Below are 57,671 nucleotides of genomic sequence, written 5' to 3' on the forward strand. Positions count from 1 at the left end.
GTCCTGCGTTACACCCTAAACCAAAAAAGACGCCCCGAAGGACGCCTCTTTATTAATCAAGCTTCAGTTTCAATCAAACCGTACTTCCCGTCTTTACGCTTGTAGACGATATGTGTACCGTTAGAATCAGCGTCAGTGAAGACGTAGAAGTTATGGCCGAGCATATTCATCTGAAGAACAGCTTCTTCGCTGTCCATTGGTTTCAGGTTAAATGTTTTTGTACGCACGATGTCGAATTCGCTTTCGTCGCCGTCGTCAGGAACCTTTACCGGCTCAAGTTCTTCAATACCATTTTCCGCGTCAACCGTTGTAGCGAAAAATTCCGGCTCATTTGTTTTTTCACGGAATTTACGATTTACTTTTGTTTTGTGCTTACGAATCTGACGCTCAAGCTTGTCTAGGATCAAGTCAACAGCAGCGTACAGATCTTCATGACGCTCTTCTGCACGAAGAGTCAGTCTTGGCATCGGGATTGTAACCTCTGCCTTTGTCTGCTTATCGTTATACACCTTTAGATTAACATGCACGTTCGCATCAGGTGTATCGTTGAAATAGCGCTCTAGCTTATCGATTTTTTTCTCCACATATTCGCGGATTGCTGGAGTTACCTCAATATTCTCGCCTCTGATATTATAATTCAACATGTGAACTCCTCCTTTGAATCTTAAAAGCTATACTACCTATTTCTTCTCTACCCTTGCTTTCTCCTTCTTAATCGTAAAAGATTTTTTAATTTTTTGTCGAAAATGTTGCGGTAAAAACTGGATTGTGCCACAATCGGATGCTTCCTTAATATGCACCGCGGATGTGCGGATGAACCTCTTTTACGTAAAAATCATGAAGCACATTTAATTCATGTTTTGTAAACGAAGGGGTATTGAGCGACTGAAGGTTTTCCTGAATCTGAGACTGGTTTTTAAAGCCAGGAATCGCACACGTCACTTCATCCTGATCTAAAATAAACCGTAGTGCTGCACGTGCCATATTTTCTCTTCCTTCAATGATCCATTCAAGCTCTTTCGTCAGTTCAACACCCTTTTTAAAACCAAGTCCTGCAAAGGTTTCTCCAACATTAAACTGTTCACCGTTTTCATTGAATCTGCGGTGATCATCCTCTTCGAATTCATGATCCAGACTGAATTTATTCGTCAGCAGTCCACTTGCAAGCGGAAGGCGTGTAATAATGCCGATCCCTTTTTTCTTCGCTTCAATAAACAGCTCTTCTAAAGGCTTCTGACGGAAAATGTTAAAAATCACCTGAAGACTTTTGACGTTCGGATTCTGCAGACAGATCAGCCCTTCTTCAACTGTTTCAACACTGACACCGTAATGACGGATTTTCCCCTTTTCCTGAAGCTGATCAAGCACGCCAAACACGCTGCCATCCTCTAAAATTTCCTTTGGCGGACAGTGAATCTGATACAAATCAACCCGCTCCCGCTCAAGACGCTTCAGACTGCCATCCAGATAAGCTTCAACCTGTGGCATTTCATATGTTTTTGGATGATGAATATCACCTGCACGGCAAAATTTTGTAGCGATATGAATACTCGACTCCTGACCCTTCGTCGCCTTGGCTAAAAGCTCTTCACTATGGCCATCACCATACACATCTGCCGTATCAAAGAAATTCACTCCCCGGTCAATTGCATAATGCAGCGAACGCAGCGCTTCCTGATCATCTGACTTACCCCATGCACCACCGATTGCCCACGTTCCGAAGCTGAGTTCACTTACACTGAGTTCTGTATTGCCTAACTGACGGTATTTCATCTCACAACACGCTCCTTAACATCATTCAGCATTCGACTTAATTCTTTAGTTTGATTGTACACCTGTTGATAGATAGAAAACAAACTTTTGTAAAATTCTTTATTTTCCACATTTGGTTCCACAACTGTCCCTGCAGCCAGAAAACGGTTTGCACACTCACTGAAATCAGTGAACCAGTCTGACCCTACTGCAGCAATCATTGCAGCACCCATTCCCGGTCCCTGCTCGGAATTCAGTTTCACAATTTCTGCATCAAAGATATCTGCCTGAAGCTGAAGCCAGAAATTACTTTTCGCTCCTCCTCCAATCGAAACGATCTGATCAATGACTTTACCTCCATCTCTGAAAATACTAAGTGATTCATTCAACGAAAACGTAATGCCTTCTAGGACTGCACGTGTAAAGTGACCTCGCGTATGACGTCTATCCATACCGATAAAACTGCCCCGTACAGCAGCATCTGCATGTGGCGTACGTTCTCCTGAAATATAAGGAGTGAACAGCAGCCCTTCAGCTCCTGGTGGTGTCAGTGAGGCTTCCTGCACCAGCTCGTCAAACGACAGATCTGGCGCAAAGTTTTTTCTGTACCATGAAAGACTGTCTCCCGCAGCAAGCGTCACACCCATTGTATAATAAGCACCAGGCACACCATGGTTGAAGTAATGGACTTTCCCGTCAAAATCCAGGTCTCCTCTTTTCTCAAATGACAGGACAACACCTGACGTGCCAATGCTGCACATGCTGAGACCTTCTTTTAAAACGCCTGCTCCAATCGCACCGCACGCATTATCAGCTCCGCCTGCAAATACTTTTACAGAAGCGTCCAGTCCTGTTTCAGTTATCACCTCAGGCAGCAGTTCACCTGCCTGATCAGTTGAAAACAGCAGTTTCGGACACCGCCTTTCTTCTATATGAAATGCCTCAAGCACTTCATTACTCCATTCACCTTTTTCCACATTTAATAAAAGCGTACCGGCAGCATCTGACAGGTCCATTGCCATTTCACCGGTCATACGGTACCTGACGTAATCTTTTGGCAGCATAAACTGATGAAGTCTTTGCCAGTTTTCAGGCTCATGCTTTTTCACCCATAGCATTTTGGGCAAGGTAAAGCCCTCAAGTGCAGGGTTTTTAGTCAGTTCAAACAGTCTTTTCTCCCCAAGCGTATCCACGATTTCCTGACACTCTGTCGTTGTGCGTGTATCATTCCATAAAATTGCCGGACGGATCACTTGACCCTGCACATCCACCATCACTAACCCGTGCATCTGCCCTGCAAAGCTGATCCCATCAATCTGCTCTCCTGCCTCAAGTGATGAAGTGATTTCCCTTAAAGCCTGAAAAGTTCCACTCACCCAGTCTTCCGGATGCTGCTCACTATAGCCTGATTGCGTGTTGATCACAGGGTATTCTCTTGAAGCTTCCTTTAAAACGCTTCCTTGACGGTTTACCAACAGTACTTTCACTGCACTTGTACCCAAGTCCACTCCAACAACATAGCTCATTCTGTTTCCTCCTCTGAATGTGGTTAATATGTAAATCCCCCGGACCAATCTGCCCGGGGGATCATCTTACACGCGTACTTCTGACAATGTTTCAAGCAGGTACTGGTTCAGCAGCCCCTTCAGACGCTCCTGTCTGCCAGATTCATTTTTGATTTCACCGAGTGACAGTGCATACTGCTCAAGTGATGTCAGATCGGCCTTTCCATTTACAATATCCAGCCCGACGCCTTCTGTAAATGATTTATAGCGGTTTTCAAGAACATTTTCAAACACGCGATCTTCAATCATTTTGGCTGCTACCTTTGCCCCGATTGCAAAGCTGTCCATCCCTGCGATATGTGCTTCAAGCAGATCCTCCTGTGCAAATGAAGCACGTCTCACTTTTGCATCAAAGTTCAGTCCACCTGAACCAAGTCCGCCGTTTTGAAAGATCTCAACCATTGCAAGTGTTGCAGCGTAAAGGTCAGTCGGGAATTCATCTGTATCCCAGCCAAGCAGCGTATCACCCTGGTTCGCATCAACCGACCCGAGCATCCCGTTAATTCTGGCTAAGCGCAGCTCATGCTCAAATGTGTGACCTGCAAGTGTTGCGTGATTGGCTTCAATATTAAACTTGAAGTGATCAGTCAGGTCATATTTCTGCATGAATGACAGGCTTGTTGCCACATCAAAATCATACTGATGCTTTGTAGGCTCTTTTGGCTTTGGCTCGATCAGGAACTGCCCTGTGTAGCCAATCTCTTTCGCGTAATCGACTGCTAAATGGAAGAAGCGCGCCATGTTATCCATTTCAAGCTTCATATCTGTATTCAATAGCGTTTCATATCCTTCACGTCCGCCCCAGAACACATAGTTCTCAGCCCCGAGCTTCTTCGCTGTATCAAGCCCTTTTTTCACCTGGGCAGCCGCATAGGCAAAGACGTCAGCATTGTTCGTTGTTGCCCCGCCGTGAACGTAGCGTGGATGAGTGAACAGGTTCGCTGTATTCCATAAAAGCTTTGTTTGGGAAGTGGTCATATATGACTCAATCATATCAGCAATTTCATCAAAGTTTTTAAATGATTCCTTCAGTGAATCGCCTTCAGGTGCAACGTCAACATCATGGAAGCAGAAGTATGGCACACCAAGCTTTTCAAAAAACTCAAAAGCAGCCTCCACGCGCGCTTTTGCAAGGTCCATTCCGCTGTAACGGTCCCATGAGCGGATCATCGTCGGTGCACCGAACGGATCTGTACCGTCAGCTGTGAACGTATGCCAGTAAGCGACTGAAAAGCGCATCCACTCAGCCATTGACTTCCCGTTTACCGTTTCATCAGCTTGATAATATTTAAACGCCATCGGATTTTTAGAACCCGCTCCCTCAAATTGAATCTTTCCTTCATTAAAATGTGTCATTTGATTTCCTCCTCTAATGATCTGATGTCTATCGTGGCTTCAATACTTAACACTTCTCCGGGTTTAATAGCCCTGAAGCCTGCTGCAGGATCGTTTGGTAAATGTGGTGCGTTGGTGATCCAGGTGTATGGCTCCGGGCAGATAAATCCTTTAACTTCATGGAAGATCACCCAGTTGGTTACATTGTCAGATACTTGATAATCAATCCTTAGCTGATCCTTTGGTCTAACGATAGAAGCCGTTCGCTCACCGTTATCCGTAAACGCATCATCCAGCATGACACCCTCAAGTGACGCTGGCAGATGTGCAATGCTTCTCTGACCAGTCGGAAGATTTCTGTCATTCAGCTCCCACTGTTCATCCACTGATGCCCGAAAAATATCAGTAGCCGCATCAAATATAAAACTTGTATGCCACCCAAATCCCGCAGGCATCTCTCTTTCACTCAGATTACTGATCCGGCAGCGCTTGATCAATGATTCACCCTTCAGTTCAAAATAGAGTTCCACCTGAAAATGGTGTGGAAAGCCTTTTGAAATGTCAGGATAGTCTTCACTGTCAAAGACGACTGACAGTGATGACTCAGACTGACTTTTTACATGAAAAGGACGCTCAATAACGAAACCGTGAATATGATTATTTAATTCAGGTTCATTTAACGGCAGCTGATAGCTGGTACCGTTAAAGCTGAATGTTCCATCTTCTATTCGGTTGGGTGGAAACAATACGGGTGTGCCGAATAACACTTTTCTTTTTAAGTAAGCTGTCTGATCAGTTGGTGCCCTTAAAATCTCAGTTGCTCCTCTTTTTAAAGACATCAGGTTGGCACCTTCAGATGGGATAATGACAGCTGTTAAATGCTGATTCTTAATTTGAACTGCATCAGGAAACCATTCCAGTTTGAAGCGCCTCCTTTTTCCTGCTGATCTGAATAAAGCGGTGATAGGCTGGCACCATAAAGGCCACTGCGAAAGTGACGAGTCCGAAAAATGGAAATAGTGCCGGCATGGCAGCAAATAAAAGAATGAGTGCTGCTGCACTGAATACCATCAATAAGGTGTGAAGCGGACTGATCATTGCAATAAGCGCAGCCTGTTTAACCATTTGTAAAAAGCTGAGCTCATAGTGGACCCATATCGGAAAGAGATATAGCGTGACGCCAGCGGTCAGTGTGATGAAAAGAACAGTTGCAACAAACTGTATTGGGTGGGCACCTCCATTGAACATAAAAAATGCAATTTGTGTTACCAGTAAAATCAGAATTCCCGTAAACAGAAGCATTGGCTTCCATGACTTAATACAGGATGTGATAAACGCTGTGTGGAACGCTCTCCAGATTTTCAAGTCTGCTTCTCCGCGCAGCCATTTTCTGATGATAGTGAATGCAGCAATCGCTGTCGGCACAGCTGTTAATCCAAACCCTGCGATCAGATAGCCGAGCCAGATCAGGTTCAGCCATGCGCCTTTTGAAATCCATTCACATAGTGTGTACAGCCCGTTCATGGTCTTTTCCATGAACCTCATCTCCTTTAGATTCTTCAAGCCATAAAATACTTGTCACGCCGCGCGGATAATATTTACTGCCGGCAATTTCCCCGTTAATAATCTGGTCACTCCAGCTCCAGAATGACAGCTCAGGATGCGTCAGCCATTTTACATGCGCAGCATCTGCTGAGGAATCGACATTTTTCCCCATAATTTCCCGGGCAATAAACTGACACAGATAAATTTTACTGAGCCATGAGTTGCCGCTTGTCGATGAAAGCTTCCAGCCGTTGTCATCAAACAGGCAGATGCCTTTTTTCAGAACTGCATCATAATGAGTGTGAAGTGCTTTTAAATAGTGTTTAAATGGACCTTCCTCATCAAGCGCTTTTTCGATTCCAAGTACGTATGGGAAAATAAGACCTTCAATCGCCGGGATGATTTTCGAATCGTTGTTTTCACCCATGACTGCCGGAATATAGCCATCTTCCGTTGCAAAATACACCATTGTATCGGCTGCCTTTCCGGCCTGGCTGTATGCCTGTTTAGCATAGTCACTATCACCGAGATCAGTCAGCATTTGCTCAAGTGCCAGATAAGACGCCCACGTTTTTCCTGCAAGGTACAGATTATTTCTTGCCTGACCGAGTGATACGTCCAGGCTGTCGTAAGTCGTGATCTCAGCGCCACCCATTGTTCTTGAAGAATCAAGCGCCATAATGCCGTTGCGTTTTGACGGCTCCGGATGATCACGGTTCATGAGACTTTCAAGACAGTCTTTTACGACCTCTTCATTTTGCTTAAGCCACTCATTGTCACCTGACTGCTTTACATAAACAGCCGCTGTCAGAATCCAGTTCACAAGCTGCTCATGTGTCATATGCGAGAAGCAGCCGTCAATGCCATACAGCTCATATGATGAATAACCCGGTCTTGAAAATGTATTGGCAACACCCATGTCATGTGTAAAACTAATACCGCCAGGATACGTTTTCTCTTCTCCCGGGAACCTCACTTCATCTCGATAGCTGTAAAGCTCAATGAATAAATCCAGCTCATTTTTAACCGTCCATGGATTCATCTTCATTTCGAAAAACAGCTGATCCACTGTCAGGTCAAATGTATTCATCATGCGGTATTCACCTTCATTCACTACCCATAAAGGTTTGCCGTCCTGCTCTAAAAATTGTGTACTGCCGTAATAACTTCTGATCGCATGATTCATCATAAAGCGCTGATCGTCTGACAGGTTTTCCGAATCAGTCAGTTGATTGGCTGCGACTGAGCGCTCCTTCAGCTCTTCAAAATGATCGTGTGAATAAGCGGCTACTTCTTCAATTGAGTCAAATAGCTTTGTATAGTAGTAGCTGCTCTTCATTCCGGCTGTAATATTGCCGTCCCTGTAAAAACTGATCACAACATCAAGCGTCTCCTTCTCACCTGCAGGCACATCAATAATGAGTGTCCCTACAGTCCCTAAGCCAAACGCCCAGTTTTCCTTATGCGGATCAGTCAGTATATTTTCAAGACTGAAATGCATTGCGGAAAAAGCGTCAGGATTTTGCGTCGTGACTGCAGTAAATGTCCCCTGGCCAAAGCCCTTTGCATCCATCGTGTCATCAAGCTTCCTGACAGACGTGTAAGCGTCAGTTCCCTGGTAGCCAAAAAAAGCTCTTCGTGTGCGGCTGCCTTTTGTATTATCGATCGTCAGGGTCGCAATTACACTTGGTACAACGACCAGTTTCATTTCATCAGCGCTTGCCTGATCAGGATCCGGTACGCCTTCAGCTTTTGAATAAATCGTGAGCGTCATATCACCTGCTTTAAAAGTGTCAGTACCTAGTTTAAAATCACGTGTCACATCATCTTCGGCATACTGATGCAGGATTTTTGGTTTATCAGGATCAGGGTCCATATTTTCAATGTCATATCGCTTGCTTTCCTCTTCAGTCAGCTGGTGGAAAAATGGAAAAGCATCGTAATGACCTTTCTGATCTGCAGATTCAAGGCCAATATAAACGTTTTGGGCAGGCGAACGTCCGAGTTCTACATCGAGGCCTCCGCCAGCGCCGGGAAATCCAAGTGTAAAGCTTGAAAATGCGCCAATTGGTGAATGATGTGCGTTGAAAAATTGATTCATGTGGGTCATCCTTTCTTGTTATGTATGTGTGGTTTGAGTTGATGGGAATATAGAGCCGGGACAGACCCGGGTCTACATCGCAGAGGCGGGTCTGTCCCGGCTCTACACTACCCCTTAACAGAACCCGCCGAAATCCCTTCAACAATCCGGTCACTCAGGAAAATAAATGCGATTAAAATCGGAAGTATACTAATTACGAGCGTGGCACCGATCGCACCCCAGTCTGTTGAGTACTGGCCGATAAAGTTCTGAATACCGACTGTCAGTGTTTTGAACTGATCTGCGCTGATAAAGGTGTTGATAAAAACGAATTCGTTCCAGTTATAAATCATGTTGATAATCGCCGCTGTTGCAATCACGGGTGCTGTCATCGGAAGTGTGATCTGGAAAAAGATTCTGTGTACAGAAGCCCCGTCCATAACTGCTGCTTCTTCAACTTCACGCGGCAGCACCTGATAGAATCCGTAGAGAATCATGATCGTGATCGGGAGGTTAAATGCCGTGTACGTCAGGATAATTGAAAGCGGATGGTTGATCAGGTCCAGATTAGAAAATGTGTTAAAGAGCGGAATCAATGTCGAGTGAACCGGAATCATCAGCCCGACCATGAAGAGTCCAAGAAACAGGCTGCTCTTTTTCCACTTCATTCTTGTCAGTGCAAATGTCGCCATACTCGCGAATAAAATCGTCAGTATAACCGCTGAACCTGTATACAGAACGCTGTTGAAAAAATACTGACTGATGTTTCCTTCCGTCCAGACTCTGATATAGTTCTCCCACCTTGGTGTTGCAGGCAGTGCAAATGGTGAAAGTTCAAATACTTCCTGATTATTTTTCAGTGAAAACAAAACGAGCCATACGAGCGGGAAGATCTGAAACACGCCGACAATCGTAAGCACGATATAAAGCAGCGTCATGCTGATTGTATGTCTGACCTTCCCTTTACTTTGTTCCGCAGCTTTTTGGCGTGCTAATGCGGATTGTTTTTCAGTTAATGCTTCATTTCGCATAAAGCAGCCTCCTTAATATTGAATATCTTCATCTGATACAGTTACTTTTCTGATCAGCCACGTAATCAACAGGCAGATCACAAGCAGAAAAAATCCGATGGCACTTGCATAACCGAAGTCAAAACGGCTGAACGCCTGACTGTACATATACGATGCCATGACTTCACTTGCACCGTTTGGCCCGCCGTTTGTCATCACATAAATGAGATCAAAGTATTTTAGTGAACCAACTACCGCAAGCACGATCGTTACTTTAATCACGTTCATGATCAGCGGCACTTTGATTTTCCATGCAATATCCCAGGCACTTGCGCCGTCAATTTTTGCGGACTCAACAAGTGATTCCGGAATATTTTTCAGCGCTGCATAATAGATCAGAATATAAAAGCCAGCGTACTGCCAGATGATCGGGATAAAGATCGCAAACAAAGCGAGTGATGGTTCAGCAAGCCACGCCGGCGGATTTTCAATACCAATTGAAATTAACAATGTGTTTAGAATTCCATTTGTCGGGTGATAAATTTTCATCCAGAGCTGGGCAATCGCAACTGAAGCGAGAAGCATCGGGACGAGATAAATTTTTCTCAGGAAATTCGCACCTTTAATTTTGCCTGCGAGCACGAGTGAAATCAGCAGGTAGCCGATCAGGCTCAGTGCTGAAAAGACAGCCAGCAGCAGTGAGTGCCAGGCACTGTCCCAAAACGCTGCATCCCTGATCAGTAATGTGTAATTTTCCAGACCAATAAAGGTCATCTCCCCAATCCCGTTCCAGTTCATTAAGCCGAAATAGCCGGTCTGAAAAATCGGGATGTAGACGAGCGCAAGGAGTAAAAGCAGGCCAGGCGCCAGATAAAGGGCAATGATTTTTTTACTTGATAAAGCCTGATCCATCTGAATCATTCCTTTCATGGTGTCGAGCGGTGTATAACTTTTTACTCAAAATAAGGCCGGATTGTCGTCAAAAACCCAAATTTTGCGTAAAAGAAAAGACATACCCAAAATGGTGATATGTCTCTTCTTATGGTCAGCAGGAAGCTTACTCGGCGGCGAGCGCTTCTTCGTGCTGTTTGACAAAGTCTTCAGGTGTTACTTCTTTACCATACAGTGACTGGATCAGATTCAGGTGCGTTTCTGCAACACCTGCACTCATCTGCACATCAGCAAATAGTGTCAGGTTGCTTGCATTTCCCAGTTCATCAAGTACGTCAATGTACATATCAGGCAGGTCAACTGCTTCTGTATCAACGACTGTTGCAGGGATCACGCCCGCATCCGTTACAGAACGCTCACCCCATTTTTCAACGAAGAACTTAACGAATTCTTTTGCCTCATCCTGCACTTCAGAGTTTTCAGAGACAAATAATCCTACACCAGGTCCGCCAACCCAGCTGTCGATATCGCCTGCTCCGCCGTCAACTTCAGGAAACTTGAAGAACCCGATGCTGTCCCGGAATTCCTGTGGTACGTCTTCATTTGTAGTATAGTTTGGCAGCTCCCATGTACCCATCAGATACATGCCGGCGTTGCCATTCATAAATTCTGATTTACCTTCATCATTTGAAAGTCCATTAAAGCCTTTGTTAAATGCATTTGCATCTACAAGCCACTGAATTTCTTCTGCAGCCTGCTCAAGTGCAGGGTCTTCAAAGGTGCCTTCACGGTTGATCGCCTGTGTCAGCACTTCAGGGCCTCCGAAGCGGTCAGCTAAATACATATACCACAGTGATCCTGTCCAGCGGTCCTTATTGCCAAGTGCGATTGGTGCAACACCTGCTGCTTCAAGCTTTTCAACAACTTCTTTAAATTCGTCATATGTTTCAGGTACTTCGATGCCGTGCTCTTCAAAAATCGCTTTGTTGTAATAAACAGGTGCAATATTCAGTTCGAGCGGCAGTCCGTATGTCTGATTATCAATTGCATACGCTTCAGTTGTACCTGTGACGAATTGGTCCTGAAGTCCGTCACCAAGTACATCATCAAGCGGTGCAAACAATTCACCTTCCACAAACGGCTGCAGATACCCTGCTGCCCATGTTACCCCTACGTCCGGCAGATCATTTGATGATGAAAGAACTTTGATTTTATTTTTATATTGCTCATTTTCGAGCACTTCAGTTTCAATTGTGACACCTGGATTTGCTTCCTCATATTCAGCGATGATGTCCGAAGCAATCATATTGTGCTGCTTAGAGCTGCCTGATGGCCAGAGGTGCATGAACTTCACAACCTTCTCGCTATCCCCTGCTGTACCGCTTGCTTCTTCCCCCGATGAACAACCAGCCATGATCAGCGCTGCTGTCATTGCAGCCGCAGAAAATGATAACGCTTTCTTTTTCATGTAATGTGTTCCCCCTTTTGTTTGTTTGAAGCTGACTTAAGTGTAGCACCGGAAAAATCATGCCGGTAGGTCACACTGATTGGGGAAAATTCCACTTTGATTAGATCAAATTTTCAGTTAGTTATGATTTCGTCTAAACTGTCCCGGCGTCAGCCCCTCATACTCTTTGAAAATCTTATTAAAATATTTTGCCGTCTGATAGCCTGCCGTTTCAGCTATATCAGCAACTGGGATGGTCGTTGTCAAAAGCAGTTGCTTCGCCTTTTGAATTCTCTTTCTCGTGACATATTCACTGAATGTGAGACCTGTCTGCTCTTTAAAAATGACGCTGAAATAACTGGGATTTAAGTGTACATGCTCCGCTACTTCTTTGAGCGTCATCTGTCTGTCCATATGCATATCTATATAATCTTTACCGGCCTGAACGGGTGAGGACATCTGTTTTTGATCCTGCTCAATATCGGCCAGTGAATGATCAGCTGCTTTTTGCATAATGCCAGCCCTCTCCTGGGTAAACTCCTTTTCGATTGCTTCTTCAACAGACTGGATCAGTTTTTTCTTCTGAACCGGTTTTACAAGATAATTCAAAACACCGAGCCTGATCGCAGCCTGTGCAAATTCAAATTCTGAATGTCCTGATAGAATGAGTGACACAGGCTGCTGTCCAAGCTGCTGAATTTCTTCAATGAGTTCAAGTCCTGTCATTTCAGGCATACAAATATCAGTCACCAGCACATGAATTTTTTCATTCTGTGCCGTCCGGAGTGCTTCCCCAGCTGATGCAGCTGAGCGGATTTTAAATCTGCCATCTGCCCAGACTTCAAGTGATTTTGTCAGTCCTCTCAGCGTTGTTTCCTCATCATCCACGATTAAAATTGTCCGTTCTTTATCCAAAACGCTCACCCTTTGATTCGTAATAAGGCAGTTCAAAGAACACCATCGTTCCCTTACCTTCCACACTTTCGATCTGCAGTCCGCCCGTTTCATGTCCTGCAAAGTGGAGCAGCAGTCTGTGGTGCACATTGGCGAGTGCAACACCATTCCCTTTTTTAGACGAGATGCCTTCAGCATTCATCGCTTCTGTTACCTGATTCAGTAATTCATCAGACATCCCGGGACCATCATCACTCACCATGACGATGACACGATCATGCTCTACTTCCGCCACCTCAATTTTAATTTCACCAGGATTCACCTTGCCTTCAATGCCATGCATAATTGCATTTTCAACGAGCGGCTGGATCATCAGCTTTGGAATCTGAATCGATTTCGTCTGGTCCGGTAAAATAATCTTCCACTTCAGACGTTCACCAAACCTCATTTTCATGACAGACATATACCGCTCCGCATGCTCAAGCTCATCCTGAAGCGTCACCCACTCATTTTTCCGCTTCCCGTTTGCAATCGTATACCTGAACAGCTCAGACATCGTCACGACATGTTCAGCCAGCTCACTCTCATCTTTTTCCTCTAACAGCCAGTACAGTGCATTCAGTGTATTGAAAAGGAAATGTGGATTGATCTGCGCCTGAAGCGCTTTCAATTCTGCCCGGTTCTGAATCAATTCTTTTTCATAAACGACCTGTATCAAATGATTCGTCTGTTCAACCATCTGATTATACGTCTGATTCAATTCATTAATTTCAATGCTTGAAGAGTTAATTTTATTTTTCTGAAGCTGACCTTCACGCGCTTTCTTCATTGTTTCAGTCAGTTTGAAAATTGGCTTAGTGATCACTGTAGAAAAACCGTATGATGCTGAAATAAAAATAATCATCCCAAGTATTGCCGACAATAAAATAATCAGTCCCAGCACACTTGCACCTGAAGCAAGTGCATTCATCGGTGTTGCAATATACGTCGTCCATCCAGTCACAGGTGACGTTTCCTGAACGAGAATATGCTCCTCCCCATTCAGCGTAACCCGCTGCTTCCCCTCCTGATCAAGGACTGCTGCAGCGAAATCTGTATTTGTCGTAATGACATTATCATTTGAATCAGCCAGCACTTTCATATCATGATCTTCAGTGCTTCCGCCATCAGAGAACCTGAAATAATTCGGATCAATTCTGATTACTAGATAGCCACCACTTGCAAAGCTGCGTTCAATCAGACTGATCCTTCTAATCGCAAGCAGCGAGTTCGAATACTGAGGATCCTGCCCCACCCAAATCTGGCGTCCCTGTTCATAATCAGCACGAACAACCCAGTATGGCGCAACCCGGTCATACAAATATGTATCATCAAGCGGAAACAGCCGCTCATTCTCAGCACTGTACATCTCAAAAGACTGAATTCCATCTGAATATGCCTGAAACGTATTCCCGATCGTCAAAAGCGACTGCCGCTGCTGGAAAGTTGCTTCCTCCCCATCATACAAACGGGTTAGCAGCTGCTGGATCGACTGATTCGTCGCCACCTGTGTTGTAAGAAGATCTACCTGATCATACAACGTATCAGTTTTCCCCGATGCCTGAACAGCTGTCTGCTTCAACTGACGCTCTGCATTATCACGTAAAATCTGTCCACCAAAATAATATGTTGAGACCGCCACAAACGCTAACACAATCACCATGACAATCAGAAAAACAACGAGAATCTGATTGCGCAGCGTATTATATTTCTTCAAGCGCTGGATCAAAACACCCACCCCTAAGTATTTTTCATTTACTTTACCAGACTATTTCGAAATTCGGAATAGGAGGGAACTGGAAAAAAGGCGCAGGTGATACCCCATCCAAACAGGTGTTCAAACATTTCGATTTGGGGTTCACCAGCTACTCACCTGGTATGTATCACTGCCTCAACCGGTCACACGTGTTACTCAAACGGTAAACCCCTTCTCCACCAAAAACACAAAAACCCGGAGCTCCCCAGGCCCCGGGTTCTAGATCAAGCATTCAATTTAAATTTCCGAACCTCACCAGCCAGTTCTTCAGCAAGCCCCGCAAGCTCATCTGCACTTGCAGATATCGTCTCCATTGTGCTGAGTGACTGCTCGCTTGATGCGGCTGTCTCTTCGACTCCGGCTGCTGATTGCTGTGAAATCGAGGCAATCTCCTGAATGGATGCATTCATGGACTGGCTGCCTTCAGAGATATCCTGCAGATTTTCAGCAATCTGATCCACCATCTGAATCATGTCTCTGATAGATCCGTTAATTTCGTTGAATCGCTCACCAGTTACAGCGATCTGTTTTGTACCTTCATTTACTTCTTCATATCCCTGCTCAAGTGAACTTACCACGCTACGGGACTCAGTTTGTATTCCCTTTACAAAGCCGGTGATATCATTCACAGAATTGGCCACCTGCTCTGCAAGCTTGCGAACTTCATCAGCAACGACTGCAAAGCCTTTCCCCTGTTCGCCAGCACGTGCTGCTTCAATCGCTGCATTTAACGCTAAAAGGTTGGTCTGCTCAGCAATTTCACGGATCACACCGACGAGCTTTGAAATTTCATTTGTCTGATGATCCAGCCCGCGCACTTTACCCACTGCTTCAGTCATCACCTGATCAATCACCATCATCTGCTGGATTGAGGATTCCATCATTTGTGAGCCTTCTTCAGCACTGGTAACGACGTCATGTGAACGGCTTGAAATGTCTTCACTGCGCTGTGTTGTATCCTGGATCTTTCCTGAGAATTCTTCCATCGTTTCAGAAAGTGCGCCTGCATTTGTTGCCTGCGCTTCAGATCCGGAAGCAAGCTCCTGCATCGTTACTGCAATCTGCTCGCTGCCTTCACGCACTTCATTTGCAGACTGCGTGAGCTCCTCACTTTGGGCAGATACATTTTCAGTCGCTACCGCAATTTTGCTTACAACTGTTTTCAGATCTTCCTGCATTTGATTAGTCGCAGCTACGAGCGTTCCGATTTCATCTTTTCGTTTAGTGACGAGTGGTTCACGGGTGAGATCACCTTCAGAAACCCGTTCCATCCGGGAAGCTACACGTTTGAGCGGGCCGCCAATTGATTGTCCCATAAATATACCGATTGCAATCGCAGCAATTAAAGCAATGCTTGCAATGCTGTAAATAAAAATACGATTTTCCTGATATATAGACTGATTATCCTGATTCAGACTGTCAGCCACCTCTATTGAACGTGCCTTTAAATCATTTAAATCTGACTGCGCCATAGCAAACAGTGTACCTGACGATCCAATGCCACCTGCTGCTTCTTCATAATCACCTGTTTCAACATCTGCGATGACTGTCTCTGCAGACTCCCAAAACACACGCCAATTCTCTTCGAACCGTGTTAAATACCCTGCAGTCTGCTCTCCGGGATTTGTCGCCCAGAGTTCCTCCACAAGACGATCAACTTCTTCTGCATTATTGATTGCAGCATCAGTTAAGCGGGGACTCTCCTGTACAACAGCAGCAGTCATTTGTACACGTGTATTTTCCGTCAGCTTCATCAAATCCGCAGTAATCGATAACGGCTTCAGACGATTTTCATACATCATCTCTCCATTGAGACTAACTTCTTTTAAAGATAAAAGACTGACTGCAGCCAGTGACAACAGCATAGCTACGATCAGCAGGTAAGACACCACTAATTTCCCACGGATTCTCATAATACTTAACCCCCATGATATGTTTATACAACATTATTATCGGGTAAAAAGTATGATTTTTAATAGTGCTAATAAAAAATACTGAACAGGAGCATACCTTCACTTCAAAAATAAAAAGACACCTCCCAAAGAGATGCCCATCACTCAACCACTCACATCAATATGCCCGCCTAAATGAGGCTGTGCAGCATGCTGAACGGCCTTCACCTGAGAACTGTTCAGCATCTGAATCATCGACGCTGCATTCTGCTCTGCATGGTTCATTGTTTTTTTCATCATTGAAAACGATGCATCCTGCTTCATCTTGCCATGACTCAATCCTATTGATAAAGCTGCTATATCCACAGAAACTCCCCCTTACTGTGTTAAATAATCCTTGTACGTGTCCACAATCGCATGATCCAGCTTCTTAAACGCCGGAATCATCGACATCTGCAGCATCTCTTTCACCTGCTCAAACGCCTGCTCTGAATAAGCAGCAACGATCTGGTTCGCCACCTTCACTACCTGGTCAAAATGAACAACCAGCTCTGCCGGCGCAGCAGGCTTAATCGCAGCTTCAATCTGCGCGTATCCCTTCATTGCTTCTTCAAACATATACACCGATTGTTCAAATTGACCCTCATTAATTAATCGCTGCGTATGCTCAAGCGCCTCAACTACTGTCTCACCTAATTCTTTTGTTCTAACCACAACTTCTCTGAATCTCTCATCCATACAAACCTCTCCTAACAGAAAAACCCTGAGGGATCAGCCTCAGGACTCATTTAATTTCTCTTATCGTAAAACACACCATCTGTAGTTTCTGACTCTGCGTACGGATGATTGTACTTCGCAGCAGACTTTTTCTTATGACCTGTGTCTTTAATATCCTTCTGGATCTCTAAACGCAATTCCTGCATCGTAGCGTCGATTTTCTGATTCCAGGTCATTATATCAGTGGCAAGCTTCTTTTCATCAGCTGTCTCAGGAACCTTCACATCTTTCAGGATGCTTTCTCTTTTAGCTAACAGCTTTTCTATCTGATCGATTTTCACGTCACGTTCCTGATCAGACTGCACAACTGTATAAAGCGCCTTAGTTAGTTCATAACACATTTCAAGACTCATTAAACCGTTCCGCCTGCTCCAACCTGCTGCAGTTTGCGGTTTTCCTGGATGACCTGTTTCCAGACATCACGAAATTCAACGACAAATCCTGCGACTTCATCCAGAATTTCAGTGCTGCCCTTCACGTTTGCTTCCATCAAACGGCTGATCAAAAAATCATATAGCGCCAGCATGTTTTTCGCGACTGCCTGCTCTGTTTTAAGCGTCACAGAAAGCTCGCGTAAAATCGCCTGTGCTTTTTGGATATTGATATTCTTCTGTTCAATATTATTCTGCTCAATCGCCAGCTGTCCCTGTTTAATAAACTTGAGACAACCATTATAAAGCATTAATGTCAGTTCGCCTGGTGAAGCTGTGTTCACCTGATTATTTGCATATGCCTGCTGTGGATTTCTTACCATGCTGCCACTCCTCTATGTTTAAAATCCTGAATTAAATTGCTGCATCAGATAGGCTGATTGATTGTTCGCCTGCTGAATTGCTTTTTCCATGGCTGTGAACTGTCTCCAATAACGGTCTTCCACCTGGATCATCCGGTCTTCAAAACGCTTGATTCTGTCATCAACATCATTAAGATTCCGACCGATTGAGAACTGCTGGTTCGTTGAAAACTGGTTACCTGCTTTCTGACGGAATTGATCCATCGTGACATTTACCGAATCAGTTAAACGATGAAGAATTCCTTTAGCACTTTTGTCAGTCGCATCCGATCCACTTCTAAACAGGTTCTCTACTGCTTCCGGATCATTACTCAACGCTTCCTTCAGCTTAGCTTCATTAATCTCAAGCTTACCACCTTCACGGAAATTAGCAGTTGTTGTGATCCCGATCGCTGCAAGTTGGTTGAAAGCAGGATTTGTCTGGTCATTGGATACCGGAGAGTAGAAGTCCATTCTCATAGTAGAAAGCGCCCCTGTTAAAATAGGGTCACGTCTTAATAGACCGCTTCTTGCTTTTTCCTCGAATTGCTCCTGCTGTTTATCCGTCAGTGCTTCTCGTTCTTCATCTGAAAGTGGATTAAAATCACGGAAGCGTTCTTCAGTTGCTTTTTTATTTACAGCTTCAATCAGCGTATTGTACTTTTCAACGAATTCTTTGATGTTGTCAAATACTTTATTACTATCATTATTTACGTTCATTGATACAGGCGGACCTGTAGTGAACTCATCTTTTAATGTAAAAGTTACACCATTCATAGAAAACGTATTTGTCGGTCTTTCCGTTTCAAGTCCATTTACAGTGAACTTCGCATTCTCCGCGGCAACTTTTCTCTCTCCATTTACACCAAGCTGGAGAATATTTGTTGCAAAACCAGCTTCAAATGAAATATTTGCTGCACCACCGTTAAAATCACCAGTTTCAGTTCTCATAACGGAGATCTTGTTTGTAAATGAATCCATGAACATAGATACACCAAGGCTGCTTGTATTTACCTGATTAAACACCTGATTCAGCGTCTGAGAAGAATCAAAAAGAAAGCTCTCTCTTACTTCGCCTTTACTTGTATGTGAAGTCATTGCCATACTTGAGTAATTTTGCTGAAAAGTTGCTTTCACATCTGTTTCAGCAGTCACGGCAGAATTCAGTTTCACTTCACCTGTATCCAGATTAATGCTGCCGACAGCTGTCCCACCGTCCATCAATGATACATTCGTTCGATCTGAAACATCTGCATTCAGCTGATAATTGCTTGTTCCTACCTGCAGATTAAAGCCGTTCTCATTGATCATTTTTCTGCCAATGTTGAACGTATCTGCACCTGAAGCAAGTTTTATATCACGATTATGATTATTTGCAATATAATCTACTTTCACGTTCGCATTGGTATCCAGTGTTTTACTGAAAGTCAGTTCGCCTGAAGATAAGATAGCTACCTGATTTTCACCTGCAGTTAAGTTGGCAGGATCACTGATCACTTCAAATACTTCACCATTCACTTTAACCTTCATATTATTCAGTTCAGCAGTCTTAATCTCACTACCGTTTAGAGCAAGCTGGAGCTTATCAGTATTGTTACCTTTTAACGTCTGGCTGCCAATTGCACCTGAAGACCATGTAATACCTGTTGAAGCCTGATCGCCCATAGTCTTTGTCGGATCAAGATTATTAACCGTTCCAGATACCCATGTTTCAGCCTTCGCCAGCTTGTCCACTCTGCTGATTGAATAAGAACCCTGCTGAGCAGCAGATGACGCTGTCGCAGTAATTAAAGCGTCGTTTGAAGAACTGACTGAATTTGCTCTGAATGAAGATGACAGCTTCATCTGTGTCAGTGTACTTCTAAAATCCATCATCATCGTATTAATCGTTCTATAATCATCACGCTGCCACTCAAGACGCTGCTTGTCCTGCTGCAGCTTCTGCAATGGCATACGCTCTGCCTGCATTAAATTTTTTACAATCGAATCAATATCCATTCCACTTGCTAATCCACCAATACGCATTTATCTCACTCCTTACACTTTTCGATCCACCATCAGCCCAATAAATTCAGTCATCGCTGCATAAGAGTCTAGCAGTTTCTTAGAAGGAATCTCTTTAATAATTTCCTTCGTCACCTCATCTACAACTGTTACGTAATACTCCCCAAGGTCCTCATGGAACTCAAACTTTAAATGAGAGTTTGTCGGCTTCAAAAAATCATTCAACCCCTGAACAGCCTTTAAAATCTCTGCCTGACTTAAAGGCTCTTCACGATGAACCTTCTGCTGAATCGAACTCGCCTCCGGCTCATGTGACCCCCGCTGTACGTTTAAAGAACTAAACTTACTCTCCTGAATAGATGAACTGCCCGCTGCCTCTCCAACCCTGTTCATTGATTTTCAGCTCCTTATGGTTTTAGTTTTTATATCGGTTTATTTATTGAGAAGTTTACGGTCAGAATTACAAATAGAATAGTTTACAGAAATTAAAGCTGAACACATATATAATATTTTTATTATTTTAAATATTATATATGTTAAGCAATATTGCAAAATTAAATAAAAATAGGCGTTCTTCTACTATGAATATAGATCGTATTAATCGAGATCACCCTATATCCAGCAATAGTCAAAGTGATTTATTTATTAAAAATCGATATAGTTATTTTATATTTTTGATATAGGAGGTGATAAGTTGTGAAAACGTTAAGAGAAATTATATTTGAATTATTTAGAAAGGGTTCTATTGAAAATAAAGAATATAAATATCCTCAAGCCAAGAAAGTTATTAAACCGATATTTGTAAGAACAAAAGTACCAAGAGAATATCAGAGATCTAAATTTTAAAGTATTAAATTAAAGACTTCGTTAATAGTCGTAATTGTTGTTTTAAAGTTCTAATTATATATATCTTGAATACAGAAAAGAGACTCTAAAATTAGAGTCTCTAAGTTCATAAATATTAACGAAGTAACTGAAGTACTCCCTGTGGCTGCTGGTTAGCTTGTGCAAGCATCGCCTGAGCTGCCTGAGAAAGAATAGAGTTCTTAGTCTGCTCCATCATTTCCTTAGCCATATCTACGTCACGGATACGAGATTCCGCAGCAGTTAGGTTTTCAGAAGATGTGTTTAAATTGTTAATTGTATGATCAAGACGATTTTGATAAGCTCCTAGCTTAGAACGTTCAGTTGAAACTTCAGTAATTGCGCTTTCAATATTTGTTATTGTAGCTTTAGCTGCATCGTGTGATGAAACATCTACTCTTCCTGCAGTTGCCAAATTAAGCACACCATCAGTTTTCATATTTCTAACATTCAAGCTTAAATTCTGGTCTTCATTTGCACCAATTTGGAAAGTAACTGATCCAGAGCTAACTACAACATCCTGAGCATCTAGACCGTCTTCAGTATAGCCTGCATTTGTTCTGATCGTTATTCCAAATTCAGAAAAATTCAATTCTTGAGCACCATCTACATTTGAAATCGTTTGAGATTTAGTTCCAGCTGAGTTTTCCATTGTTAGTTCCCCAGCATTATTAACAGCGATAGAATACGTATCAGCTGCAGCACCATTTGTTTGTACACTTGCTACACCAGTTACAGATAAGGCAGTAGTAGTTGCAGCATCTTGGTCTACAGTTCCACCAAGACCACCATTTAATAGTGTTTGCTTGTTAAATTCAGTTGTATCGCCAATTCTATCAATTTCTTTTTTTAGTTCATTAAGCTCTTCTTGAATAGCATCTCTATCCTGAGTAACATTCGTATCATTTGAACCTTGTACAGCAAGTTCACGCATACGCTGAAGAATATCATGTGTTTCATTTAAAGCACCTTCAGCAGTTTGGATCATTGAAATTCCATCTTGAGCATTTCTTGAAGCTTGATCAAGGCCACGAACCTGAGAACGCATTTTCTCAGAGATAGCAAGTCCAGCCGCATCGTCTCCAGCACGATTAATACGAAGACCTGAAGCTAGTTTCTCCATTGACTTAGACTGAGCACCAGAAGCGTCAGATAACATACGGTGTGTGTTAAGAGCTGTAATATTGTGATTAATAATCATTGTGTGTTTCCTCCCTGAGTTTAACCTGTTCACTTCCTTGTGAACGGTAAGTTTTATAGCAGTTCCTAAAGGTCGGCCGCCCTGTATTTCCTGCTTACAATAGTAATATCGGCACCGGGTCGAATTGTTTAACTGTTTTTGAGTTTTTTTACAAAAAAAAATCCGCCTCGATGTGCGGATTAGTCGTTTGAGAATAGTTTTGTGAGGTCTACTGTGTTGTTTGCTGCTTCGTTTTCTTCCTGGATTGCGAGGAAGATTTCTTTTCTATGTATGTCGATATGCTTTGGTGCCTCGATTCCCAGTTTGATCTGATCGCCTTGCACAGATAGCACTGTGATTTCGATGTCGTCACCGATTCTGATCGCTTCGCCTGTTTTTCTTGTGAGTACTAACATACGATCACTCCTTTACTGCAGCCGCTGCGACGGGCTGTTTTCTGGAGTAGTGGTTAAGGATGGCCTGTTTTGCTTTTTTGTTGGATAGGTTAAAGATCAGTGGTGCCTGAAGGTTGGCCGTTGAGTCGTTGAATGGTTCTCTGACTGTTAGGATGACATACACCATTGAATCCTCTGGTTTTTCAAGTGACAGTGCATGTGTCACTCCATCATCAAGCTTGATCTCATACTCTTTGAAAAATGAGAATGGGTTGCTGATGATCAGCCCGAGTGATGGGGTCTGGACGGATTGAAGGACGTAGAAGGTATCGTTTCCTTCAAATGAAAGAACGGTAAACTGCTTTTCATCTTCAAAACCGGGGATTCCCTTTTCAAAATGCCAGATGTCCTTTCCTTCGATCTCAATATGACCATGGTACTTCGTTTCGATCTTCATGGAACAAACAGCTCCTTACTTAGATTTCCTTGTCAATTGCGCTGAAGCGGATTAAGTTGTGCTCACGCATATGGATATTTACTTTCTGAGGTGTGTAGTTGATTTCAGGCTTTCTGGTCTGAGCATTCATCTCAACGCCGCCTCTGTTAAATTGAATATCCGTTCTGCCTGGATTGTAATTAATTCTTACACTAAATGGTGGTGGGACAAAGCCGATATTGAAAGATGGCTCAGGTCCTTCAGCATTTCTTTTCGCAATATCAGCGATTGGATTGCCGCCGTTTTCGATTTTCATCAGGGCATCGCCTTCAGAGGATACGCGCTGAACACCGCTTGAGGCTCCTTGCATTCCTGCACTAGCGTTTTCACGGATCAGCCGTGTGATTGGCTTCAGATTCATTGCAGCAAAAGCTTGTGACTGATCGATCGTCAGCTGACCTTTTGTCGTTCTGATATTCAACGTTGAAGGGTTTTGCTTCATACTGACCGAAGCTTCAGGCTGTTCAATCCGCTGAGTACCTTTTGGAGATGACATCCCAATTTTCGCATGTGACTGATCGATCTGAATCTGAGTAATCTTCATCGGCTAATCCCTCCTTGTGCTACTTTGGTAAAGCGGCTGTTGATTTCCGCTTCAGGGGGACGCTTTCCGCAGCCGGGCGTTGAGCCAGCAGGCTTCGCCGTGCTTTGTCTCACCTGTCCCGTCCGGCCGTGAAGTCCAGCTGAAGCAGCTCACGCAGGCCAATCGGCAAAATCTAATTACCTAAGAAAGTCCATCAACGAAGGCTGAATAATCCGCGATCCCACACTCAAAGCCGCACGATGCACACTCTCCTGCACCTTCATATCCGTAATGACCTTTTCAAAATCAATGTCCTCATTTTCTGACATTACCTTTGTCGCAATAACTTCCTGCTCACTTACACGCGAATCCATCAGTTCAATACGGTTATAGCGTGCCCCAAGCGATGAACGCTCATTTGACAGATTGGTCATATGCGCATCCATATTCGTCAGATAGTTATTAATATCATCACCCGTCGTATCTTCATCTTCCATCGTTGCGATAATTCGGTCAATATCGTCAAACATTTCTTTTGAAAAGACTGAAGTGCCATCAACGTTTACTTTAATATGAACGCCTTTAGATAACTCAATTTCAACGGCACCGTTGTTTTCAGGATAAACACCGTTAGCGGAATCAATTGGTTTAGAAGTCGTATCTGTTCCATTAAATAAATACTTGTCGCCAAACTTCGTATTCCCGATCTCTTCAAGATGACCTTTCAGCTGCTCGATTTCAGCTTTTGTTGCACGGCGTTGGTCGGCATCATACGTATCGTTTGATGTCTGTACTAAAAGTTCGCGCAGTCGCTGCATCGCCTGGTTTGCTTTATCAAGAGATGAATCAGTGTTCTCTGCCCAGTTATAGGCCTCTGAGAAGTTGCGCTTGAACTGCTCAACTTCATTAAGGTTACGGCGGTACAGGACACCTTTCATCGCAACGACCGGGTCGTCAGATGGACGTGAAATCTTTTTCTGCGTTGCGATCTGGTCCTGCTGTTTACCCATTTTTTCATAGCTCTGCGTCAGGTTACGCAGCATGTTACTTGAAAGCATTGATTGTGTTACGCGCATTTATTTCACTCCTTATCTGCCGACTAAGCCCATGCCGTTAATGATTTTATCAAGCATTTCATCGACCATTGTGATATTTCTTGCAGCTGCGTTATATGCATGTTGGAACTGAATCATATTTGTCATTTCTTCATCTAAAGATACGGAGCTGACTGACATCCTTTTTTCATTCACTGACTGCTGCAGGATTTCACTGTTTCCTGCGAGACGGTTTGCCTGAAGTCCTTCAACTCCAAGTCTTCCGATCACACCTTCATAAAATGAATTGACAGAGGCATTACCAAGCAGACTGAAATCTCCATCTGAACTTGCTGGATCAAATGTTTCTGTGCCATCGAATCCTTCAAGTACAACCGGTTCACCGTTCATGAGCCAGCTTTGAATGTTTGAGAGGTTCACAGCATTTTTACCGTCACCCGCATTTACTTTTCCATCTGCATTTGCAGTGGTGGAAGCAGCAATTTCTTTAGAAGTAAGGTCGCCCATAGAGATGTTTTTTGAAGCGCCCTGATAGCTGTCCAACTCCCCGAAAAATGCTCCGCCATTATTTCCTTCAAGGTCAATTCCTTTTTCATGCACTGCATTAAAGGTTTGTGAAAATGTATAAGCTAATCGGTCAAGGTTATCAAGCATATCAGGGAATGTCCCTTTTACCTGAGTAGTACCACCTGCATCCTGATAGCTGTACCCATAAGATTCAATCAGGCCTCTGATCTCACCTTGTGAAAACATCATATTGCCTGATGAATCAGCAATTGCAATACGTTTAGAAGGAATCTCTTTACCCGCGCTTGAGAAAATGCTCAGGTCACTAATGACATCAGGAATAGTCGTTGAAAGGTTACCGCTGCCATTAGGGAACCCGAGCTGGTAGTAGCTGTCTTTTGAAACGAGCAACTCTTCTTTACCGTTAGCGCCAACAATGCTGATATTATAAAGCCCTTCGGCTTCTGCAGCCGGCCTGCCTTCAGACTTTGTTGCAGTTACCTTAATGTTGATCATACCTGACAGTTCATCAACAAGATTGTCGCGGCGGTCATAAAGATCGTTTGGAATATTGCCGTGCGGCTCTACATCACTGATCTGACTGTTCACGCTGGAAATCTGCTGTAGGAGTGAATTCACACTATCCAGTGAGACACTGATTTCATTTCCGATATTGTCGTTAATCTGATTCAGTGAGTCATTTAGATAATGGAATGTATCCACTACCGACTGCCCGCGCTCGAGTACAACATTCCGCGCACCATCATTCTCCGGATAAACGGATAGATCCTGAAGCGACTGCCAGAATTCACCCATGACTGCACCAAGACCGTTAGTCGTCGGCTCGTTCACAATGTTTTCCATCTCACTGATCGCATTTGATTTCGCATCCCAGTAGCCAAGCTTATTTGTCTCCTGGCGATACTGAATATCAAGGAATGAGTCACGTACACGCTGGATTGACTTCGCTTCAACGCCGGTACCCATTTGACCAGGCACCTGAGGACGGTTCATCGCGGCCGGCGCAAAAGGAGTTGTCGTCCCAAAGTTTACGCGCTGCCTTGAATAGCCTGGCGTATTGGCATTGGCAATATTATGCCCTGTCGTATGTAATGCACTTTGCTGGGTAAAAAGCGCGCGTTTTGCAGTTTCTAACCCCATAAATGTAGAAGTCATCTTTGTTCCCCCTAACGGTTAAGCCTGTGAGTCAAACATGGACCTGACAGGCTGGTCGTCTTCGCTGTCTTTCTTTGAATAATTAATTGAGTCAGGCTGTGGCATCATCAGATCCAGATTCAGTGACACAAACTGCATGGACTGAGTCAGTAAATCCTGATTCAGTTCATTCACTGCTTTCAGATCAATAATCACCTGAAGCAGCTCATCCTTTTCTGACTGAACATCTTCCTGTGTCTGGATCTGCTGACGCTTCATTTCAAGCGCGCCAATCGCCTGTATATGTTTTTGTTCATCTTTAATTAATTGATTTAGCTGATCAAGCTCATTTTCTTTAATCACAGCAGTCTTGCGCTTCGCCAGTTCAAGCAGACTTTTATGCAATTTGATCTGCTGCTGGAGAATCGTTTTGATAGATTGTTGAGTCATTTTAATCCCCCTTGTGTGGGTAGAACGAAGGCGGGGTCAGACCCTCGCCTTCAATAACCATCAAATTATATATCGGATGCTTTCTACATTTATCAAGTGTTATGAGTATACATTTATGATCAGACCCTGAATCTCCCCAATTGTACCCAGGATATCGAGACCTTTTTTCTGTTTATCGAGTACCTGATTAGTCAGGTCGATTAGTTTAGAGTCAATTTCTTTTACAATCTTGTAGACTTTAGTTCTTCCTCTGCGGTTAAATCCACGCTGATCTTCAAGCTGGAGACCGTTGTTGACAGCTTCCTCCATGAACTTTTTTACTAGCCCTTTATATTTACGCAAGTCATCTACAGTACGGGAGTCTGCAAGTTTTTTACCCTGGTCTTCAATTTCAACGCTCATGGCTGTGAGCTTCTCTAGTAATGTGGTTGTTCGCTTTTTTGACATCACGTCCTGGAATGAGACTGATTCTTTAGCTATTTGTTCTTTCTTTTGTGTTTTGCTCGTTTCGGTTGTTTTGCCGATGCGTTGTACATCCATGTATGATCCCTCCACTGGGGTAATAGCGAAAGGCGGGGTCAGACCCCTTCCTTTGCAGATTTAAAAATGGAGAAGCAGGTAATCTGCTCCTCCACTGATTGTAACATTATTGAAGCAGCTGCAGGATACCCTGTGGAAGCTGGTTCGCCTGCGCAAGCATTGCCTGTCCTGCCTGGTTAAGGATATTGTTTCTTGTGAACTGAGACATTTCTTTTGCCATGTCAAGGTCACGGATGCGTGATTCTGCTGCAGTCAGGTTTTCGTTAGCTGACTGAAGGTTTGTCACCGTATGCTCAAGGCGGTTTTGGAATGCACCGAGTTTGCTTCGTTCAGCAGAAACGAGTTTGATCGCGTTATCAAATGTAGAAATCGCTTTACGTGCATCTTCTGCAGTCATTACGTTGACACCCTGTTCAGCGTTTGTACCTGCAGAGCTTATTGGTGTGCCATCAGCCGCTCTTGCAATGCCAAGCTTTGCTGTGTCCATTGGCTCAATGTCTACGACCATTGTTTCTTCTTCATTACCGCCAATCTGGAACATCAAGCTTAGTTTTTCATTTTGAGCAGGATTAATATCTGTGTCCTTAATGCCAATTTCCATACCATTTGAACTGCCATCAGCTGTTTTAATTGTTCCGATTGTTAAAGTGTTTCCTGAAACTGATTTTGTCTGATCAACAGCTGAAACGTTCGTGTTCCCTTCGCCAATTGCTGTTTCAAGAACACTGTCTATCTGGTTCAGGATGTCTTCAACTGATTTACCTGCAGGATCGATTCTTACTGATGAGCCACCCGCATTATATGCGATTTCAGGCGTCCCAAAGTTGAATGTGAAGCCATCGATTGTGATTGCATCTCCAGGTTTAGGTACTTCACGCATCGTAAGTGTTACTCTACTTGCGTTAGCTGCTTCAGTGTCAGCAACAAATGTGGCGCTCGTCAATTCTGCATCAGTTGTGGCATTTCTATATTTTAACTCATCTGCTGAAAAATCTGATGTGATTGATTGATTAAAATGAATATCATTGTCTACATCCGCTGGAGAAACATTTTCAATCGAACGGATGATCAACTGTCCATTTTGTGTAACAGCAGTTCCGTCTGATCCTGCTGAAATTTGCTGAGTTGAAAATTTATCATCATTTGCATTAATAGCTGCACTTAATGCTGATGTGATTTTATCCATATTTGCCGCAACTGCATCTGAATCAGTGCCGTCTGCTGGTGTCCATGGTGAAAGGCTGACAACAATATTTGTTGCGTTAGATACGCCGCCTTGTGTATCGAATTCATAGGTCTTACCATTAATTTCGATCGTTTTTTCATCCATGCCTGTATTATCTGCTGCAAGTGCAGCCATATCCGGTGTAATATCAAGCTTAATTTCAGCGGGCTTGGTCGGCGCTGCTTCAATGATACCTTCAAATGTATCTACGCCATTAAACTGAATTGAATCTGAATTAATGCTGGTAAATGCTTTTCCAAACTCTGATCCATTTAACAGCTTCTTCTGGTTAAACTGTGTCGTATCAGATATACGGTCAATTTCAAACGTCAGCTGATTTACTTCATCCTGGATGGCCTGACGATCACTGTCTTCAAGTGTATCGTTCGCAGCCTGTACTGAAAGCTCTCTCATACGCTGAAGAATATCGTGAGTTGAAGAAAGCGCACCTTCAGCTGTCTGAATCAGGGAAACTGCATCAAGAGAGTTGCGCTCTGCCATGCCTAAACCACGGATCTGAGAACGCATCTTTTCAGAAATAGCAAGGCCTGCAGCATCATCAGCAGCACGATTGATACGAAGACCTGAAGATAGTTTCTCCAAGCTTTTTGACGTTGCGTTCATTGTCTGATTGAGGTTTCTATATGCATTTAAAGCCTGGATATTATGGTTAATTCTCATTGATTATTTCCCCGCTTCCTTTTTATGAGTCGTGTGCTCTTCTACCATTACATGCTGTTCATAGGCATTTGCTTTTGAAGGACGTCTGACAGGCTGATGATTGATTGTTGCCTGCCTCCACGACTGATTGATATCTTTTAAAATAACCAATACCTCTTCAGCGCGCATTGCATCCTTGTTCAGGTTCGCCATGACAATCTCATCTGTCAAAAAGTTGTACAGAGCATCTAACTGATCAGCAATGATCCCACTATCATAATTCAGTCCTGCACCCAACCTGTGAAGAATATCATTTACACGCTGAAATGATCGGTTTGCTTCTATGTAATTGTGTTCCTTTGTATCCAGAATCGCTTGTTCCAACTTTGTAATGGCTGCTTCATATAAAAGAGAAGTCAGCTCCTGAGGTGATTTCTGATATAAAAGTTCTTTAGATAAAAAGTTCATTTATTTCCCTCCCGATGCTCTCATTCTCTTTATCGGGAGAACTGGAAGATTATTAATAGAAAAACTAAAAAAAGTGCCTGAGCGAAGGATGGGGTCTGACCCCAAATCCTGCAAAATACAAAGAGCGAAGGCCGGGGTCTGACCCCATTTCCTCCGCTCTTTCCTTCAATATGTCTTTTCCATCTCTTCAATTAACAATAAAATCTCTGCAATCACTGCATAAAGCTGCGGTGGAATCGTATCACCCAGATCAATATCCAGCAGATCTGCAAGCAGGCTATTGTCTTCTTCAAGATGAATGTTATGTTCTTTTGCAAGTTCAAGTATTTTCTCTGCTAGCGCACCACTGCCCTGCGCAATGACATGAGGGGAATCATCTTTTTCATCGTACCGGATCACTGCAGCAGTCGGACCATTGATTTTTCTTTTAGCACCGGGATTAAAATAATGTGGTCTCATATCGAAAAATCATATCCTTTCTCAGTCATAATCGGAACTGATTGCTTAGGCTCATCCGGTAATACCGCAGCGTCTTCTACGGTCAGTCTGTCAAACTGAAGCTGCTGAACACTGTATCCAATTTTTTCAAGACGATCCTTCGCAAGGCTTGTAATCGGCTCCATCTTCATTTCAAAATCCGGCTGATCATTTTTCATTTTTATCGTTAGATTGCGCTCAGAAACATTCAGTGAGACACCAATTTCTCCAAGTTTTTTCGTATCAAACAGAAAATACAGATTGCAGTTCTCCCAGTCTACTTTCTGACTGCCGTTTTTAGACTGCATATATACTTTAAAGTTCTCCACTTTTTCCTGCAGAATAAATGGCAGTGTCATGACCATACTTTGCAGACCGTTCGAATCCGTTTTGCTGAGCAGCTGCTGACCAGTGAGCTGTGAAAGTGTCTGATCTGCCTTTCCCTCACCTGCCATTTTCATGAGCATGGCTTTGAGTGATGCTGCCTGTTCCTGATTTTTATTTAACAGCGAGTGCGCCTGTTCATTTTCAAATGTCATGCCCATTGCGCGTACATGTTCAAATGCATGACGCGCGGATGGTTCATTTCTTAAGTTTTGCATCGACTCCTGAAGGTTATAGGCAGTCATCTTCTGAATAGGAGGCTGCTCTATCTGCATGACTTCCTTTGATACAAAGTGCTGCACTTTTACATCTGATGGCTTGAACTCGATCTTTTCCATCATTGCCTTTACTTCTGAAGTGATTCTTGCAGCCTGCGTAACCTCACCTTTTGCTAAAAGCTTTGATGCTTCTGCCAGCTGTCCGCTTGCCTTTAAAAGATCCCTCTCTGTCTTCATATCTGTGTAGAGCATAAAATCGCCTTTTAAAATGGCTTTATCCAGCATTCTGATTGTTGCTTCAAGCAGCGGTTTTGATTGCTGCACCTGCTGACGGTTTGCTGCAAATTCGATCTGACTTAAATTTCTCGTCATGTCTTTTTGGATATTTTTAAAATCAATAGCGGCCTGCGACATTTTTTCACTGATCCTTGTAACGATCACGTCTCTTGAGTGCATAGGAATCTGGGAAGTCAGTTCATCTGACAGCATATATTGTTCAGATGCAGCCTTCAATGGATAGGCTGCCGTGGCCTGTTCGATGCCCTGCATCATAATTTGTCTCGCCTGAAGCTCCTGGCCGTTTTGGACAAGCTGTGCTGCTTTTGCAGCGGCTTGCTGAAGTGATTGTCTAATATCAGTGTTTATCTCTGGATTGTTTGCTAAAGCTGAAAATTGCTCGGTTACCTTACTAACATCGGGCATTTTCTGTATAGCAGTTTTAACGTCCTGGACGAGCAGTGCTTTTGATTGATCAATCGGTTGTGACTGAACGATAGGTTGGACAAGAGAATCCAGCTTTAGTGCATTCTGAATCAACTTAGCAGCATCAGCATTCTTTTCAAGTAAAGAACTGAATACCTTTTGTGCTTCTGCCGCAATTGACTTCACGTCTCCTGTCGCTTCAAGCTGCTTTAACATCCTATTTGCTTCAGGATCATCTTTTGTAAGCATCTGTAAAGCCTGAATCAATTGCTGTCTTGCAGCCTGATGAATCTGGCTTGCAGAATGCTTTTGGCCGGATGTTATGTCCACGCCAGCAGATTTAAGCAGCTCCGTCACTGCTTTACTGATTGGAGGTCCGTGCAGTGCCGAGTGGATAGCAGTCAGTTTATTTGCAGTCAGGTCAAGGTTTTTAGAAACTGCTGCCTGTATGGTTTCAAGCTTTTGATTGAGGCTTCCGTCTGTTTTAGTCAGGAATTGATTTAACTCCTTTACTAATGCCGGATCCACTTGTACCCCTTTAGATGATAAATGTTGAAGGGTGCTTTTAAGTTCTGCTGACAGCGGCTTACCGTCATTCATCTTCACGAAATCCGGTGCTTGAACAGATGCCTGCTGCTGCGCCTGTCGGACAACCGGCAGACCATCCTTTGTACCGGTTACTTCGAGCTGAACGCGCCCGGAATCAGGCAGTTTTCCATCTGTCTTTACTTTGACTTCCTGACCTCTGACCTGCAAAATTGCCTCATTTCCGCTTTTGCTTTTCACATTAGCTGAGAATAAATCCCCCTGCTTCAATGAAACTTCCTTCTGTCCCTGTGACTGACTGCTGGCTGATGGATCCATTTTAATCTGCACGTTCACTGCACCTCCGTTTATACACAAAAAATTGCCCATCAAATGAGCAATTTTTTATCAGGATTGACGATAGAATTTTAAAAGGTTTTCAGCTGTTTTGTTCGCATCCGGTTTGTATGTTCCGTTCTCAACCGCAGCCTTCAGCTGATCGATCCGTTCCTGACGGCCTTCCTGTAACTTATTCAAGCTTTGCATTTCCTTTGCTTCTGCTGAGATCTCTACCTTATCCGCCTGTTTCTGCTTCTGAAGCTCCGCCTGCTCCACTTTTGCTTCCTGACGTTTATAAGGATTCACTGGATTATGATTGAAAGGATTAATTTTCAAAGCTTTCACCTGCTTTCTATATTCGATATTGTTGTGTTACCCATTATATCGGCAGGCGGAACAAAAATTAAAGGCACACGGGAAAATTAGAATAAAAGTCCCATGCGCCTAACTGTTATTTATTGCGGTTTGATAAATAAGTCTGCTTACTATTATTCGTTACCGCTTCACGAAATTCCACATTTGATTCATGCTGCTGTAAGTCTGTCTTAATTTTATCCGTACAGCTCCTGCAAATCTTACCCTGAATAATCAGTGTCCCGCAACTGTCACACGGATAACCAAGTCCCGGAAACTGTGCCGGGTGCAGCCTGCGCTTCCGTACCCACTTATGTAACAGGCTTTCTGAAGCACCAGTCACTTCTGTAATCCGCTCGATTGAGGCCGCTCGATTTTCACGCTGCCTTAAGAAACGGTACACCTGCTCAAATAATTCCTCTTCTTCTTTAAAGCACTTCGGACACACATCACGCAGCCCATTATAATTAAAAATGGCATTGCACTTTGGACAGTTTTTAATTTCAGCCATCCGGGAATCCCCCTTCACGTCTTTTTTATCAGTATAAAACGACCGAGGGATAAATGGAAGTTAATATGTAGGTCTTTTTATTTACCAACCATAACTTTATCACTATCTTCCGATTGTAATTGACCTTACTTCCCCTGCGCCTGCTTTTCTCAAAGCATAAGCAGCTCGCCTGACCGTTGTTCCGGTTGTATATAAATCATCTATTAAAACGATCTTTTCGCCATTTAGATTTCTGATTGCTGTAAAAGGATTCACCCCGGCATGCCGCTCAGACTTCACCTTTTTCGCCTGAGAGATTTCAGTATTCTTTCTTGTTAACAAGCATTCATATTGGATTTTCGCACAATTCAATAAAGCTTCTGTCTGGTTAAAACCTCTTTCTTTTAAGCGCTCTGCACTTACTGGTAAAGGCGTAATGATCGCCGACTTAACAAGCGGCATAACCATTTCAGTAAGATCCTTCTGAAAACATCCCGCCAATGCGTAGTCACCACTGTACTTAAAACGTTTTAACAGTTCTTTCAGCGCTGGGTTATACTGATATATGGATTCGTTTGAAGACAGCACCTCTTTAAATTCCGGGTGCTTTGACCAGCTCTGACAGTCTCCGCAAATACCGGATTCCTTCATCCCTTTCGAGCAAACTGCGCACCTGCTCCCTTCAATTTTTATCAGTTCAGCTCTGCACTTCTCACAAAATGAACCCTCCACCCTTTTTAAAAACAAATCACTCCAGCCAATTTCTTCGAATAAAAGACTATGACAATTCAGGCACCTCATATAAGAAACCCCTTCACATACCCGAGCTTCACCGCTTCCTTATTCATCAGCACGATATGCCGCTGCGCTCTCACCATCGCATCTGTCAGTCCATTATGAAAAAACGTAATGTTCCCGGCCGGTTTCAGCGGATCACGACCGACTCGCCCGGCAATTTGTACAAGTGCCGCTTCTGTAAAAACAGGATCCCCCGCACAAAAAACAGCTACTTCCACACCAGAAAACGTCACGCCTCTCTCTAAAATCGTCGTCGTGAGCAGCGCCTGCGACTTCCCTTCTCTAAAAGCCATCACCTTCTTACCGCGGTCAGGATCTGCTGAATGAACAGACGGCACATCTAAAATGCTGGAATAAACATGCATGGATTCAATATCAGGCATGAATACCAGGGCTTTTTGATGATCGGACAGCCATTTTATCAGGGCTGGATCCACTTTATTCTTGAGCAAACTTTTCCGCCAGTTCCCAAGCCATTTCGTTTCAGGCACTGGCAATGGAAATCCATGAAACCTCGCAGGAATTTTAACAATTTCATCTGTTTTTATTTTTTTTGAAGGCGTGGCACTGAGGTAAATTAACGTTGAGGATTTTTTGCGGGCTGAATGGGAAGTTTTCTGAAGCGCATCATCCACTGAATAAGGGAATGCATCCACCTCATCAATCACCAACACATCGAACGCTTCCCTGAACCGGATCAGCTGATGTGTCGTTGCGATTGTAAGATGTGCATGCGGAAGTCTGTCTTCACTACCACCATATAGTGACTCAATTTCAGTCGTTGGGAATGCGCGTTTCAAACGGGGAGCCAGCTCCTGGACCACATCACGTCTCGGGGTTGCAATACAAACGCGAAGTCCTTGCCGCAGCGCTTTTTCAATCGCATGAAATAGAATTTCAGTTTTACCTGCTCCGCAGACTGCATGAATCAGGATTGAATTTTTCTTATCAATTGAGGAAATCAGCGCATCGGAGGCTTTTTGCTGCGGACGCGACAGCTCACCTTGCCACTGTAAAATCGGCTCAGCAGGCGGCAGCATTTCAAATGGCTCGCCTCTCCAAAGCACAATCCGCTTACACTCAGATGCTTTCCCCATCTGAATACAGTTACGGCAATACATACATTGTTTTTCACACTTATTGCAGAAATGCGAAGCAAATAAATAGCGCTTCCTATTGCCACAACGATTACAGTTAAATTTTTCAACGGCTGGAACTAAATCAACATTGTTTTCAAATTGCAATAAAGGAAATACCTTGAGGACTTCAGAAAGTAAAAACTGTCTTCCGGAAAGGAATTGTTGGGGAGTAATCATGTGGGGACTCCTTTTAGGGGTATTCTTTTTGAGATGATACTTTTATTTGCATACTAAGTTGAGCGAAGTGGAAGGCGGGGACTCCGGGGCGATAAAGCGGGATAGCTGAGACCCCACAGGCGCTTGCGCCGAGGAGGCTCAGCGACCGCCGCCTGTAACGTAGCTCAACGGTTCTATTTCCAATTATTTTTTCATCCACCCAAGACCCATCGATCCCTCACCAAGATGAGTCCCGATCACAGGTCCAAAATGACTGATCCTAAATGACACATTGGGCAGCTTACTGCTGATCTCATTTTTCCAATGAATCGCTTCTTCCTCACGATTTGCATGGATAATAACAGCCTGCACCTCATCATACTTTTCAGCGTCTTCTTTTAACAGATCAACAATCCGCTTCATCGCTTTTTTACGCGTACGAATTTTTTCAAAAGGCTCGATCTTCGTATCGACAAAATGCAATAAAGGCTTAACCTGAAGCATGCTGCCAATAATCGCCTGGGCATTTGAAAGACGACCGCCACGCTGAAGGTGACCTAAATTATCCACCATAAAGTAAGCGCGTGTGGTTTCCTTCAGGTCATTTAGACGTGCTAAAATTTCATCAGCACTTGCGCCGTCCTTGGCCATCACTGCCGCTTCAAGCACAAACATCCCCTGTACCATACAGGAGATTTCCGAATCAAAAGCATGTACTTTTATATCATCAACCATTTCACCAGCCTGCACTGCACCAGCGTATGTACCGCTGATCCCGCTCGACAAATGGATTGTAACCACTTCATCATAATCCTCACTCAGCTCTTCAAAAAGTGAAGCAAATCTGCCAACTGCCGGCTGAGACGTTTTCGGAAGCGCACCGCCTTTACGGACCTCGTCATAAAACTCCTCCATCGTCAGGTCGACCTCTTCTTCATAAGTCTGTCCATTCATGATGACACAAAGTGGCACCATGCGAATATCGTACATCTCGCGCAGTTCCTCCGGCAAATACGCCGTACTATCCGTTACCACAGCCGTTCTCATTGAATCATCCTATCTATCTTCATTTCCATTAATATGGATACGTATATATGACACTTGTCATACACTATTTTAGCTTAATCGGTTAAGGAGTGCATCTTATTTAGGAATCTTTTTTGAAAGCGGAGCGTAGAGACGGCGTGACGGTCAAACTTACAGGTATGACACTCAACTTCGCCGCTGCTGCACTAAATGTCCGGAGCACTGCACTCAACCCGGGCGTATCGCTACGCCGATGCGATCTGCACCTACCTCGATGGCAAACTGATGACATTCAAGCACCACACACGCTTCATGAACTTAGGTCACAGGCTTTTGGTGTCTTAAAGGCATGAAGCGGGTGTGGTACTGCTCCCATGTTGGCGGACACCGCACTCGATTCTTCTTAGTGCGTGCTCAACACCCTGTAAGAGGCACTCAACCCGGGCGTATCGCTACGTGGATGCGATCTGCACCTACCTCGATGGCAAACTGATGACATTTGCGCGCCGCATTATAAGCTCTATTTCATCACTTTTTCCATGTCAGCTTTTGAAACTTGATGGATCGGACTAAGAAATATTTTTCGATTGTTACTTATTGTGAATTCAAATCCCAACTTATCCATGTAAGTCAAAGCACTTCTGCAGGTTTTAAGGTTTAGAAATGTTCTTATCTCTTCTGTCGTTGCAGTCGGACCGTGTAATAAAAAGAAATCAATAATATTCTGGTGCAGCATTTGACTGGCACGATGACCACATCCTATGCACTTCCATCCGCCTCTTATTTCCTCAGCTAATTTACAGCAGTCGCAACATACTACACCAGTGAGCAATTCATGATGATAAACACCTATTTTTGTTACGTGATCTTTCCAAAACGGGCGCTTGTTTTTTCTTATCAACTCTTTATAGATGCGGTTGATTTCAGAAGTTGTAAGGTACGACCTCGCCCCCTTTTGCATGTTCCTGAACTGATACGTAAATTGCTCAACACGATGGATTTTTTCATAAATGTCAGCTTCGGATTCCTTTACTGTAAACTCAACTTGCTGATTCGTATAAATGACAAGATCATAAACCGGAACGCTCATTTTGAGAGTGTGCAAAATATGAGTTAGACATTCCTTATGCCGGGACACCTGAAATAGTGGACAGGTGTAATACTCACGCTGCCCATTCATTATTCTTGTAAGCACTCCTCCTTTTTTATCAAAATGAAGGTTTCCAATCATATTTTTAATTTCAGTAATCAAAATAAATTGAGGAGTTAAAATAATCGAGTCGATCTGGAAAGTTTCTTTAAAAAGAGAAATTGTGAGGTTTTTTAATTGAGCGGATTGAGGAGTCAGTATTTTTGAGGCTAGTGAATCGAAGTAAAGTTCACCATGAAGCCCGGCTTTCTCAATTGATAAAAGTTCAAAAGCTCTCTTGTAACCAGGATGATGCTCTGGTATTCGGCGAATCAACGCCTCAAGTGTTTGCTGCTTAATAGAAGGTGGACGTATATTTGTATTCAAGTGTTCACTCCTTTCTTAAATTAAATTTATTATAATGGATTGGTGTAGCAATTGCTATATTTTCTCAAATGCATGAATCGGGTGTGATGGTGCAACCACTTTTGGAGGAGCCGCACTCAATTGAGCTTTCACATCACTCAACACCCCCAAACACTGCACTCAACCCGGGTGTATCGCTACTTCAAAATACCACTCACCTACCTCAATCGCACTCATACAACGTTCAAGCCACACACCCGCTTCATGCCTTTAAGTCACAGGCTTTTAGTTTCTCAAAGGCATCAGGAGGTGGTGGTGGTACAACCATTTTTAGAGAGACCGTACTCAATTTAACTTTCACAGCACTCAACACCCCCAAACACTGCACTCAACCCTGGTGTGTCGCTACTTCAAGATGCCGGAGACCTACCTCAACCGCACTTGTACAACGTTCAGGCTCCCGCCCTCCCAACCCAAAAAAGAGCACCTATTCAGGTACTCTCTCCTTCAACACTTTCTTATAATAAAATCGCTCGCATTCTTCAAGCGTCATGGGCTTAAAAAAGTGATAACCTTGCATATCGTTACAGCCATTCATTAATAGGAAGTCGCGCTGATCTGCTGTTTCCACGCCTTCTGCCAGGACGTCCAGTTGGAGGCTGTTTGCGAGTTTTACAATGGAGACTAGAATGGCTTCTCCTCTTTCATCCACCATAATCTGATCGGTAAAATGCTTATCAATTTTTATTTTATCGACTGGGAACTGATTTAGATACGACAGGGTCGAATATCCGGTTCCGAAATCATCAATGGCAACACGCATGCCCATTTCACGCAGGCGCTCAAGGGTTAGTACGCTTTCTCTATGTGAGAAAAGCTGAATATTTTCAGTAATTTCAAGTTCAATCTGGTTAAATGGAATTTGATATTCACATACTATTTCTTCCAAGAAAGCGATAAAGCTTTTGTTACGGAACAGTCCGGATGAAATATTAAATGCAATCGTGCCATCAAAGTTGAACTGCTGTCTCCATTCTCCAAGCTTTTCAAGGCAGCATTTCAGCTGATGACGCGTCAGCTTTTCCATCATCCCTGATGTTTCAGCAATTGGAATGAATTCTGCCGGTGATACAGGACCAAGTACTGGATGCGTCCAGCGAGTTAAGACTTCAACACCTGTAATCCAGTTCCGGGTTGCATCGACCTGAGGCTGATAGACAAATTCCAACTCGTCCCGCTCAATTACTTTTTTAAGCTCCTGCTGAATAATCAGATCACGCGAGACGCTTTCATGCATGACCGGATCGTACAGGACAGCTTTTGCAGACTGCTTCTTTTTTGCTTCATACATCGCAATGTCTGCCTTGTCTATCAGCGTATCAACGAGGTTGCCGTCTTTAGGGAACTGACTTACTCCGATGCTTGGTTCAATATTAATCTCAGGACGGTCCTTCAGATTAAATGACCTGCTGAACATTCCAATTACACGATTACCAAATTCCAGGACTTCATTTTTACCAAGCGCTTCCGGTACTAAAATCAAATACTCATCCCCGCCTAGCCTTGAAATGGTCAGCTCCTCAGGAAGGTTTTTCTGAAGACGCATCCCGATCTTTCTGATCAGCCTGTCGCCTACATCATGACCATATAAGTCATTGATGATTTTAAACTGATTCAGGTCCAGGAAGTAGATTGTAAACGCCTGATTTTGATCTATATAGTCTTTCATACATTCATAAGCATAACGTCTGTTTGGCAGCCCTGTCAGGTGGTCTGAATTTGCTGACTGCCATAAGGATTTTTCGAGTTCTTTTTGTTTGTTAATATTTCTGAAATAGACGGATAGCCCTCCCTGTCTGTTTGGATAAGCCTGCACCTCAAACCAGCTTTTATTTGGTGCATAATATTCTTCAAACTGCGTCGGGATCTGATCATGCATCGTTTTAAAGTAATGCTCTTCAAAATTAGTACCCCATGCTTCAGGAAACAACAGCCACATATTCTGACCGATCATTTCTTCTCTCTTTTTAAACAGTACCTTTTCAGCTTCATGGTTAACGTATGTAAAACACCACTTTTCATCGAGTGAAAAGAAGGCTTCATTCATGCTTTCAAGTACGTCCACTGCATTTTCAGCAACAACGCCTGAATCGACTGCGGGCAGAATTTGAAAGAGCATGTGGTTTTCACCGCATTTTGAAATCGTGAGCTGACAATGATCGCGTGATACCGTGCGGAAATAATATTCAAATGAGGCCTGTCTGCCACGCCAGATTTTCTGACATTCTTTTTTCACAAGAGGCGCTCGAATAAATCGGTCAAGTTCACTATATTCTTTACCCGCATGATCGACCATGGGCTCGAATTGCTCCCATGCAGGGTTGGCCAGCTGAATTTCGCCACTCTCATTAATGATCGCAGCAGGCAGCCTTAGCAGTTTAATTAAGTTTTGTTCATCCATGGTCATCACCCCCATACGTTTTAATCAAAACTGACACTTACAATTGCTATATCGTCCTTTATGTTTAAATTTGAAACAATATTTTGAAAATGATCGTGAATTTGCTCGTTTTTACGCATTTCCTGAAGGACGAACTGCTCACCCTCTGAAATTCTCAGTCCCATTGTATCGATGAAACCGTCTGTATATAGAATCACCTGCGTGTTTTCGCTGATCTGAATTCGATTTGAAATAACTTTTGGTTCTTTTGCAAGGCCGATTGGTGGATTATTACTTTTTAAAATAAAGCTCTCCTTCCCCGACACACCTACTCCGCCCGGATGTCCTGCATTAATATATGAAACGACCCGTTGATCAATATCAAGCAGCATGTAAATTCCTGTACAGAAAAAGTTTTTATACCCTCTGCCTGATTTAAACAGCTTTTGAAACTGGTCATTCAACTTAAGGTAAACTTTTTCAGGGTCAATTTCATCCGTGATAATTCCCTCAAGCATCGACCGGATCGCCATACTCATCATACCGGCCGTTACACCATGACCCATGATATCAAGCAAAATAACGCCGTACTGATAGCTGTTGATTTTGTACCAGGCGTATAAATCACCTGAAAGCTGATCAGATGCCTGGTAAAAACCTTTAATTTTTATATGAGCTTCCTCAATAGGATCAATGACAACGCGCTGCTGAATGGATTTTGCCATATCCAGGTCTTTTTGCTGGCGCAGCTCAAGTAATTTTCTGTCTGTTATATCCATATGCGTAATCACAGCGCCGATGATCTCTTGCTGTCCTGTATTTTTAAGCGGTGTTACATTCATTGCAAACCACCGCTTCTCACGCAGTGTATGACATGGATATTCAATCACAACCTTTTCGGCCGAACCATTAAGCACAACCTTCAGCTGCCTGACCGTCTCCCTGTCACATACGCTGAAATAATTACTCCCTATACCCGTCTCCTCAGGATTGCCACCATTCATTGTCGTATAATTTGACCAGGAGCTGTTCACAAGTAATATCTCACCAGTCTGATCAATGACAGCAATATGCTGCGCCATCGATTGAATAATAGGATCTGCTATAGAATTCTCGACGTATCCTGCTTTGTTTCTGGGGTCTAACATATAAATCGCCCCTTTCTCTATTGTTTCCTGAAGTATGGGGTCAGACCCTGTACTTCGTTAATCTCTACTTCACAAAAGTTTGCTGCCCCAGAATCTCAGGGATTTGCAACAGATCAAATACTTCCATCACTTCTTCTCGTACTTCCCTGATGCTGACATGAATGCCTTCATCACGTAGTGTCTGGATGAGATTCAGCATCAGGCCTATCCCGGATGAGTCGACAAATGCCACTTTTTCAAAGTCGATTGTGACACTTTTATAATGTTGCAATGCAGGAATCAGCTCGTCTTCAACTGTTTCTGTACAGTCAATATCCAGGTCCTCTTCAAATGTGACCAGTGCACGGCTGTCTTCCAGCCCGATTTCGTATGAAAACATGATCTTCACCCTCTCTTTAAAGCGTCAGCGTAAAATAATCTGTCCTTTTGCATTGATTGAGGCAGTCACGGCATGGTGATCTTCTGTGAGCACACGTTTTCTGTTACCGATTTTCAGTACAGTGCCTTCTAGTGCCGTGCCAATTTTGATAACGGCATTTGCAGGCACTGACAAATTGGTTGGCGTACCGCTTTCTGCACCGGTCCCGCCGATGTACATGCCTTTTTCAGCGAAAGCCTCACCACCGCGCAGCGTTCCGGTGATCGTCATATAACCGCCTGCATGTATTCTTGAATTTACGCAGCTTTTACCTTTGATATAAAGATTTCCACCTGCATGAATTCTGCTGTTCAGCACATTTTGTACGCTAATCGTTGACTCAGATTCATCAAACAGCCCAATTTCCTCCTGCAGTGCACCTAGCTGTTGTGAGAGGTGAGTAAAGATATTCAGTGACACCGGTTTGCCGGAGAGGGTTAAGAATATCGCAGAGATCTGTTCTGCAGTTTCTTCCCAGCGTTCATCATCGAGCTGGGCACGCCCCTCTTTTACAAGCTGTACGTATTTTTTCGCTCTTGGAAGGAAGTCACTGAATTTCTTTTCCATCAAAATGCGCACGAGCGGCTGTAGACCGCCTTTTGCAAAGTCAGTGGACTTAAAACCCGGTGAGTTGATCAGCTGGGAGATGACTGCAATAATCCTGTCGATATCCTGCTTCAGCACGACGACCAGCATAGAGAGTTTTGAAGTCACCATATTGTTCTGACCGGCTGAGAGATCTGAGGAAATCACATTCCCTTTCACACTGATTGATCCTGTTGCATTACAACCGGATCCACTGATATTTTTACCGATGATCACGTTCCCCTGCGCTTCAATTTTCATTCCGTGATGGACTTCACCGGTGATTTCCACGTCTCCGAAAAAGGAGATGTTACCTGATTCGAGACTGACATCTCCATTGTGATGGAGCTTCGGCATAATGGTGATTTTAACGAGCTGACCACGTTCTTCAATATGAGGACGCCCGACTTCTTTTGCGACCACTTTATCGCCAATCAGCTGCACCCCTTTCCCAAGCTTTAGAATTACTGGATACACAGGCTTATTGGGAATCGATTCGCTGAAAACGGAGTACCCTGCGCTCCCTTCCTGAGGTGGATGGACAATACCGATAATTTCGCCGGTTTCTATATTCGGAAACACCTTTGTTTCTCGGAAATCGACTTTTCCATGCTCATCTTCATGCACGCCTTGCTTTATATGCGTATCCACTTTCAGCTCAAACCAGCCATCTATTCCGTCAGTCGGTGCCACACCGCGGGCAATCGTGTAGGTTGTACCTTCAAGATTCCGAACCGCTCTCATCAGCTCAATCTGATCAATATTTTGCAAAATGCATTTTTCCTGCATTTCAGCTTTTATTTCCTGTTCCGTTAATGTCATGATCACCTGCTTTTCTTCTGAAAAAGTTAGCGTCAGGTGCGAAGCAGGATCTGCATCCTGGATGATGCGCGTAATTTTGTAACCTGGATTTACCGTGAGATAAGCCTTCAGCTTATTTTTATCAATTGTAATCGACCATTCAGTTTCTTTTACTTCATCATCAATTGCAAGCCGGTATGAATCATTTGCTGATAGAACAAACGTTTTTGCTTCAATAATCTCTTGATTTTTGTACAGTGTCATTTCTTTTGGAATCGTCACTACCGGCAGCTTATGAGTACCTGGTTCTATCATAAGACTCCCATTTTCAACCCATACAGCACCATTGCGCTCAAGCATCTCTCTGTCAGAGGATGACATGAGCGTTTGGACCGGTTTACTGTTAACCGCTACCCGCTCCATCTCCACTTCTTCAAAAAAGGATTCCGCATGGGTAAACCAGTCGTTGACCTCACCCCCGCTTTCGTCAGTGGACAGGCACTCTTTAGAGGTAACAGTCTTTTCATCATGATCATTTAGCAGCGTGAGCCTGACGATCGCCTGCTTTGAACCGATCCTGAGAAATCCTTTCGCCGGGTTTTGAAGCACCTCGATATGTACATCCCTTTTTGTTACCTCGAGCAGCTCCACCCCTGTATATACTGCTTCTTTAATTGTTTTCCCCCTTGCAATGATACTCTGCATATCATTCACCTGCCCTTTAGTTGTGAGCCACAGTTACGTTTTAAACATTTATAATAGGTGATCAATGACTTCTCTGATGATCACATAAAATCGTTTATATTTTTTAAATTCATATTAAATACAATTTTGAACGAGGAGATTCTCAATTTTCGCTTTTTCCGGCTGGTCAAACGAAATCACAAGCTTCGACCCTTCCTCAGAAGTATGAAGATGCACACAACTTGCGATTTTTAACATGATTGTAAACCCCTGTCCCATAGAATCCATAGAAGAATAACCAGAAAACAGTGTTGCTTTAGGCAGCTGGTCAAGCGGAATACCCGTTCCAGAGTCTTCTACAATTAAATGCAGCGCCCCATCCTTTTCAACTATCATCACTTTTCCGTGCGATGCATGTTTATATACATTCGTCATTGCTTCAGACAGTACCAGTAAAAAGTTCATCACGGCCGACTTAGAGAATTGGCGTGCTTCAAAACTTTTTTTTGCCTGATGACGAATCCTCGAAATATCAGACCGCTCCTCGATCCTTTCCTCTATAAGAACAACACCGTCTTTGAAACGCTCTACATCATACGCTTCGACCAGCAAAAGTTTATTCTGTGTGGCAGCCGCTAGTATATCCCGGTAGACGTACCAAATATCCTGACTGTCTCGTTTGACATGCTCTTCGTTTAGACGTTTGTCAGAAAACAACTGATCTTTATGGTTAGAATAAACAATACGCATCGCACGTGCTATTTGCTCTCCTGTTTCGTACTGGCTGATTCTATCGGGAAGATTATCACCATTCTCATACCACTCCAGCATTCGGGCAGCCGCTCTGATGACTGGTTCTCTATGTTGACTAAGCAGATGCGGCTGAGTCCTGATCACTTGAAAAAACAGCTGATCCTGTTTTCTATTAGAATAGGAAAGCACAGCACCTATTGTCATTGCGAGATACCCTGCATTCACAACAACTAATAACTTCGCACGAGGCTGATCTGATGGCTTCAAAGATTGATTCGCATTCGATTTGCTCTTAATTAAAGTTAACAGCCATCTCACCGCAATCACTCCCAGATAAAAATATGTCGAAATGACGAAACATCATTTTATGTATATGAAGGTATTGTATGAAATCCAATCTCTTATATCGTGACTAAAGATCTATTAATTGTATACTATGGTACCCCTTAATACTCATAAACGCAACATTAATTGTCACAATATTGAAAAAATATATCATTTTTTTCTCTTGTCGAAATAAATCATCAGATAATAAAAAACTTCCTGATTGACAACTTGTATATACACGTTATAGGATAGGAATTGTTAAATGAAAGCGCTGTTTATTTGGGAGATATGTAGACGCGGGTCTGTCCCTGGTCTACCGAAGACCGGGGTCAGACTCCAGCCTTCACAAAACCCTCTCATTTCCAGTGTTTTTTCCTGAATAAAGGGAATAGATGTAGTGCAGATGAAATGAAAACGGTTTCGAAAGGGAGGTTTTATAGATGAGCGATGTGAATCGTGAACAGGTGCGCCAGATTGTTGAAGCAATCGGCGGCCAGGAAAACATCGACACAGCTACTCACTGTGTCACGCGTCTCCGCTTCGTCCTGCATGACGACAGCAAGGTAGACAAGAAAAAGCTTGAGTCAATTGATCTGGTTAAAGGGTCATTTGCCAACAGCGGACAGTTTCAGGTAGTAATCGGACAGGGACTTGTAGATAAGGTTTATAAGGTCCTGGCAGAGGAAACAGGTATTCAGGAAGTGTCTAAGGATGATGTAAAAAGTGCAGCGACAAAAAAAATGAACCCGCTGCAGCGTGCAATTAAGCTTTTAGCTGATATCTTTATACCTATTCTTCCGGCAATCGTAACAGCAGGTTTACTGCTCGGTTTGAACAACGTGTTAACAGCAGAAGATTTATTCGGTGCAGATCCACTGATCGTCACATATCCTCAGTGGGCTGATATTGCAGAAGTTATCAATATCATAGCCAGCGCCGCCTTCACCTTTTTACCCGCACTGATCGGCTGGTCAGCGGTAAAAAGGTTCGGAGGCAATCCTTTAATGGGTATCGTGCTTGGTTTAGTACTGGTACACCCTAACCTGCTAAGTGCTTATGCATATCCGGATGCACTTCAGGAAGGAACTGTGCCGACATGGAACCTGTTTGGCTTAACCGTTGAATCGATCGGTTATCAGGGTCAGGTACTTCCAGTATTAGTGGCAGCATACTTATATGCAGTGATTGAAAAGTTTCTAAACAGACGCGTACACGATTCAATCAAACTGCTTGTTGTTGCACCGGTTTCTATTTTAATTACAGGTTTTGCAGCATTTATCGTCATTGGACCACTGACATTTGCAGCAGGTACAGCAGTGACTGACGCAGTCGTATTTATGTTTGAAAACTTCGGCTGGTTAGGCGGCCTGATCTATGGTGGGTTCTACGCAGTACTTGTGATCACAGGTATGCACCATACATTCCTGCCGGTAGACTTACAGCTGATCTCAGACCAGGGTGGTACATTCCTATGGCCAATCCTTGCACTGTCTAACATTGCACAAGGGTCTGCAGCATTTGCCATTTTTGCAGCAGCATTCTTTATGAAATCAAAAGATGAAAAGCTTAAAGGTCTTGCAAGTTCATCAGGTATCTCAGCATGGCTCGGTGTAACAGAGCCCGCACTATTCGGGGTTAACCTGCGCTATAAGTTCCCGTTCATCTGTGCACTGATCGGTTCAGGTATCGCAGGACTGCTTCTTGGTGCCAACTTCGTCCTAGCCAACTCAATCGGCGTAGGCGGTGTTCCAGGAATCATCTCGATTCAGAGCCAGTTCTGGGGCATATTCGCAATCGGTATGGCCATCGTGATCGTCGTACCATTCGCCCTGACACTTGCATACGCACTGATTATCAAAAAAGGAAAGTTTGAAGAAGAATAAAAATGCATATAGAGCTGTGAGAAGAAATTTTCACAGCTCTGTTTTTCTTTTAAAAACTTAGTGAGGAAAAAAACGTTTCGCTGCGCTTCAGGCGGACGCTTTCCGTGGCCGGGCGGTGAGCCAGCAGGCTTCGCCATGCTTTGTCTCACCTGTCCCTTCCTGCCACAGGAGTCACCGCCCTACGCTCCACTACACTGAGTTTGTATTTATTATTCGAATGACACTTTGAAAAGTATATAAGTCAATTGTCTTCAAATTTAATTAGCTATTACAACTTTATAGACATTGATATTTGTAAGTACCTATCAAGCAGATTGCAGCGGAAGGCGGTGACTCCGGAGCGATTAGTGGGATAGCTGAGACCCCGCAAGGCTTGCCTGAGGAGGCTCAGCGACCACCGCTCGGAAAGCATCCGCCTGGAGCTGCAATCTGCGATTATCCAACCTATCTTATATTTAAAGGAGGAATTTCAATGGCACAACCATGGTGGAAAAAAGCAGTGGTGTATCAGATTTATCCAAAGAGTTTCAATGATACGACAGGTAATGGTGTTGGTGATCTGAACGGGATTACTGAGAAGCTTGATTATTTAAATGAACTGGGTGTAGACGTCCTCTGGCTTACACCTCCTTACAAATCGCCTCAGCGTGACAACGGTTATGACATCAGCGACTATTTCTCCATTCACGAAGAATACGGTTCAATGGAAGATTTCGACCGCATGCTTGAAGAAGCACATAAGCGCGATATCCGCATTATCATGGATATTGTTGTAAACCATACGTCAACTGAGCACGAATGGTTTATTGAATCACGTAAATCCAAAGACAATGATTACCGCGATTTTTACATTTGGAAAGATGGAAAAGAAGACGGTTCTGAACCGACGAACTGGATATCAAAATTCGGTGGAAATGCGTGGCAGTATGATGAAGCAACGGATCAGTATTACCTTCACCTGTTTGACGTAACTCAGGCTGATCTGAACTGGGAAAATGAGAAAGTGCGCCGCGAAATTTATGACATGATGAATTATTGGGCTGAAAAAGGCGTGGACGGCTTCCGTCTTGACGTGATTAACCTCGTGTCAAAAAATCAGGACTTCCCTGATGAAACTGGTGATGGTGATGGACGCCGCTTTTACACAGACGGTCCGCGCGTACACGAATATATGCATGAAATGAATCAGGAGGTCTTTTCAAAGCACGATTTGCTGACAGTTGGTGAAATGTCTTCAACGACGATTGATCACTGTATTAAATACTCAAATCCTGAACGTGAAGAACTCAGCATGACATTCAACTTCCATCATTTAAAAGTGGATTATCCAAACGGTGAAAAATGGACAGTTGCAGACTTCGACTTCCTGCAGTTAAAAGACATCCTTTCAACGTGGCAGGTCGGGATGAATGAAGGCGGCGGATGGAACGCACTGTTCTGGTGCAACCATGACCAGCCGCGTGTCGTATCCCGCTACGGAAATGATGGCGATTATCATAATGAGTCAGCGAAAATGCTCGCAACATCCGTTCATATGATGCAGGGCACGCCGTACATTTATCAGGGCGAGGAGTTCGGGATGACAAATCCGAAATTCACTTCAATTGATGAATACCGCGATGTGGAGTCGCTGAACATTTATAATATCCTGCTTGAGCAGGGTAAAAGCGAAGAAGAAATCCTGAAGATCCTGCGCCAGAAATCACGTGATAATTCACGTACACCAGTGCAGTGGGATGACAGTGAAAACGCAGGATTCACTAGCGGCACACCGTGGATTCCTGTGGCGAAAAACTATCAGGAACACAACGCGAAAACTGCTTTAGAAGATCGTAACTCTGTCTTCTATCACTATCAGAAGCTGATTCAGCTGCGCAAGGACTATGACGTTCTGACAGATGGAAACTACGAGCTGCTGCTTGCAGATCATCCATCAATTTTCGCTTACACGCGCAACACTGAAAACGAGACACTGCTTGTGTTAAATAACTACTATGCAGAAGAAACGACGTTTGACATGCCAGAAGCACTTGCTGAAAAGCTGGATGGCTTCACGCGTCCGGACGTGCTGATCCATAACTATGAAGATGTAAATGGCGACGCTTCAGCATATACGCTTCGCCCTTATGAGTCGATTGTGTTTCACTATAAGAAGTAAGATGTGAAAACCGCCCGGGATCTCCCGAGCGGTTTTTATGTGTTTGTGTATAACCCGTCTCTACTGCATAATGTAGAGAAGGGTCTGTCCCGGGTCTACCTTTCCCACCAGCCGGGCACGTAGAAGAGGGGCAGACCCTCCTCTACAAACCGCGCCACAACTACCTCCGCTCAAGCGCAATCTCAACAGCCCGCGTCACAACCTTAACCCCCTGCTCCAGACAATCATGATTAAACCGCATATCCGGATGATGCAGCCCCGGCTCAAGATCTGCGCCAAGTGCCAGCATACAGGCCTTCAGATCAGGTTTTTCAATCGTGTAGAAATGAAAGTCATCACTGCCTGGTGTTACCACGCGTGGCCTTAAGGCGTCTTCTCCCATCTCCTGCACAATCGCTTCACGCATAATCGCCTCTGCATTCTCATTCACATCTGCACCCGGCGTATAATCAATCCAGCTGCCTTCAATTGAGACACCAAGCATCTCACTAAAAGCAGCCACTTTCTCATCAATCCGCTTTTTCAGTTCATCCATCGCTTCATTCGTCTGTGCACGCACATCAAGTGCAAACGTCGCAGAGCCCGGAATGATATTGTAATTGGTCGCCCCCGCATGAAAACTTGTCATTTTAACAGAATGCGGAATCATAGGCGAAATTCTCACTGTGCTCAGCTGATGTCCTAGCGCAAACCCCGCTTCAATTGCATTCACACCCTGGTGAGGTCTTGCTCCATGCAAATCTCCACCGGTTATTTTACCCTCGTAAAAGATTCCGCCACCATGTGAAATAGACGGTGCGGCTTCACCGTAAGAGAGCTCATCTTTTGGCCGCAGGTGCACACCAAACAATACACTGAGCCCATCCGCTCCGCCATTTTTAATCACAGAAAGAGAGCCGTTCCCCTGCTCCTCAGCAGGCTGAAAGATACACCTGAACGTGCCTTTCAGCTGATTCTCCTTCTTTTTCAAAGCTAAAAGCGTACCAATCCCGATTGTCATATGCGCATCATGACCGCAGGAATGGTTCGCCCTCATCTCCCCGTTTACCTCCTGCCAAAGTGCATCCATATCCGCTCTGAAACCGATAACCGGCTCACCGCTGCCTACTTCAGCAATCAGTCCGGTATGCTTTTTAAACAACTGAACGCGCACACCTTCACGCTCAAGCATATGCGCGATATAATCCGTCGTCTTCACTTCTTTAAAACTCGTCTCAGCAAGTCCGTGCAGATCCTGCCACACCTGTTCAAGATTCATCGTCACACCTCCACATGCAGTTCGCTTAACGCTTCAAGCACTGTTTCATCAACGTCCACACCAAGCCCCGGCTTGTCAGCCAAATGTACGTAAGGTACCTCGTACTTCAGGTTTCCCGGATCCTTCGAAAATAAAAGTGGTCCCGTCAACTCAGTTGTCTCAATATTTTTTCTCGCCATCGCTGCATGATACCCTGCTGCTGAGCCGATTGATGACTCCACCATTGAACCAACCTGACACGCAAGACCGGCCGCTTCAGCTGTTTTTGCCATATGAATAATCGGATAAATCCCGCCGCTTTTCATCAGTTTCAAATTAATTTTATCTGCCGATCGCTCACTGATCGCACGCTGGAGATCTTTTTCAGTACAGATACTCTCATCGAGCATAAGCGGTGTCAGGGTTGACTGCCTGAGCTCATTCATTTCTGTAAATGCTTCCGGAACAAGTGGCTGCTCGATCCAGTCAAGGTTCAGCAATTCTGTTTGAGCAAGCGCCCGCTTAGCCGTTTCATAGGTTTCCCATCCCTGATTCACATCCACCCGGATCGGCACATCATTACCAACAGCCTGCCTGATCGCTCTCAATCTCTCCACGTCAAGCACCGCATCTCCGCTCAGCTTGATCTTTAGATGTTCATACCCCTTTTCGAGTGCGTTGAGTGCAGCCTCACTCATCTTTTCTGGTGTTCCTATTGAGATAACTTTTGGATAGCTGAGCTTCTCATGCGCTTTTCCGCCAATCAGATCGTAGACAGGAAGCCCTGTAACCTTACCCATCAGGTCATAACAGGCAATATCCACAGCTGCTTTGATAGAAGGATTACCCTTTAACGCCCGACTCATGCGATTATGAATTTCCTCTATTTGAAAAGGTGACATACCTTTCACTTCAGGGACAATCACTTTTTCTAAAAGCGCAAATGAACCGTAAAATGATTCACCCGTCACATGCTCATCAGGCACAGCCTCACCATATCCCTCATGACCGGTATCAGTCGTCAGCTTCAAAATAATTGATGGCATTGAATCGAATCTCGCATACGAAACTACAAATGGTTCCTTTAAAGGGAGATGAATTCCCCATATTTCAGCACGAATAATCTTCATTTACCTAACCTCATTTCCCAGGAAATATGTCGATATGTATAGAAAATGCACCTCTGTGACGAGATGCATTTTAATGATGTAACCATTCATTGCGCTAACTATTCTTTAAAATCTCTCATTGCTACTAAGTTTAACTTTACTAAGGTGCAGCAATAAATTGGATCGAAGCAATCTTCCACTCACCGTCAACCTCTTTTAAAATCGTTACCTGACGGCCATTTCTAGACGCTTCAGCTCCAGATGCGGGATCCGTTGTCGTCAACTCCATATTGGAAAATACCTCAGCAGAACCTTTTTCATAACCACTGATTGTATGCTCAACCACTTCTCTATTCACATCAAACTGGTCATATACTTCCTCAAGGGCCGCACGCTCTTCTTCCCTGTCATAATAACCGTCTTCATACAGAAGAAGATCCAGATAACCTTCTATATCCTTATTGTTAAAGGTCTCAATATACTCATCAAAGACCGCCATAATTTCCTCTTCAGCTTCAGCAGGCACCTCTGCACTTTCCACATTACCATCTTCATCAAACATAATGCCTTCTTCAGATTCACCTAATCCTTCAGAAGCATGCGTCTCCTGCCCTTCACCTGAAAGCCCATCTTCCGCACTGTTCGAATTCGTACTCTCTTCATCACTGCAGCCTGCCAGCACAACCGCAAGCAGACCGGCAGCAATCGTTGTCTTCAAAATCCTGTTCATACAAACCGTCCTTTCTGCTTATATCGTTTCTTAATTAAAATTAGTGAAGTCATGATACGTTTATCCAAGCTGTTTCTTGGAGTGGAGGGCTGAGACTCCCGCCGGGGCAGGAAAGCGTAGCCCTCCACTGAAAGAAACAGCGGATATTTAACTAAACATCATATTGATTGAGTTAACTACCACAAGCGGATCCTTGTAGTGGAGGACGGAGACTCCTGCGGCAGAGAAGCGACAGGTGAGACCCAACAGAGCGTAGCTCAATGGGGCTCACCGCGCGGCCGCGGAAAGCGTAGTCCTCCACGGAAAGGAGGAGCGATTCATTAACTCAAAGATCATATGAAAATAATGGAACATTCACTAAAATCCTATCCCCTCATATGATACAATAAACAAGGGTGATATATATGGCAACTACAAATAAATATATGAACATTTTTCAAGAACTCTCCGAAGAAATAAAAAATGGAGTCTTCGAGCCGAACTCTTTACTCCCTTCAGAACACGAACTGTGCGAGCGATTTAATACATCACGCGAAACGATAAGGAAAGCGCTTACACTTTTATCGCAAAATGGGTTCATTCAGAAAATGCAGGGTAAAGGCTCCCTCGTTCTTGATATAAGTAAAATGACATTCCCGGTAACAGGACTTGTCAGCTTCAAAGAAATCCAGCAGTCACTAGGACGTGACATCCAGACAACCGTCCACAAACTCGAACTGATCGAAGCGGAAGACTGGCTTGCAAATCAGCTGGAATGTCCACAAAATGCTTTGACGTGGGAAGTCGTCCGCGCACGAACCATTCAGGGAGAACGCGTCATTCTTGATAAAGACTGGCTTCTGCAATCAAGCGTCCCTTCACTAACAGAAGAGATCTGCGCAGACTCAATCTACGCCTATCTTGAAGGTCAGCTCGGCCTGAACATCTCTTACGCTAAAAAAGAAATCACAGTAGAACCTGCAACAGATGAAGACCGTGCACTGCTCGACCTTGACGGCTACAGCCATATCGTACTCGTCAAAAACTTCGTGCACCTAGAAGACACATCCATCTTCCAATACACCGAGTCGCGCCACAGACTTGATAAATTCAAGTTTGTCGACTTTGCGAGACGACGGAAATAAAGTGAAACTCCGCTGATGAGGCGGAGTTTTTTATTTGAGAGAGTAATGAAAAATCTAAAACTGCGTGATGCATACTTCTTTAAGAGGAAATGCTGCAAGCCGACAGCTGGATTAATACATCCGGAAGCCTGATTGATACAACTTCCCTGGTGTATCGCTACATCCTTAAAACGTATTGATACAACTTCCCCGGTGTATCGCTTCAACCTGGAGACTAAAATGGCAGACTCATCGTTCATTCCCGCACAGTCGCCAAAAGAAATTAAAAAAGCCCCGCCAAAAGGCGAAGCTCATCAAACCAAATTTATCGTACCTCAACCCAGCCATTCTTAATTGCCGTAACAACAGCCTGAGTTCGGTCATTCACATTCATTTTCTGCAGAATATTACTTACATGGTTTTTAACTGTTTTCTCTGAGATATACAGCCCTTCACCGATTCCGCGGTTACTTTTACCATCTGCAAGCATTTGAAGCACTTCACACTCTCGCTTTGTGAGCAGATGAAGCGGACGGCGCACTTCTACTTGCTGGAAGTTACCGGTGAATTCAGCTTCTGCAAGACGGCGGAATTCGTTTACCAGGTTAACTGTTACTTTCGGATGCAGATATGAGCCGCCGTCAGCAACTGTTTTAATTGCCTCGATCAGTGCTTCTGAATCCATTTCTTTCAGCATATAGCCAAGCGCACCTGATTTCAGTGCGTGTGATACGTAGTTTTCATCGTCATGGATTGACAGGATGATCACTTTTGCATCTGTATGCTTTTTCACAAGCTGTCCTGTCGCTTCAACGCCATTGACCTCTGGCATATTAATATCCATTAATACAACATCCGGCTGGTGCGTTTCATAAAGTTCGATTGCCTGAGAACCGTCATCGCCTTCTCCTACGATTTCGAATGTGTCTTCAAAATCCAGGATACGCTTAACACCTTCACGGAATAACTGGTGATCATCAATAATTAAAATCTTTGTCATGTTTGGTTCCCCCTCAATCTTTAACTTTTAATTGGTACATTAATACTGATTGTTGTACCTTGTCCGGGCTTTGATTGAACATCCATTTTTCCTGATATCAGTTCAATTCTCTCTTTCATGCCCATCATGCCATATGAACCTTGCTTTTTTTCTGAAGGATCGAAGCCTTTTCCGTCATCTTTAATGATTGCATTCACACAATCAGGACGTATTTCCACTTTTACAGTGACTTCAGTTGCCTGTGCATGCTTTACTGCATTTTGCACAGCCTCCTGGATCAGCCTGAATAGCGAGACTTCGTATTTTGGATCCAGTCTGGATTCTTCCCCAATTTGCTTAAATGATAACTTAGTACCATGACTATATTCTTCGATGGTACTTAAGTATTTTCTGAGGGTAGGAACAAGACCCAGGTCGTCGAGCGCCATTGGTCTAAGGTCGTAAATGATCCTTCTGACCTCTGATAATGCTGAGCGGACCATCTTTTTATAGCTTTTAATTTCGTTAATTGCTTCATCAGTGCCTTTATCCCTGAAAACACGTTCAATTAAATCAGATCTCATCAGTACATTCGCCATCATTTGTGCAGGACCGTCATGTATTTCCCGGGAAAGTCTTTTACGTTCTTCTTCCTGGGCTTCTATGATCTGCATACCGAACATCTGCTTCTGGGCAGCGTCTTCAAGTGCTGCGCCAACTTTTTTCAGATCACTATTTAAATAAGTAAGTACAACTGATATTTGGGTCACCAGATTTTCAGCACGATCAATGGTTTCAACCATACTCTGAAGACGGCGCTCCAGGTCATCGCGTCTCTCACGGAGCTGCTTCTCTTCCTGTCTGTTAACCGAGAGCTTCATCTGAAGGTCGTGTGCCGTTTCATAAGCCTGACGGACCTGTTCTTCAGAAAAGTCCTTAAAGTGATGGCTGACTTCTGCCAGACGCTTTCTTGCAAAACGCGAGCGTCTTTCAAGTTCATCTCCTGTATATATCACGCTTGCAATTTTTTCACGGATTAATGAAAGTTCATTTACAAGCTGATCATATTCGTTACGGGTCTGCTCACCTATTTCAAAAATTTCTGACTTACTCTGATCTACAGTCTCTATCATTTTACCCAGAATTGAATCAAGGATCTGGGTATCTATACTATTAGCGGACACGTGCAGACTCCTTTCTCTCGTATACATGTCTTTACAAAAAATTATACTGTTAAACCAGTAAAATTGAAAGTATTGTGCCAAATAAAGTTTCGCACCGCAACATGTCGAAATTACGCAAAAAAGAAGCTATATTAATATATTTTTTCATCGCCCATTTAATCAACAGGACCTTATCTATTATAACATCATCACTTTGTCGCGATATTAAAGTTGCATTACAATTGGCGCATATGACATTTCACCTTTGTTGCATCTCTGCAAAAAATGACGCAACGTGCAATTTCTTGTTATAATTGTGTAATAAATGCGCGATATGAAGGAGTATTTTATGCTGAAAAAATATTTAACCGTCTCAGGATACAGTGAAAGTGAGATCGTGATTCAAAAATCCCGTTTTATTACCTATACAAAGCGAACAGAGACGGAAGAAGAAGCACAGGCTTTCATCCAGGAAATCAAGAAGAAGCACCCTTCAGCGAACCACAACTGCTCAGCCTATATGATCGGGGAGCATGATTTAATTCAGAAAGCGAATGATGACGGTGAGCCATCAGGTACTGCCGGTGTTCCGATGCTCGAAGTCTTAAAGAAGAAGGGATTAAAAGATACAACAGTAGTCGTTACCCGCTACTTTGGCGGAATCAAGCTTGGCGGCGGCGGTCTGATCCGTGCTTACGGTAAGTCCGTAACGGAAGGATTAAAAGCTGCAGGCGTTGTTGAGAGGTCCCTGAACAGAATTATGATTTCAAAAATGGACTACACGTGGCTTGGAAAAGTAGAGAATGAAGTCCGATCTTCAAAATATCCTTTAAAAGAGATTCAATATTTAGAGGCAGTGGCTGTGGAAACTTATGTAGAAGAAGATGATATTGAAGCATTCACTTCCTGGATGACGGAGCTGACAAATGGTCAAGCTGAAATTGTACAGGGTGAAATGGTCTATCGTGAAGAAATTGTAACCGAATAATCGACAATTGTAATGAAAGTTTCATTTTACGGATAGCGGGAAAACATAGTACAATTAAAATTGCCGTAATTTTTTATACGGAAAACTGGATAACACCCAAGTAAAGGAGCTACGCTGGGTATGGATAGAAAAACCTTTAAAAAGAATAAGAAGAATAAACGCTTAAGAAAGAGGTTTATGCTGATAGGTTTGCCAATCTTTCTGCTACTAGTTTCTGGCGTTGTATATGGTGGGTATTTATATACAAAAGCACAAAATGTTGCAGATGACTCTTTTGAAGAACTAACTGGACGAGAACAATCTGACCTGCGTGAATATGAAGTAGACCCTAATATCGACAATGTGTCAGTTTTATTTTTAGGCGTTGATGGTAGTGAAGCGAGAGAAGAAGCATCAGGTTTTGAGAACGGGACGACCCGAACTGATGCAATTATCTTAGCCACTCTTAATAATGATGATAAATCTATTAAACTAACAAGCATCCCACGAGATACACTAGCTTATATTCCAGAAGTTGGGATAGAGGACAAAATTAATCATGCCCATGCATTTGGTGGGCCGAAAGCTTCTATGGAGGCTGTTGAAGAATTACTTGATGTCCCTGTCGATTACTATGTGCGAATGAATTTTTATGCGTTTATGGATGTAGTAGATGCTCTTGATGGTGTTGAAGTAGATGTACCATTTGATATGGTTGAAATGAACTCTGAAGATGAGAAAGATTCCATTATACTCGAAGAAGGCAGACAGACCGTAAACGGTGAAGAAGCTTTAGCTTTTGTCCGGTCAAGATATCAGGACAGTGATTTAGCACGAGGCGGAAGACAGCAGGAAATAATTGAAGCAATTTTGACTAAAGCGAAATCTGCGGGATCTATTAATCGATATGCCGATGTAATAGACGCTGTAGGAGATAACATGAAAACAAATATGCGCTTTTCAGAAATGAGATCATTTATTTCTTATGCTGCAAATTCAGATTTGAATGTTGATTCACATACACTTCAGGGTGAAGGTGTTTATTATAACAACATTTATTACTATCAGGCTTATGAAGAAGAGCTTGAAGAAGTAAGAGCTGATCTTCAAGATCACCTTGATCTGTCAAGTTTCGCCAGTGAAGAAAACGAATCATCCGGCTTATCAACAGAATCAGATGATGCGGGTGATACTGAAACAAATGATAATAATTGGTAAAACGTCCTTCGGGGCGTTTTTTTTAAACAACGATTAAAATTAGGATTTAAATCGTTAAAATAGTTAGCTTTTAATATAAAACTCATGATTTCTCATGAGTTTCAACTTCAACAATCTTCTGTAAAGCTCTTCTCTCATAAGATTCTTTGCAAACTGAACAAACATGAAGAGTTTAATTTTTTTTTTCTATATGTAGTCAAATTCTCTTCATTCCGTATACAAAAAACACAATACTTCTTAAACAATTTCTACATCAGGCACAATTACCCTTTTTGATGTCATCATGAATAATACTTTATTCTTATTTATTGTAATCTACTTTTTTAACACCCTATGTTAAAAATTAGAATCATATTCTTTAACTATTCAACAATCCAATCTGTTTTCCATAGTCTTTCAACAGCTTGCAAAGAAAAGTTCTTATCAATCGACAGCTTGTAAATATCCGGCTTTGTCGTCTGCAGGCTGAACTCAAACCCATAGCGATTATCAAACCAGCTCATCACACAGGCAAAAATATTTCCGTGAATACCAATCGCAATATTCTTTCCACTATGATCATGAACAATTTCTTTTAAAGCAGCTACT

General features: G+C 43.4%; 54 protein-coding genes (1 of these 54 running past the window's edge). 6 read left to right on the plus strand and 48 right to left on the minus strand.

The features are described 5' to 3' along the window. Window positions 1-56: 56 nt before the first annotated feature. The 19 genes from hpf to flaG form a co-directional block, all read right to left on the minus strand. Window positions 57-644: a ribosome hibernation-promoting factor, HPF/YfiA family gene (gene hpf, locus DH10bf12_RS17480; RefSeq protein ID WP_471736488.1), complete on the minus strand. Its 588-nt coding sequence runs from the start codon at window positions 642-644 to the stop codon at window positions 57-59. 145 nt (window positions 645-789) lie between these two features. Beyond that, complete coding sequence (locus tag DH10bf12_RS17485) at window positions 790-1,773, minus strand: aldo/keto reductase (protein WP_471736489.1); 984 nt, start codon at window positions 1,771-1,773, stop codon at window positions 790-792. Further along, window positions 1,770-3,278, minus strand: a complete 1,509-nt coding sequence (gene xylB / locus DH10bf12_RS17490) for a xylulokinase (protein WP_471736490.1) — start codon at window positions 3,276-3,278, stop codon at window positions 1,770-1,772. Before xylB ends, DH10bf12_RS17485 begins: the two co-directional genes overlap by 4 nt. 66 nt (window positions 3,279-3,344) lie before the next feature. Next, complete coding sequence (xylA, locus tag DH10bf12_RS17495) at window positions 3,345-4,673, minus strand: xylose isomerase (protein ID WP_471736491.1); 1,329 nt, start codon at window positions 4,671-4,673, stop codon at window positions 3,345-3,347. Then, a complete protein-coding gene (locus tag DH10bf12_RS17500; RefSeq protein WP_471738266.1) occupies window positions 4,670-5,617 on the minus strand; it encodes an aldose epimerase family protein in 948 nt (315 codons plus the stop codon). The genes xylA and DH10bf12_RS17500 overlap by 4 nt, the downstream gene beginning before the upstream one ends. Continuing rightward, entirely contained in the window at window positions 5,556-6,188 is a 633-nt protein-coding gene (locus DH10bf12_RS17505) for a YesL family protein (protein WP_471736492.1), read from the minus strand. The genes DH10bf12_RS17500 and DH10bf12_RS17505 overlap by 62 nt, the downstream gene beginning before the upstream one ends. Continuing rightward, window positions 6,151-8,298, minus strand: coding sequence for a glycoside hydrolase family 52 protein (locus DH10bf12_RS17510; protein WP_471736493.1), 2,148 nt, complete (start codon window positions 8,296-8,298; stop codon window positions 6,151-6,153). Before DH10bf12_RS17510 ends, DH10bf12_RS17505 begins: the two co-directional genes overlap by 38 nt. A 107-nt stretch (window positions 8,299-8,405) precedes the next feature. After that, window positions 8,406-9,215, minus strand: a complete 810-nt coding sequence (locus DH10bf12_RS17515) for a carbohydrate ABC transporter permease (protein WP_471738267.1) — start codon at window positions 9,213-9,215, stop codon at window positions 8,406-8,408. 105 nt (window positions 9,216-9,320) lie between these two features. Continuing rightward, window positions 9,321-10,199 carry a carbohydrate ABC transporter permease gene (locus DH10bf12_RS17520; protein WP_471736494.1) on the minus strand — a complete coding sequence of 293 codons (879 nt, stop codon included), beginning with the start codon at window positions 10,197-10,199 and terminating at the stop codon, window positions 9,321-9,323. A 145-nt stretch (window positions 10,200-10,344) separates the two neighbouring features. Then, window positions 10,345-11,646 carry an extracellular solute-binding protein gene (locus DH10bf12_RS17525; RefSeq protein ID WP_471736495.1) on the minus strand — a complete coding sequence of 434 codons (1,302 nt, stop codon included), beginning with the start codon at window positions 11,644-11,646 and terminating at the stop codon, window positions 10,345-10,347. A gap of 117 nt (window positions 11,647-11,763) precedes the next feature. Beyond that, window positions 11,764-12,540 carry a response regulator transcription factor gene (locus DH10bf12_RS17530; protein WP_471736496.1) on the minus strand — a complete coding sequence of 259 codons (777 nt, stop codon included), beginning with the start codon at window positions 12,538-12,540 and terminating at the stop codon, window positions 11,764-11,766. Beyond that, window positions 12,533-14,287, minus strand: coding sequence for a sensor histidine kinase (locus DH10bf12_RS17535; protein ID WP_471736497.1), 1,755 nt, complete (start codon window positions 14,285-14,287; stop codon window positions 12,533-12,535). Before DH10bf12_RS17535 ends, DH10bf12_RS17530 begins: the two co-directional genes overlap by 8 nt. 251 nt (window positions 14,288-14,538) lie before the next feature. Continuing rightward, window positions 14,539-16,227: a methyl-accepting chemotaxis protein gene (locus DH10bf12_RS17540; protein WP_471736498.1), complete on the minus strand. Its 1,689-nt coding sequence runs from the start codon at window positions 16,225-16,227 to the stop codon at window positions 14,539-14,541. Window positions 16,228-16,371: 144 nt separating this feature from the next. Next, entirely contained in the window at window positions 16,372-16,572 is a 201-nt protein-coding gene (locus DH10bf12_RS17545; protein ID WP_471736499.1) for a YjfB family protein, read from the minus strand. Between the two features lie 12 nt (window positions 16,573-16,584). Next, on the minus strand, window positions 16,585-16,944 hold the full coding sequence (locus DH10bf12_RS17550; RefSeq protein WP_471736500.1) for a DUF8042 domain-containing protein: 360 nt from the start codon (window positions 16,942-16,944) through the stop codon (window positions 16,585-16,587). 50 nt (window positions 16,945-16,994) lie between these two features. Then, on the minus strand, window positions 16,995-17,336 hold the full coding sequence (gene fliT / locus DH10bf12_RS17555; protein WP_471736501.1) for a flagellar protein FliT: 342 nt from the start codon (window positions 17,334-17,336) through the stop codon (window positions 16,995-16,997). After that, complete coding sequence (gene fliS / locus DH10bf12_RS17560; RefSeq protein ID WP_471736502.1) at window positions 17,336-17,737, minus strand: flagellar export chaperone FliS; 402 nt, start codon at window positions 17,735-17,737, stop codon at window positions 17,336-17,338. The genes fliT and fliS (DH10bf12_RS17560) overlap by 1 nt, the downstream gene beginning before the upstream one ends. A gap of 18 nt (window positions 17,738-17,755) precedes the next feature. Further along, on the minus strand, window positions 17,756-19,780 hold the full coding sequence (fliD, locus tag DH10bf12_RS17565; RefSeq protein WP_471736503.1) for a flagellar filament capping protein FliD: 2,025 nt from the start codon (window positions 19,778-19,780) through the stop codon (window positions 17,756-17,758). Window positions 19,781-19,792: 12 nt separating this feature from the next. After that, the gene (gene flaG / locus DH10bf12_RS17570) at window positions 19,793-20,152 is read right to left on the minus strand and encodes a flagellar protein FlaG (protein WP_471736504.1); all 360 of its coding nucleotides are present in this window, start codon (window positions 20,150-20,152) and stop codon (window positions 19,793-19,795) included. A gap of 303 nt (window positions 20,153-20,455) precedes the next feature. Here flaG and DH10bf12_RS17575 point away from each other — a divergent pair, with 303 nt between their 5' ends. Continuing rightward, entirely contained in the window at window positions 20,456-20,605 is a 150-nt protein-coding gene (locus DH10bf12_RS17575; protein ID WP_471736505.1) for a hypothetical protein, read from the plus strand. A 115-nt stretch (window positions 20,606-20,720) separates the two neighbouring features. On the opposite strand, the gene DH10bf12_RS17580 is transcribed toward DH10bf12_RS17575, so the two are convergent. The 23 genes from DH10bf12_RS17580 to DH10bf12_RS17690 all read right to left on the minus strand — a co-directional run bounded on the left by DH10bf12_RS17580 (window position 20,721) and on the right by DH10bf12_RS17690 (window position 44,527). Beyond that, window positions 20,721-21,824 (minus strand): flagellin N-terminal helical domain-containing protein, encoded by a 1,104-nt coding sequence (locus DH10bf12_RS17580; protein ID WP_471736506.1) that lies wholly within the window; start codon window positions 21,822-21,824, stop codon window positions 20,721-20,723. Window positions 21,825-22,003: 179 nt separating this feature from the next. Continuing rightward, complete coding sequence (gene csrA, locus DH10bf12_RS17585; protein ID WP_471736507.1) at window positions 22,004-22,219, minus strand: carbon storage regulator CsrA; 216 nt, start codon at window positions 22,217-22,219, stop codon at window positions 22,004-22,006. Window positions 22,220-22,223: 4 nt separating this feature from the next. Beyond that, complete coding sequence (gene fliW, locus DH10bf12_RS17590; protein ID WP_471736508.1) at window positions 22,224-22,655, minus strand: flagellar assembly protein FliW; 432 nt, start codon at window positions 22,653-22,655, stop codon at window positions 22,224-22,226. 19 nt (window positions 22,656-22,674) lie between these two features. Beyond that, a complete protein-coding gene (locus DH10bf12_RS17595) occupies window positions 22,675-23,238 on the minus strand; it encodes a DUF6470 family protein (RefSeq protein WP_471736509.1) in 564 nt (187 codons plus the stop codon). Window positions 23,239-23,414: 176 nt separating this feature from the next. Further along, window positions 23,415-24,293: a flagellar hook-associated protein FlgL gene (gene flgL / locus DH10bf12_RS17600; RefSeq protein ID WP_471736510.1), complete on the minus strand. Its 879-nt coding sequence runs from the start codon at window positions 24,291-24,293 to the stop codon at window positions 23,415-23,417. Between the two features lie 12 nt (window positions 24,294-24,305). Further along, window positions 24,306-25,955, minus strand: coding sequence for a flagellar hook-associated protein FlgK (gene flgK, locus DH10bf12_RS17605; protein WP_471736511.1), 1,650 nt, complete (start codon window positions 25,953-25,955; stop codon window positions 24,306-24,308). 18 nt (window positions 25,956-25,973) lie between these two features. Continuing rightward, window positions 25,974-26,384 (minus strand): flagellar protein FlgN, encoded by a 411-nt coding sequence (locus DH10bf12_RS17610; RefSeq protein WP_471736512.1) that lies wholly within the window; start codon window positions 26,382-26,384, stop codon window positions 25,974-25,976. Between the two features lie 99 nt (window positions 26,385-26,483). Beyond that, window positions 26,484-26,924: a YaaR family protein gene (locus DH10bf12_RS17615; RefSeq protein ID WP_471736513.1), complete on the minus strand. Its 441-nt coding sequence runs from the start codon at window positions 26,922-26,924 to the stop codon at window positions 26,484-26,486. Window positions 26,925-27,030: 106 nt separating this feature from the next. Further along, window positions 27,031-28,830, minus strand: a complete 1,800-nt coding sequence (locus tag DH10bf12_RS17620) for a flagellin N-terminal helical domain-containing protein (protein ID WP_471736514.1) — start codon at window positions 28,828-28,830, stop codon at window positions 27,031-27,033. 3 nt (window positions 28,831-28,833) lie between these two features. Further along, on the minus strand, window positions 28,834-29,277 hold the full coding sequence (gene fliS, locus DH10bf12_RS17625) for a flagellar export chaperone FliS (RefSeq protein WP_471736515.1): 444 nt from the start codon (window positions 29,275-29,277) through the stop codon (window positions 28,834-28,836). Between the two features lie 165 nt (window positions 29,278-29,442). Beyond that, window positions 29,443-29,736, minus strand: a complete 294-nt coding sequence (locus tag DH10bf12_RS17630; RefSeq protein WP_039811182.1) for an EscU/YscU/HrcU family type III secretion system export apparatus switch protein — start codon at window positions 29,734-29,736, stop codon at window positions 29,443-29,445. Then, window positions 29,733-31,934: a hypothetical protein gene (locus DH10bf12_RS17635; RefSeq protein ID WP_471736516.1), complete on the minus strand. Its 2,202-nt coding sequence runs from the start codon at window positions 31,932-31,934 to the stop codon at window positions 29,733-29,735. Before DH10bf12_RS17635 ends, DH10bf12_RS17630 begins: the two co-directional genes overlap by 4 nt. A 57-nt stretch (window positions 31,935-31,991) precedes the next feature. Beyond that, on the minus strand, window positions 31,992-32,258 hold the full coding sequence (flgM, locus tag DH10bf12_RS17640) for a flagellar biosynthesis anti-sigma factor FlgM (protein WP_471736517.1): 267 nt from the start codon (window positions 32,256-32,258) through the stop codon (window positions 31,992-31,994). A 115-nt stretch (window positions 32,259-32,373) separates the two neighbouring features. Further along, on the minus strand, window positions 32,374-32,787 hold the full coding sequence (locus DH10bf12_RS17645) for a TIGR03826 family flagellar region protein (protein ID WP_471736518.1): 414 nt from the start codon (window positions 32,785-32,787) through the stop codon (window positions 32,374-32,376). Between the two features lie 102 nt (window positions 32,788-32,889). Further along, window positions 32,890-33,567 carry a phosphoribosyltransferase family protein gene (locus tag DH10bf12_RS17650; protein WP_471736519.1) on the minus strand — a complete coding sequence of 226 codons (678 nt, stop codon included), beginning with the start codon at window positions 33,565-33,567 and terminating at the stop codon, window positions 32,890-32,892. After that, window positions 33,564-34,661 (minus strand): ATP-dependent helicase ComFA, encoded by a 1,098-nt coding sequence (locus DH10bf12_RS17655; protein WP_471736520.1) that lies wholly within the window; start codon window positions 34,659-34,661, stop codon window positions 33,564-33,566. The genes DH10bf12_RS17650 and DH10bf12_RS17655 overlap by 4 nt, the downstream gene beginning before the upstream one ends. A gap of 402 nt (window positions 34,662-35,063) precedes the next feature. Continuing rightward, window positions 35,064-35,906: a DegV family protein gene (locus DH10bf12_RS17660; RefSeq protein ID WP_471736521.1), complete on the minus strand. Its 843-nt coding sequence runs from the start codon at window positions 35,904-35,906 to the stop codon at window positions 35,064-35,066. A gap of 499 nt (window positions 35,907-36,405) precedes the next feature. Continuing rightward, the gene (locus tag DH10bf12_RS17665) at window positions 36,406-37,401 is read right to left on the minus strand and encodes a nuclease-related domain-containing protein (protein WP_471736522.1); all 996 of its coding nucleotides are present in this window, start codon (window positions 37,399-37,401) and stop codon (window positions 36,406-36,408) included. Between the two features lie 466 nt (window positions 37,402-37,867). Beyond that, window positions 37,868-39,841, minus strand: a complete 1,974-nt coding sequence (locus DH10bf12_RS17670) for a putative bifunctional diguanylate cyclase/phosphodiesterase (protein ID WP_471736523.1) — start codon at window positions 39,839-39,841, stop codon at window positions 37,868-37,870. Window positions 39,842-39,861: 20 nt separating this feature from the next. Beyond that, the gene (locus DH10bf12_RS17675; RefSeq protein WP_471736524.1) at window positions 39,862-40,968 is read right to left on the minus strand and encodes a SpoIIE family protein phosphatase; all 1,107 of its coding nucleotides are present in this window, start codon (window positions 40,966-40,968) and stop codon (window positions 39,862-39,864) included. A gap of 64 nt (window positions 40,969-41,032) precedes the next feature. Then, on the minus strand, window positions 41,033-41,347 hold the full coding sequence (locus DH10bf12_RS17680) for an STAS domain-containing protein (protein WP_471736525.1): 315 nt from the start codon (window positions 41,345-41,347) through the stop codon (window positions 41,033-41,035). A gap of 24 nt (window positions 41,348-41,371) precedes the next feature. Further along, window positions 41,372-43,477, minus strand: a complete 2,106-nt coding sequence (locus tag DH10bf12_RS17685; protein WP_471736526.1) for a DUF342 domain-containing protein — start codon at window positions 43,475-43,477, stop codon at window positions 41,372-41,374. 114 nt (window positions 43,478-43,591) lie between these two features. After that, a complete protein-coding gene (locus DH10bf12_RS17690; RefSeq protein WP_471736527.1) occupies window positions 43,592-44,527 on the minus strand; it encodes an ATP-binding protein in 936 nt (311 codons plus the stop codon). Window positions 44,528-44,976: 449 nt separating this feature from the next. Between DH10bf12_RS17690 and treP the strand changes: the two genes are divergently transcribed. Together treP and treC are read left to right on the plus strand one after the other, a co-directional pair. Further along, a complete protein-coding gene (gene treP / locus DH10bf12_RS17695) occupies window positions 44,977-46,419 on the plus strand; it encodes a PTS system trehalose-specific EIIBC component (protein ID WP_471736528.1) in 1,443 nt (480 codons plus the stop codon). Window positions 46,420-46,891: 472 nt separating this feature from the next. Further along, window positions 46,892-48,577 (plus strand): alpha,alpha-phosphotrehalase, encoded by a 1,686-nt coding sequence (treC, locus tag DH10bf12_RS17700; RefSeq protein ID WP_471736529.1) that lies wholly within the window; start codon window positions 46,892-46,894, stop codon window positions 48,575-48,577. Between the two features lie 160 nt (window positions 48,578-48,737). On the opposite strand, the gene DH10bf12_RS17705 is transcribed toward treC, so the two are convergent. The 3 genes from DH10bf12_RS17705 to DH10bf12_RS17715 form a co-directional block, all read right to left on the minus strand. Continuing rightward, a complete protein-coding gene (locus tag DH10bf12_RS17705; protein WP_471736530.1) occupies window positions 48,738-49,835 on the minus strand; it encodes an amidohydrolase in 1,098 nt (365 codons plus the stop codon). Window positions 49,836-49,837: 2 nt separating this feature from the next. Continuing rightward, window positions 49,838-50,944, minus strand: a complete 1,107-nt coding sequence (locus tag DH10bf12_RS17710) for a mandelate racemase/muconate lactonizing enzyme family protein (RefSeq protein ID WP_471736531.1) — start codon at window positions 50,942-50,944, stop codon at window positions 49,838-49,840. Window positions 50,945-51,083: 139 nt separating this feature from the next. Beyond that, window positions 51,084-51,653, minus strand: a complete 570-nt coding sequence (locus DH10bf12_RS17715; protein WP_471736532.1) for a hypothetical protein — start codon at window positions 51,651-51,653, stop codon at window positions 51,084-51,086. Between the two features lie 404 nt (window positions 51,654-52,057). Between DH10bf12_RS17715 and treR the strand changes: the two genes are divergently transcribed. Then, window positions 52,058-52,777, plus strand: coding sequence for a trehalose operon repressor (treR, locus tag DH10bf12_RS17720; protein WP_471736533.1), 720 nt, complete (start codon window positions 52,058-52,060; stop codon window positions 52,775-52,777). 304 nt (window positions 52,778-53,081) lie between these two features. Here treR and DH10bf12_RS17725 read toward each other — a convergent pair whose 3' ends face one another. Beyond that, window positions 53,082-53,756: a response regulator gene (locus DH10bf12_RS17725; protein ID WP_471736534.1), complete on the minus strand. Its 675-nt coding sequence runs from the start codon at window positions 53,754-53,756 to the stop codon at window positions 53,082-53,084. A 20-nt stretch (window positions 53,757-53,776) separates the two neighbouring features. Continuing rightward, on the minus strand, window positions 53,777-54,919 hold the full coding sequence (locus DH10bf12_RS17730; RefSeq protein WP_471736535.1) for a sensor histidine kinase: 1,143 nt from the start codon (window positions 54,917-54,919) through the stop codon (window positions 53,777-53,779). A 328-nt stretch (window positions 54,920-55,247) separates the two neighbouring features. Here DH10bf12_RS17730 and DH10bf12_RS17735 point away from each other — a divergent pair, with 328 nt between their 5' ends. Next, a complete protein-coding gene (locus DH10bf12_RS17735) occupies window positions 55,248-55,886 on the plus strand; it encodes a YigZ family protein (RefSeq protein WP_471736536.1) in 639 nt (212 codons plus the stop codon). Between the two features lie 120 nt (window positions 55,887-56,006). Next, window positions 56,007-57,083: an LCP family protein gene (locus DH10bf12_RS17740; RefSeq protein WP_471736537.1), complete on the plus strand. Its 1,077-nt coding sequence runs from the start codon at window positions 56,007-56,009 to the stop codon at window positions 57,081-57,083. Window positions 57,084-57,445: 362 nt separating this feature from the next. On the opposite strand, the gene DH10bf12_RS17745 is transcribed toward DH10bf12_RS17740, so the two are convergent. Further along, on the minus strand, window positions 57,446-57,671 hold the final stretch of the coding sequence (locus tag DH10bf12_RS17745) for a histidine phosphatase family protein (protein WP_471736538.1). It continues 359 nt past the right edge of the window; the window shows 226 of its 585 coding nt (coding positions 360-585); its start codon lies beyond the right edge, outside the window; the stop codon is at window positions 57,446-57,448.

The sequence above is a fragment of the Jeotgalibacillus sp. 10bf12 genome (genome assembly GCF_055597105.1).

Bases quoted from the DNA above. Each gene is read 5' to 3' on its own strand.
- DH10bf12_RS17630 (WP_039811182.1), bottom strand. From the start codon at position 29,736: ATGAGACCACATTATTTTAATCCCGGTGCTAAAAGAAAAATCAATGGT.
- fliW (WP_471736508.1), bottom strand. From the start codon at position 22,655: ATGAAGATCGAAACGAAGTACCATGGTCATATTGAGATCGAAGGAAAG.
- treR (WP_471736533.1), top strand. From the start codon at position 52,058: ATGGCAACTACAAATAAATATATGAACATTTTTCAAGAACTCTCCGAA.
- DH10bf12_RS17710 (WP_471736531.1), bottom strand. From the start codon at position 50,944: ATGAAGATTATTCGTGCTGAAATATGGGGAATTCATCTCCCTTTAAAG.
- fliT (WP_471736501.1), bottom strand. From the start codon at position 17,336: ATGAGTCTTGAAATGTGTTATGAACTAACTAAGGCGCTTTATACAGTT.
- DH10bf12_RS17740 (WP_471736537.1), top strand. From the start codon at position 56,007: ATGGATAGAAAAACCTTTAAAAAGAATAAGAAGAATAAACGCTTAAGA.
- DH10bf12_RS17650 (WP_471736519.1), bottom strand. From the start codon at position 33,567: ATGAGGTGCCTGAATTGTCATAGTCTTTTATTCGAAGAAATTGGCTGG.
- treC (WP_471736529.1), top strand. From the start codon at position 46,892: ATGGCACAACCATGGTGGAAAAAAGCAGTGGTGTATCAGATTTATCCA.
- DH10bf12_RS17685 (WP_471736526.1), bottom strand. From the start codon at position 43,477: ATGCAGAGTATCATTGCAAGGGGGAAAACAATTAAAGAAGCAGTATAT.
- xylA (WP_471736491.1), bottom strand. From the start codon at position 4,673: ATGACACATTTTAATGAAGGAAAGATTCAATTTGAGGGAGCGGGTTCT.
- DH10bf12_RS17595 (WP_471736509.1), bottom strand. From the start codon at position 23,238: ATGAAGATTACTCAGATTCAGATCGATCAGTCACATGCGAAAATTGGG.
- DH10bf12_RS17540 (WP_471736498.1), bottom strand. From the start codon at position 16,227: ATGAGAATCCGTGGGAAATTAGTGGTGTCTTACCTGCTGATCGTAGCT.
- DH10bf12_RS17655 (WP_471736520.1), bottom strand. From the start codon at position 34,661: ATGGGGAAAGCATCTGAGTGTAAGCGGATTGTGCTTTGGAGAGGCGAG.
- fliD (WP_471736503.1), bottom strand. From the start codon at position 19,780: ATGCGTATTGGTGGATTAGCAAGTGGAATGGATATTGATTCGATTGTA.
- DH10bf12_RS17735 (WP_471736536.1), top strand. From the start codon at position 55,248: ATGCTGAAAAAATATTTAACCGTCTCAGGATACAGTGAAAGTGAGATC.
- DH10bf12_RS17725 (WP_471736534.1), bottom strand. From the start codon at position 53,756: ATGACAAAGATTTTAATTATTGATGATCACCAGTTATTCCGTGAAGGT.
- flgK (WP_471736511.1), bottom strand. From the start codon at position 25,955: ATGACTTCTACATTTATGGGGTTAGAAACTGCAAAACGCGCGCTTTTT.
- fliS (WP_471736515.1), bottom strand. From the start codon at position 29,277: ATGAACTTTTTATCTAAAGAACTTTTATATCAGAAATCACCTCAGGAG.
- DH10bf12_RS17580 (WP_471736506.1), bottom strand. From the start codon at position 21,824: ATGATTATTAATCACAATATTACAGCTCTTAACACACACCGTATGTTA.
- treP (WP_471736528.1), top strand. From the start codon at position 44,977: ATGAGCGATGTGAATCGTGAACAGGTGCGCCAGATTGTTGAAGCAATC.
- DH10bf12_RS17680 (WP_471736525.1), bottom strand. From the start codon at position 41,347: ATGTTTTCATACGAAATCGGGCTGGAAGACAGCCGTGCACTGGTCACA.
- csrA (WP_471736507.1), bottom strand. From the start codon at position 22,219: ATGTTAGTACTCACAAGAAAAACAGGCGAAGCGATCAGAATCGGTGAC.
- DH10bf12_RS17660 (WP_471736521.1), bottom strand. From the start codon at position 35,906: ATGAGAACGGCTGTGGTAACGGATAGTACGGCGTATTTGCCGGAGGAA.
- DH10bf12_RS17610 (WP_471736512.1), bottom strand. From the start codon at position 26,384: ATGACTCAACAATCTATCAAAACGATTCTCCAGCAGCAGATCAAATTG.
- DH10bf12_RS17515 (WP_471738267.1), bottom strand. From the start codon at position 9,215: ATGACGCTGCTTTATATCGTGCTTACGATTGTCGGCGTGTTTCAGATC.
- DH10bf12_RS17615 (WP_471736513.1), bottom strand. From the start codon at position 26,924: ATGGATGTACAACGCATCGGCAAAACAACCGAAACGAGCAAAACACAA.
- DH10bf12_RS17620 (WP_471736514.1), bottom strand. From the start codon at position 28,830: ATGAGAATTAACCATAATATCCAGGCTTTAAATGCATATAGAAACCTC.
- DH10bf12_RS17645 (WP_471736518.1), bottom strand. From the start codon at position 32,787: ATGGCTGAAATTAAAAACTGTCCAAAGTGCAATGCCATTTTTAATTAT.
- DH10bf12_RS17715 (WP_471736532.1), bottom strand. From the start codon at position 51,653: ATGAACAGGATTTTGAAGACAACGATTGCTGCCGGTCTGCTTGCGGTT.
- DH10bf12_RS17675 (WP_471736524.1), bottom strand. From the start codon at position 40,968: ATGTTAGACCCCAGAAACAAAGCAGGATACGTCGAGAATTCTATAGCA.
- DH10bf12_RS17505 (WP_471736492.1), bottom strand. From the start codon at position 6,188: ATGGAAAAGACCATGAACGGGCTGTACACACTATGTGAATGGATTTCA.
- DH10bf12_RS17485 (WP_471736489.1), bottom strand. From the start codon at position 1,773: ATGAAATACCGTCAGTTAGGCAATACAGAACTCAGTGTAAGTGAACTC.
- DH10bf12_RS17510 (WP_471736493.1), bottom strand. From the start codon at position 8,298: ATGAATCAATTTTTCAACGCACATCATTCACCAATTGGCGCATTTTCA.
- fliS (WP_471736502.1), bottom strand. From the start codon at position 17,737: ATGGTAAGAAATCCACAGCAGGCATATGCAAATAATCAGGTGAACACA.
- flgL (WP_471736510.1), bottom strand. From the start codon at position 24,293: ATGCGCGTAACACAATCAATGCTTTCAAGTAACATGCTGCGTAACCTG.
- flaG (WP_471736504.1), bottom strand. From the start codon at position 20,152: ATGAACAGGGTTGGAGAGGCAGCGGGCAGTTCATCTATTCAGGAGAGT.
- DH10bf12_RS17705 (WP_471736530.1), bottom strand. From the start codon at position 49,835: ATGAATCTTGAACAGGTGTGGCAGGATCTGCACGGACTTGCTGAGACG.
- DH10bf12_RS17520 (WP_471736494.1), bottom strand. From the start codon at position 10,199: ATGGATCAGGCTTTATCAAGTAAAAAAATCATTGCCCTTTATCTGGCG.
- DH10bf12_RS17670 (WP_471736523.1), bottom strand. From the start codon at position 39,841: ATGGATGAACAAAACTTAATTAAACTGCTAAGGCTGCCTGCTGCGATC.
- xylB (WP_471736490.1), bottom strand. From the start codon at position 3,278: ATGAGCTATGTTGTTGGAGTGGACTTGGGTACAAGTGCAGTGAAAGTA.
- hpf (WP_471736488.1), bottom strand. From the start codon at position 644: ATGTTGAATTATAATATCAGAGGCGAGAATATTGAGGTAACTCCAGCA.
- DH10bf12_RS17525 (WP_471736495.1), bottom strand. From the start codon at position 11,646: ATGAAAAAGAAAGCGTTATCATTTTCTGCGGCTGCAATGACAGCAGCG.
- DH10bf12_RS17550 (WP_471736500.1), bottom strand. From the start codon at position 16,944: ATGGATGAGAGATTCAGAGAAGTTGTGGTTAGAACAAAAGAATTAGGT.